Here is a 49,299-nt window from a genome sequence, read left to right as displayed (position 1 = left end):
TGCGCTCAAAGCTTGCTCTATTAGAGTAAAACAGGGCGTGTGGGGGAGGTACTTACTTAAGTTTGGTAAATAATATTACAAGTCTCTGATTATCAAAATAATCTTTAAGGAGAAAAATTTCTTCCCTTAAGGAAAAATATATTTTTCCTTAAGGATAATTTTATTTTTCCTTAAGGGAAAATTTTGAGTCTCTACTTTCCTTATTTTACGGGGCTTTAAGTGTAAAGATTAGAATATAGAATTATTCTTACATGGTATTGGGCTGTTGTATGTAGTTCCAATAAGGGGAAAAGCATACTCCTTTGCTGCGGATTGCAAATCCGCAGAGCATAAATAGGTTAGGACATTTTTTAACGCCGGATTTCAAATCCGGCGGGACGCCTAGCGGACTTGCGTTCTTGAAAAACTAAAAGAGGGTGTGTCATGAACTTATGACACACCCTCTCATTTATACTTATTGTTTTGTTATCTCAAAGAAATTACTTCTTGTTGATAGCGAGGTCGATAGCTACAGCGATAGCAACAGTAGCACCAACCATAGGGTTGTTACCCATACCGAGGAAGCCCATCATCTCTACGTGAGCAGGAACTGAAGAAGAACCTGCGAACTGAGCGTCTGAGTGCATACGACCCATAGTATCAGTCATACCGTAAGAAGCAGGACCAGCAGCCATGTTATCTGGGTGCAATGTACGACCTGTACCACCACCAGAAGCTACTGAGAAGTATGGCTTACCAGCAGCCACACGCTCCTTCTTGTATGTACCAGCTACTGGGTGCTGGAAACGTGTAGGGTTTGTAGAGTTACCAGTGATAGATACATCTACATCCTCGCTCCAGTTGATAGCAACACCCTCGCGAACGTCGTCTGCGCCGTAGCAGTTAACCTTAGCACGTGGACCGTCGCTGTAAGCGATGCGGTTAACAACCTTCAACTCACCAGTGTAGTAATCAAACTTTGTCTGAACGTATGTGAAACCGTTGATGCGGCTGATGATCTGAGCAGCATCCTTACCAAGACCGTTCAAGATAACGCGCAATGGGTTCTTGCGAACCTTGTTAGCCATCTCAGCAATCTTGATAGCACCCTCAGCAGCAGCGAAAGACTCGTGACCAGCCAAGAAAGCGAAGCACTGAGTCTCCTCACGGAGCAAACGAGCAGCCAAGTTACCGTGACCGAGACCAACCTTACGGTCGTCAGCTACAGAACCAGGGATGCAGAAAGCCTGCAAACCGATACCGATAGCCTCAGCTGCGTCAGCAGCAGTCTTAGCACCGTTCTTGATAGCGATAGCAGCACCAGCTACATACGCCCACTTAGCGTTCTCGAAGCAGATACGCTGAGTATCTTCACACATCTGATAAGGGTCAACACCTGCGTCCTCGCAGATTTGATTAGCCTCTTCCAAGCTCTGAATACCGTTAGCATTAAGAGCAGCAAGAACCTGCTTCTCGCGACGTTCCTGACTTTCGTAACTTACTTTTCTAATCATATCTGTATCTCCTTATTATTCTTTACGTGGATCAATTGCTTTAACAACACCCTGCTCAGCAGTTGTACGACCGTAGCTACCTGTGAACTTCTTGACAGCCTCGTTAGCGTCCATACCGTTCTTGATAGCCTCCATCATCTTGCCGAGGTGAACATACTCGTAACCACAAACCTGGCTGTCCTTATCCAAGAACTGCTTTGTGATGTAACCCTCTGTCAACTCGAGGTAACGTGTACCCTTAGCTACAGTACCGTAGAGAGTACCAGTCTGTGAACGAAGACCCTTACCCAAGTCCTCAAGACCTGCACCGATAACAAGACCGCCCTCAGAGAAAGCGCTCTGGCTACGACCGTAAACAATCTGGAGGAAGAGCTCGCGCATTGCAGTATTGATAGCATCGCAAACGAGGTCAGTGTTCAAAGCCTCAAGGATAGTCTTACCTGGAAGAATCTCAGAAGCCATAGCAGCTGAGTGAGTCATACCGGTACAACCGATAGTCTCAACGAGAGCCTCCTGAATAACGCCTTCCTTGATGTTCAAAGAGAGCTTGCAAGCACCCTGCTGAGGAGCACACCAACCCACACCGTGAGTATAACCAGAGATGTCCTTGATCTCTTTTGCCTGAATCCATTTTCCCTCTTCAGGAATTGGAGCTGGTCCGTGGTTAGGACCCTTAGCGACAACGCACATGTTGTCTACTTCTTTTGAATAGATCATATTCGCTAAATTTTATATTAATGAATATATAAAAGTATAAATTCTTCTTCTTAAATTCATATTGTTTTGCTGAAACATCGGCGTTAAACCTCAATTCCGACCACAAAAGTACAAAAAATATCTGTAAAATACCCAAAAAAGAGTATTCTTTTTAACTCTTTAACCTAATATTTAGATTTTTTCTTGGGTTTGTCCCTATTTTAATGTATCTTTGCAAACTGAAAATAGCAATTTTGAAGATTATGATTGAAGTTAAGATACAGGACGCCGTGCTTCAGCAGGCAGCGGAGGCAGGCATGGATGAATTTGTGAAGGCTTTCGTGGATGCAATCCGCGAGGCGATTGGTGGCGAACTCACTGCTGAGACCATGGCTGAGCTGAATAGCGACCAGATTACGCTCCTGGCGTGGGATACCCTGCATGAGGAGATGATGGATGGCGGTATGATTCAGCTCATCCATAACGGCTATGGTGCCTTCCTCTGGAAGAATCCTACCGACAAGGCGTTCCGTAACTGGGGGCTTGTGGAGCTTTCAAAGCTTATCAAGAAAAGTCATTTCCTCTATAAGAGTCATCATGAAGACATCGAGGGGGATATGAGCGACGAGGACTTCATGGCACTCTATGAGAAATACCCTGAGTTTGATGATTTCGATGATGAATTCGTGGAGAACGAGGAGGAATGGACCAGCAAGGTGGCTTTCTATATTGATGAGCATATCGAAAACTTCGTCACTATTATATAATATTAAGGTATTAGGATTATGAACAAGAAAGATCAGGAACTCCGCAAGAAGAGTCCGATACAGATACGCAACAAGAAGGCATCGTTCGAGTACTTCTTCGTTGATACTTACACCGCTGGTATCGTACTTACCGGTACCGAGATCAAGTCGATCCGTGGCGGTAAGGCATCCCTGGTAGATTGCTACTGCGATTTCTATCAGGGTGAACTTTGGGTAAAGGGTATGAATATCTCGCCTTATTTCTATGGCTCTTTTTCCAATCATGAGGCTCGCCGCGACCGCAAGCTCCTTCTCACCAAGCGCGAATTGCGCCGTTTGGAAGAGGATAGCAAGCAGCCGGGCTTTACCATCGTGCCTACACTTGTCTTCATTGACGACAATGGACGTGCCAAGGTGGATATCGCCCTCTGCAAGGGTAAGAAGGAGTATGACAAGCGTCAGACCCTGAAGGAGAAAGAGGATAGAAGAGAAATGGATAGAGCCATTAAGCACTTCTAATACTTTGAACGTTGAGATTTGAACTTTGAACTTTATGAAATGCATCTTTTTATGATGTTAGTCATTTCGGGTGGTTCTCTTCTCGATGTTTAAATACTCTTCATTATTTAAGTTTTTAGGATAATATGACAAATCATAAAGTTCAAAGTTCAGAGTTCAAAGTTCAATGTGACAGGAAGATTCTGATTCTGGATGGTGCCATGGGTACTGAGATTCAGAAGTATAATCTTACAGAAGAAGACTTCAGAGGCGATCGTTTCCGCGATGTGCCGGGAATGATGAAGGGCAACAACGATATGCTCAACATCACTCGCCCTGATGTTATCTCTGATATTTACCGACGTTACCTGGAGGCGGGCGCCGACATCATTACGGCGAACACCTTCTCGTGTCAGCGCATCTCGCAGGCTGATTATCACCTGGAAGACTGTGCTAGGGAGATGGCTTTCGAGGGCGCCCGCTTGGCGCGTATCGAATGTGATAAGTTTTCTACACCCGACAAACCACGTTTCGTAGCAGGAGATGTGGGACCTACCAATAAAACTTGTTCCATGAGTCCGGACGTCAGTAATCCTGCCGCCCGGGAGATTACGTACGATGAACTTTTCACCGATGTCTGCGAACAGGTGGATGGTCTCATCGAAGGTGGAGCGGATGTCATCCTTATCGAAACCATCTTCGATACGCTCAACTGTAAGGCGATGATCGACGCTGCCATTACCATGATGAAGAAGCACGGGGTAGAACTGCCTATTATGATCAGTCTTACGGTGAGCGATCTGGCTGGCAGAACTCTGAGCGGTCAGACCGTGGATGCTTTCCTGGCTTCGCTCTCTCCTTATCCTATTTTCTCGGTAGGTATGAACTGTGCCTTCGGTGCTCCCCAGATGAAACCGTTCATCGAGCATCTGGCAAAGGTTGCACCTTATTATATTAGTGCCCATCCTAATGCCGGATTGCCTAACGAGATGGGACAATATGACGAGACGGCAGAGTCGATGGCTCCGCAGATAGCCGAGTTTATCGATGAGGGCATCGTCAACATCATCGGCGGCTGCTGTGGAACCAGTCCTGAATTCATCGCCCATTATGCCCGCATTGCCGAGGGTAAGAAACCACATCAGGTAGTAGAGAAGCCTCAGTATATGTGGCTCTCGGGCTTGGACTTGCTGCAGGTAGATGACTCCGTTCATCTGCCAGTAGATGCCAGTCGCTTTGTGAATGTCGGCGAACGCTGTAACGTGGCTGGTAGTAGGAAGTTCCTGCGATTGATTAATGAGAAAGGTTATGAGGAAGCTATCGGTATTGCCCGCAAGCAGGTGGCAGATGGTGCAGCCGTGGTGGACGTGAATATGGACGACGGACTGCTGGATGCCAAGGCGGAAATGGTGAACTTCCTCAATATGATAGCGGCAGAACCTGAGATTGCCAAGGTGCCTGTGATGATAGACTCCTCGAAGTGGGATGTGATTCTTGCCGGACTGAAGTGCTGTCAGGGTAAGTGTATCGTGAATTCCATCTCCCTGAAGGAGGGTGAAGAGGTTTTCCTCTCTCATGCACGTGATGTCATGCGTTATGGCGCCGCCGTCGTGGTGATGTGCTTCGATGAAGTGGGACAGGCCACTACCTATGAGCGACGTATCGAGATAGCCGGGCGTGCCTATCACCTCCTGGTAGATAAACTGGGAATGAATCCGCTCGATATCATCTTCGATCCGAATGTGCTTGCCATCGCTACGGGTATGGAGGAGCATGATAATTATGCCGTGGAATTCATCCGTGCCACCGAGTGGATTCATCAGAATCTGCCTGGAGCACATGTCAGTGGTGGAGTCAGCAACCTCTCGTTCTCGTTCCGCGGTAATACGTATATCCGCGAGGCGATTCATTGTGTGTTCCTGCATCATGCCCAGAAGGTAGGTATGGACTTTGGTATCGTAAATGCCAAGGCAAGAATGGATTATGATAAAATACCTAATGAACAGCTCGAACTCATCGAGGATGTGGTATTGAACAGAAGAAAGGGTGCTGCCGATGATCTCATCGAACTGGCTGCCGAAATCAAGGCGAAGGCTGATGCGGCAAAGGCTGCAGCCAAGGCGGGCGGTGCGCCAGCTCCGAAGTCTGCTGCACCAGAGTGGCGTAAGCAGGCTGTGGAGGAAAGATTGAAGTATGCCCTGCAGAAGGGTATTACCGAGTTCCTGCAACCTGATATAGATGAGGCATTGCAGAAGTATCCGCATGCCGTGAACGTCATCGAGGGACCGCTGATGGATGGTATGAACCTGGTGGGTGAGCTCTTCGGTAAGGGCGAGATGTTTTTGCCGCAGGTGGTGAAGACGGCACGAACCATGAAAGCTGCCGTTTCCATCCTCCAGCCTCATATCGAAGCAGAAAAGCAGGGTGGAAGTACTTCTGCCGGAAAGATTCTGATGGCGACCGTAAAGGGAGATGTGCATGATATCGGTAAGAATATCGTGTGCGTGGTGATGTCGTGCAACAACTATGATATCATCGACCTGGGCGTGATGGTACCTGCCGAGCAGATTGTGAAGAAGGCGATAGAAGAGAAGGTAGATGCCATCGGCTTGAGTGGCTTGATTACTCCATCATTGGAAGAGATGGTTCACACTGCCCAGGAGATGCAGAAGGCAGGCTTGCGTATCCCGATCATGGTGGGAGGCGCTACCACGAGTGAACTGCATGTGGCTTTGAAAATCGCACCGGTGTATGATGGACCGGTTATCTGGGTGAAGGATGCTTCGTTGAATGCCGGTATCTGTGCCCGATTCCTCAATGAGACAGAATGCCCTAAGTTTATAGCTGAACTTGATGAGCGATACGAACGCTTGCGCAATGAGTATCATGAACAGCAGGCGAAGATTGCCTCGCTGGAAGAAGCACGAAAGAACAAGCTTGAGCTGTTTTAAACTAAGCGTTTATTGATAATGTGGCAAAAATGTTTTATAATAGAATATATAAGGTATTAGTAATAAGGATAATATGATCAAGACGGTTATTTTTGATATGGGTGGTGTCGTGATCACCCTCGACGAGAATGAGGCAGGCAAACGCTTTGTTGAGTTAGGTATGAAGGAGTTTGCCGAGAAAATGGATCCTTATAAGCAGTCGGGCTTGAATGGCGATCTGGAAGAAGGAAAGCTTTCCGAGGAGGAGTATCGCCGTCAGGTAAGCGAGAAGGTGGGTCGAGAGGTGAGCTTTGAGGAGCTGCAGCATTGCTGGCTGGGCTATATGAAGGAGGTGCCTGCCCGCAAGTTGATGACCATCAGAAATCTCAAGAAGCAGGGATATCGCGTGGTCTTGCTCAGCAATACCAATCCATACGTATCTGCTTGGACGGATAGTGAGGATTTCTCTGGCGACGGTCATCCTATCGGTGATTATTTCGATGCCATGTATCGCAGCTATGAGGTGAAATATATGAAGCCGGACGAGAATTTCTTCCGTTACGTGATGGCGCAGGAAAAGGCGTTGCCGGAGGAATGTCTCTTTATTGATGACGGTGCCCGTAACTGCTGTGCGGCTTCTGAGGTAGGACTCTTTACCTATTGTCCGCAGAACGGGGAAGACTGGTGTGATAAAATCTACGATTATTTGAAGTAATGATTTATGGTGATTATTTGCAGCCCAACTGCAAATAATTGCCATTTTATTTTGCATTCTGCAAGAAATAATGTACTTTTGCAGTCGCAAATATTAAATAATTAGACAATGGTTAAGAAGAAAAGATGGCATTGTCTGCCTGGTCAGCCTGTTACAGAGCTCGACAAGCAGGTGATGTTTTGGGAAAATAAGGGTAAGCTCGTACCTACCCGTGACTTGATTAAGACTCCAGAACAAATAGAAGGCATCCGCAAGAGTGGTGTCGTGAATACAGGTTGTCTCGATGCTGTTGCCGAGATGATCCGTCCGGGTATCAATACTCAGCAGATCGATGACCTCTGTATGCAGTATTGCAAGGATCATAATGCGATTCCTGCCTGCCTCAACTATGAGGGCTACCCTAAGAGTGTATGTACATCCATCAATGAAGTGGTATGTCATGGTATTCCTAAGGAAGAGGATGTCCTCGAAGAGGGTGACATCGTCAATGTGGATATGACTACCATCGTGGATGGTTACTATGCAGATGCCAGCCGTATGTTCATCGTTGGCGGCAAGACAACTCCGGAAAAGGAACAGTTGGTTCGTGTTGCCAAGGAGTGTCTTGAGATTGGTATGGAGGCGGCTAAGCCTTACTCTTTTGTGGGCGATATCGGTCATGCCATCGAAAAGCATTGCAAGAAGTATGGTTATGGTGTTGTCCGTGACCTTTGTGGTCATGGAGTAGGCTGTCAGTTCCATGAGGAGCCTGAGGTTCTTCATTATGGTCATAGAGGAACTGGTATGTTGCTCGTGCCTGGTATGGTGTTTACTATCGAGCCAATGATCAATATGGGAACCTGGCAGGTGTTCATCGATGCCGATGATCCATACGGATGGGAGGTAATTACCGGTGACGAAAAGCCATCTGCTCAGTGGGAGCATACACTCGTGATGACTGAGACGGGTGTGGAGATTCTTACACATTAATATATATGGGCTTAGCCCTTAGTAATTATGGAAGAAAAAAAGGATATATATATATTAGGTATAGAGAGCAGTTGCGACGATACCTCAGCCGCAGTGCTCAAGAATGGAGTACTGCTGAGTAACGTGACTGCTTCTCAGGAAGTGCACCGTGCTTATGGTGGCGTGGTGCCTGAGCTTGCTTCCCGTGCTCATCAGCAGAATGTGGTGCCTGTGGTAGATCAGGCTATCGCCCGTGCGGGCATCAGAAAGGAAGATCTGTCTGCCGTTGCCTTCACCCGTGGACCGGGCTTGATGGGCTCTCTGCTCGTGGGTGTGAGTTTTGCCAAGGGCTTTGCCCGTTCGCTCAACATCCCGATGATTGATGTCAATCACCTGCAGGGTCATGTGATGGCTCATTTCATCAAGGAAAGCGATGATGACCAGAGTGCACCTCCATTCCCATTTATCTGTCTTCTTGTGAGCGGTGGAAACTCGCAGATTGTGAAGGTGAATGCCTACAATGATATGGAGGTTCTCGGTCAGACTATCGATGATGCTGCCGGTGAGGCGATAGATAAGTGTGCCAAGGTGTTGGAGTGGGGCTACCCAGGTGGTCCTGTTGTGGATAAGTATGCCCGTCAGGGTAATCCGAAGGCTTTCAGCTTTGCTGAGCCACACATCCCAGGTCTAAATTATAGCTTCTCTGGCTTCAAGACCAGTTTCCTCTACAGTCTGCGCAAGTGGGTAGCTGCTGATCCTGACTTTGTGGAGAAGAACAAGTTTGACTTGGCTGCGAGCATCGAGTTCACCATTGTGGATATCCTGATGAAGAAATTGCGCATGGCAGTGAAGCAGACAGGAATCAAGCATGTGGCTGTGGCTGGTGGTGTGAGTGCCAACAATGGTCTCCGCAATGCTTTCCATGATCATGCCAAGCGTTTTGGCTGGACCATCTACATACCAAAGTTCAGCTATACCACAGACAATGCGGCTATGATTGGTTGTGTAGGTACATTCAAGTATCGTGATGGCGATTTTGCCACCATCGATCTGCCTGCATATAGTAAAGTAACATTTAAGTAAACAGGAATTCTTATGGAATTTGAAACAAAGATATTAAGCAAGGGCATCCAGGAGATGCTCTACAATAGTGACAAGACAGTGGGCACAGCCGAGAGCTGCACAGGCGGTCGTATCGCCGAAGCGCTTATCTCTGTGCCAGGTGCCAGCAATTACTTCAAGGGTGGTGTGGTAAGTTACACCAATGAGGTAAAAGAGAATCTTCTCGGAGTGAGCCATAAGCTTCTGGAGGAGAAGACAGCCTTCTGCGAGGAAGTAGCTAAGGAGATGGTACTTGGTGCCATCAAAGCCCTGAATGTAGATTTCGCCATTTCGGCCACAGGTGTATCGGGACCTACAGGTGGTACTCCATCTGCGCCAGTGGGTACAATCTTCGTAGGATTTGGTAGCAAGGATGATGTTCGTGTGGTGAAACTCACAGAGGATTTCGGTCGTGATATCAATCTTGCAATTGCCACAAATACAGCGCTTAAGGGTATGCTCGATTTCCTGAAAGAACATGCTGAAGATTTGAAAAAAGAGGCATAAAATGCTAATTTAGAGCTATAAAGTATTAATAATCCTTAAAAGACAGCGTTCTTTTAGGGATTATTTTGTTATTACCGAATTATTTTGTAATTTTGCACTCTGTTTGGAATAGGTATCAATTAACGAATTACAAAATTAAAGATAGAAATGTCTAAAATTTGTCAAATTACAGGTAAGAAGGCACAGTTAGGTTGCAATGTGTCTCACTCAAAGCACCGTACAAAGAGAAGCTTTGACGTTAACCTCTTCAGCAAGAAATTCTACTATGTAGAAGAGGGTTGCTGGATCAGCCTCAAGATCAGTGCTGCTGGTCTTCGTCTTATTAACAAGGTAGGTCTCGATGCTGCTTTGAATCAGGCAGTAAAGAAGGGCTACGTAGATTGGAAGGACATTAAAGTTATAGGAGAATAAATATCATGGCAAAGAAAGCAAAAGGTAATAGAGTACAAGTTATCCTCGAGTGCACTGAGCATAAGAACAGTGGTATGCCAGGTACAAGCCGTTACGTGACTACAAAGAATCGTAAGAACACTCCTGAGCGTCTTGAGTTGATGAAGTACAACCCAATCCTTAAGAAGATGACTCTTCACAAGGAGATTAAGTAAGCTCGCTTACAAGTTTATAAACAATTTTATCAATTTTAATAGACTATGGCAAAGAAAGCGGTCGCTACCCTCCACGAAGGTAACATGGATGGTCGCGCATACACAAAGGTTATCAAGATGGTTAAGAGCCCTAAGACTGGTGCTTACGTTTTCGATGAGAAGATGGTACCAAACGAGGCTGTTAAGGATTTCTTCAAGGACTAATCTGGTTGCATAGGCATTCAGGCTAGCGTTCTCTTGGAGACTCGCATAAATACAATAAGGTCGCAATACTCTTATCAAGGGGTATGCGGCCTTTTTTGTTTTTGTTACAGAAGCTGTTTTTTTCGTATGAATATATATTTCTTTCTTTTTTCTTTTGATATTTCAAAATAAAAACGTAACTTTGCACGGAATAAGTGAAATGTCCGCTTTTGCAGGAAAGAGGATATATTAATGTTTTTTTAAGAAGAAAGGAACAAGATAAGATGCCGTTAAGATTACCGGATAAACTTCCAGCTATTGAGCTGCTGAAGCATGAGAATATTTTCGTGATGGATGAGAGTCGTGCGCACAGTCAGGAAATCAGACCGCTGAAGATTTGTGTGCTCAACCTGATGCCGCTTAAGATCACGACAGAAACTGATTTGGTGAGACTGCTCTCCAATACGCCTCTGCAGTTGGAGGTTTACTTCATGAAGTTGAAGAGCCATACTCCAAAGAATACGCCGATAGAACACATGATGATGTTCTATAAGGACTTTGCGGAACTGTCAAAGCAGAAGTTTGACGGTATGATAGTGACGGGTGCTCCTATCGAGACGATGGAATATGAGGAGGTGGAGTATTGGCCGGAAATCCAGGAGATATTCAATTGGGCACGTACCCACGTTACCTCTACGCTGTATATCTGCTGGGGTGCGCAGGCTGGACTCTATCACTTTTATGGTGTTCCAAAATATCAGCTTGATAAAAAGAAGTTTGGTATCTTTCCTCAGAAACCGCTTGATCCCTCACTCCCTATCTTCCGTGGTTTTGATGACATCTTCAATATGCCACACAGCCGCCATACAGAGGTGCGCAGGGAAGACATCGAAAAAGTGCCGGGATTGGATATTATCGCAGAATCTGCAGAGAGTGGCGTGAGTATCGTAATGGCGAGGGGTGGACGCGAATTCTTCGTGACAGGTCATCTGGAATATGCGCCTAACACGCTCGATAAGGAGTATAAAAGAGACATGGGCAAGCGAGACGACGTAGAATTGCCTGAGAACTATTACTTCCATGACGATCCGAATGAGGCACCTTTGGTAACATGGCGTGCCCATGCCAACCTGTTCTACAGTAACTGGATCAACTATTACGTTTATCAGGAAACTCCTTATAATATTGAGGATATTCAATAAGGTTGGAGTCGTAAAAAGAACTAAGATAGGTTAGGAAATGAATGATATTGAAGCAAAGAAGAAAAAAGAAATACACTTGACGGAGCTAGAGCTTCTTGCCCCAGCCAAGAATCTGGAGTGTGGTATCGCTGCTATCGATCATGGTGCCGATGCGGTATATATAGGTGCACCACGTTTTGGAGCCCGCGCTGCTGCTGGCAACTCGCTGGAGGATATCAAGAAACTCTGTGATTATGCCCATCAGTTTCGTGCCAAGGTTCACGTAACGGTGAATACCATCATCTATGAAAATGAGATGGAGGATACGCTGAAGATGATTGGCGAGTTGGACCGTATTGGAGTGGATGCACTCCTGTTGCAGGATATGGGTGTTCTCTGGGATGTAAGAGCCAATCAACTATGGCACCGCGAATTGCATTCCAGCACGCAGTGTGATGCACGTTCTGCAGACAAGGTTGCCTGGCTGTCAACGCTTGGATTCGATAGAGTGGTCCTTGCCCGTGAACTTTCTCTTGATGAAATCAGGGAAATCCACAGGAAAAATCCTTCTACGCAGTTGGAGGTCTTTGTGCATGGTGCGCTTTGTGTTAGTTATTCGGGTGTATGCTATGCTTCGGAAAAATGTTTCGGCCGTTCTGCAAACCGTGGTGAGTGTGCTCAGTTCTGCAGAATGAAATTCAATCTCATAGATTCCAATGAAAATGAAATAGAGCATGAGCGTCATCTGCTGTCTTTGAAGGATCTCTGCCAGATAGATCATCTGCAGGAACTTGCTGATGCGGGTGCAACTTCTTTCAAGATAGAAGGACGCCTGAAGGATGTAAACTATGTGAAGAATGTTGTGGCTGCTTATAGTCGGAAACTCGATGAGGTTGTTGCTGCCAATCCGGATAAGTATTGTAGAGCATCATTTGGTCGTGCTATCCATACGTTCCAGCCTAACTTGAAAAAGACATTCAACAGAGGATTTACCAACTATTTCCTCAATGGGCGACAGCCGGACATCGCTTCTTTTGATACACCGAAGGCGATGGGCGAGTATGTTGGTAAGGTCAAGGAGATAAGAGGCAATGTTTCCTTCAACGTGGCGACAGTGGCAAGCTTTGCCAATGGTGATGGTCTCTGCTTTATCAACGACGAGAAAGAACTGGAGGGATTCCGCGTAAACCGTGTGGAAGGTAACCGACTCTATCCGCTTCGTATGCCGGAGCATCTGCGCCCAGGCATGGCTCTCTATCGTAATAATGACCAGGCTTTTGAGAATATTCTATCAAAGAAAACTGCGAGCCGCAAGATACCTCTCCACATCAAGATTGCACCATATTATCGGGGATCGATGCCTCTTCAGGATATTTCTGTTCAGGTAGGAGTTTCGGTGAATGTTCCTCAATTAGGCTCTATGACTACGGAAGGCTTCTTGGAGAAGCATAAAGCTTACAAGATTGACGAGTATGTTTTCGAGTTTGATGCTCCGCTGGAATTGGCGAAACGTCCTCAGGGTGATAATATCAGAAAGCAGCTGAGCAAGATGGGCAATACGGTATTTGAATGTGATGAAGTGGTTCTTGAAGGTGATATTGAGAATTATTTCATTCCTAATAGTTTCCTGTCTGATTTTCGTAGGGATTTGATCGCAGCCGTGACTGAAGGTATTCAGAATATTGTAGATAAATCGTTGGAGAAAGGCTTTATGGATGAATTATTCTCATCACCTTATCGCCTGGATCAGGTGGGTGAGCATGAATTGAGTCCGGAGGAGTTTGTCTGGCAGCCTGCCTATGGCAAATGGCCATATCTCTATAATATCGCTAACCGCAGTGCTGAGCATTTCTACAAGACGCATGGCATGAAGCATATTGAACCTGCATTTGAGGTTGAGCAACCTAAGGGGGAATCGCTCATCATGCAGTGCCGCCATTGCATCCGCTACTCTTTGGGCTATTGTGTAAAACGAGGAGGCAAGAAGCCGCAATGGAAGGAGCCTCTGTTCCTGGAGCTGGGCGATGGCAGAAGATTCCGATTGGAATTCAACTGTGCAGAGTGCCAGATGAATGTCTATAGCACAAAATAAAAACGTAACGGGTTTCGTAACCCAAAATAAAGAATGAGAATAAAACTGATGATAAAAATGATGGTATGTATGTTGGGCATCTGTTTGATGCTCAACAGCTGCTATCATCGTCATAACTCCCATCAGCAGCATGCAGCCATGCTGGAGTACAGTGACCGTCAGTTGGATTCTATCTCATTCTCTACCACCCACCATTACACCAACAAATATAACTTTATGGTGTTTAAGGATTCTATCCACTTGATGCGACAGCAACCAGAAGAATTGGTGAGTGGTCTTTCGGTAGATTCATTCTCTGTCAAAAAGAACCAGCTTCTGGTTGTGACAGATATCCGTATGGTGCCACAAGACAGCATCGACTCTGTATGGGTGCAGCTTGCCACTGAAGATAACAGGTTTGGATGGAGTAGGGAATCGAGATTGCTTCCTCAGGTAGTACCGGATGATCCTATCTCTGAATTCATCATGACTTTCAGTAATGTCCACCTGCTCATTTTCCTGGTGGTCATCGTAGTCATCACTTTGGCTTATCTGGTAAGAAAGGTATTTCATAGCAATGCCAAGATTGTGCATTTCAATGATATTGATTCGCCGTATCCTCTTGCTCTTGTGCTTCTGGTATCCATCTCGGCAGCCTTTTATGCCTGGATTCAGACGTTTGAACCAGAGATGTGGCGACAGTTCTATTTCCATCCGTCATTGAATCCTTTTGCGGTACCTAAGGTGTTGGGAGTATTCCTTGCCTTGGTATGGAGTATTCTCATTGTGGGACTGGCATGTGTCGATGAAGTTTATCATCGTCTTCCGTTTGGTGAAGCCCTGTTGTATCTGGGCGGTCTGGCAGGTGTATGTGCACTCGATTATATCATTTTCAGTGTTTCCACCTTATATTATATAGGCTACATCCTGCTGGTGGCATACATTTGGTTTGCCGTCAAGTCCTATCGCAGGGGGAATTCCTAATAAATAAGGATTTTGGGTGTCAGGAAAAAGCAGTACCTTTGCACCCGTTATGAAAAAGGATATAATAAATAAGAAAATGATTGCATTGGCGCTGGCTTCTTCTGTTGCGCCAATCTCCTTGTGGGCTGGTACAAGCAATGTCCTGTCCCTTGATAATAAAAGAGTAGATAACACTGATTTCAAAGTATTCACCGATAGCAGCAAGGTGTTTGATATCGACGAGGTGGTTGTGGTTTCACAACCGAAAGAGAACTATCGTCTTCGCCAGCAGTCACTCAGCAGTACTTCTGTTGGTGGATTTCAGATACAGAAACTAGGCACCCGCGATTTGCGCGAGCTTTCTAGTTATATCCCTAATTTTGTAATGCCTAACTATGGCAGCCGTCTTTCCAGTGCTATGTATGTGCGTGGCATTGGCAGTAGGGTAAACAGTCCTGCGGTAGGCATCTATCTGGATGGCATCCCGGTGATGAGCAAGTCTGCCTTCAATCTTCATCATTATCAGACTTCCCGTATTGATGTCTTGCGTGGTCCTCAGGCTACTCTCTATGGCCAGAACACAGAGGGCGGACTGGTGCGCATCTATTCCCGCAATCCGTTTGAATATGAGGGAACTGATTTGAAGTTGAGTTATGGTTCCCGATATTATCGTAATGTAGAGCTGGCTCATTATCACCGTATCAATGACCATCTGGCGTTTACGGTAGCTGCCTTCAATGATGCACAGAAGGGATTCTTCAGAAATACGAATACCGGCAACAGAGCCGACAAGTATGATGAGGCTGGAGGAAAGATTGTGCTGAAGGCAAAGCTCAACAGAGGCTGGAACGTAGATGTTCTTGCCAACTATCAGTATGTTGATCAGAATGGATTCCCTTATGGCAAGCTGGATTTGGAGACAGGTAAGGCTGCACTTCCTTCCACCACCTTTGACGGAACCTATTTGCGTCATTCCTTTATCTCGGGTGTTACCGTGAATCATACAGGAGCTGATTATAGCTTTGCTTCTACCACAAGCTATCAGTATCTGAAGGATAAGATGAATATGGATCAGGATTATCTTCCTGCCGATTATATGAGCATCCTGCAGGAGCAGCTTCAGAACTCGCTTACCCAGGAATTTACCTTGAAGAGTAATCGCGCTGTGGGCGGTTTCTGGAATTGGACTGCGGGTGGCTTCTTCTCTTATCAGTGGCTGAAGACCAATGGACCGGTCTTCTTCAATGAGGGTATGACTCAGCCTATCGGCAATGCTATTCAGAAGCAGATGTATAATGCGATGCTCAATGCCATGGCACAGAAGATGATGGCACAGGGTATGCCGGAAAAGGCTGCCAAGGCTGCAGCTGCCAAGGCTATACAGAAGGCTGGAGGCGTATCCATGAATGTGAATATGGGTGCACCGGGATTGTATCATACACCCCAGTGGAACCTGGGATTCTTTCATGAGAGCAACTTCAATATCACCGATCGCCTTACTGCCACCTTGGGCTTGCGCTATGACTTGATGCATACTGCCATCCATTATGATGCCAGTGCCTATATGCAGATGACTGCCAATGTAATGGGAATGTTGGCTACCAATGTTTTGGATTCTTCGCTGGATCACGAGGTGAGTGACGATTATGGCCAGCTTTTACCGAAATTCGGACTTAATCTGAAGATTGATGAGCTGGGCAGTAATGTGTATGCTACTGTAAGCAAGGGCTATCGTGCAGGTGGATATAATATCCAGATGTTCAGCGATGTGCTACAGACCGAACTGAATGCCAATCGTAATCAGGCAATGCGTGGGGATTATCATATTCCGCATACCGAGGAGGATTATCAGCGTATTGATAAGACCATCGCCTACAAGCCGGAGACTTCCTGGAATTATGAGGCTGGTGCTCATCTGAATCTCTTCGATCACATGCTGCACATCGACTTGAGTGCTTTCTATATGAAGGTGACCAACCAGCAGCTCTCTGTCATGGCGGGCAATTATGGCTTCGGACGTATGATGGTGAATGCCGGAAAGAGTCACAGCTGTGGTATTGAAGCAGCTTTGAGAGGACAGCTTTTCGATGGAAAATTTGATTGGGCAATGAGTTATGGTTATACTCGCAGCAAGTTTGATAAGTATGTGGATGGAGAAGGCGAGGATGCCGTGGACTATAAGGGCAAATACGTTCCTTACGTGCCACAGCATACAATGGCTGCGATGGCAGACTATCGTCTTACCGACTGGCTGACCTTCGGTGCAAACGTGAATGCACAAGGCAAGACCTATTGGGACAATGCAAATACTTATTCCCAGAAGTTATATGCAGTTTTGGGAGCACATGTTGATTTGAATTTCAAGGCTTTCAATGTAAGTTTCTGGGGTAGAAATCTCACAGACACCAATTATAATACCTTTGCGGTAGATAATTCAGCTACAGGCACGAAAGAATATTTTGCCCAGCGAGGCAATCCTTTCCAATGTGGTGTGGATGTGAGATTCCATTTCTAGTAATCGCTATTCGTTATTGTCGTATCCGTCTGGGATTTTCTTTCCCAGAGCGAGTGCGACAATGACTTTAGCCCCCGATTTTTCTAGTTTTTCAGCAAATCTAACAATTGATCCTCCAGATGCGATAATGTCATCGAAGAGGATCACTTGTTTTCCCTGGAAGAATGTTTCATCTATATGAAGTGTATCCACTTCATCTCCATCCTCATCCTTTGTAGTTGTGAAACTGAATGCGTTGTAGGCATTCTCCATACCTGTTGCCGCACATACCTGTTCGCTGAACTTGCGGAATCTTCGCTCTGTATGCTTTTGGGTTGAGGCTGGCAGGCAGACCAGAGTGAGTTGTGAAAGGGTAGGGAGTGAGTTAGTGGTTCCCTCTTTTCCGGAAAATACCGACTTTAGGAAAGAAGACACCGAGTCGATGGCCTTATCGACAGCTTGCTGATGGTCTATCTCGGTAGTGAGTTCCGAGTTACCCTTGAAGTTGACGATGAGGTCGCGCTTTTCCCATTCTTCTGCTGAAAGCTCGAAGGTGCCGAATGCGCTGAAAGCAGCGTAATCTACTAGCCAATTGTAGTGAAGGCCATTGCTGAGGCAAGGCCATGATGCGATGTTAATGCTTTTTTCTGCCATAGACAAGATGTTTATAATCGTTCTTCTTTATAGTTTTCTTGAATAGATATTGCTTCCGTTGTCTTTATAGATCAGTACAAAAGTATGAATATTTTTTGAAATGTCGGCATAAAATAGCTTTTTTTTTCATTTTAGACTATTTTTTAGCAGATTCTACTTTGATTTTAACAAGATTTCTAGTAACTTTGCACCCCGAAACCTGATAGGCTTCACGTTTATGGTATAAATAATCATGATTTTTTAAAAATACAACAAATGACGAGAAAAACAAAAATGCATGAGTTGCGCGACTACATCATTATCGGTCTGGCAATGATAGAAGGTAGTATCGGACTCAATTTATTCCTCCTCCCTAATCATATCACGATGGGTGGAGTAGGCGGTATCGCCTCTATCTTCTGTTGGGGATTTGGCATTCCTGCCTCGGTCACTTATCTGGCGCTCAACGTATTTTTGCTGTTGATTGCATTCCGTATCCTGGGTTGGAAATTCTGTGCCAAGACGATTTATGGTGTAGCAATCTTTGCTGCGGTGACTCGCTTCATAGAGATTCATACGGTAGGTATGACTCCTTTGCTTCACGATCAGCCTTTTATGGCGACAGTCATCGGTGCCTTCTTCATGGGAAGCAGTGCTGGATTGGGTCTGGGATGTAATGGTTCTACCGGAGGTAGTGATACGGTGGCTGCAATGATCAATAAGTACTATAACATTTCTCTGGGACATGCCATCATGGTTTGCGACTTGCTCATCATTACCAGTTCTTATTTTGTGCTTCGCTCCTGGGAAATGGTGATTTATGGCTATGTCTGCCTCTTCGTGATGTCTATCACAGTAGATCATGTGGTGAATGCCATGCGCCGTTCGGTACAGTTCTTTATCATTTCTGATAAATATCTGGAGTTGAGTGCAGCCATCAATACGGCTGCCGACCGTGGCTGTACGGTGATGGACGGTCATGGATGCTATAGCGGAAAGGATGTTCACATGCTCTTCGTGCTGGCAAGACAGCGTGAGTCGCAGAAGATATTCCGCCTGATAGATGAGATTGATCCTACTGCATTTGTGAGTCAGAGTTCTGTAATCGGTGTGTATGGTGAGGGCTTTGATAGATTTAAGGTGGGCAAGAAGATTTCCTTGTCTAAAAAATAAATTTTAAAGTATTCAGATGAAAGTTGAGGGTGTGCCATAAGTCATGACACACCCTCTTTTTTGGTAGGAACTTGCAGGTGCCGTTCTGTTTTTACTTCTTTCTTTCTGTTTCCTTGATGTAGCCGTGTCGGTAAGCATAGAGAAGTTCCTGGAGATCTTCTATCTGCTTGCGTAAATCCTGACCGATATCTGTATCTGCTACGAGCATTCTTCGATTGCTCATTTCTACAATCTGGGTGGTACTCTTGATGTCGGTACCGCGTGTGATGGCATCCTCGGCACTTGTGAAAGGTTCGTGCTGTACGAGCTGGAAACCGCGAGAGTGATAAACCAGGGTGTAACCTGCTATACCCGTCTCGTTATGGTAAGCTTTGGAGAAACCACCATCAATCACCATCAGCTTTCCGTTTGCCTTGATAGGATTCTCTCCCTTTAGGGTTCTTACCGGAACGTGACCGTTGATGATATGGCGATTCTCGCCCTTCAGTCCGAAGGCATCCATGATATGGTCTATCACCTTCTCGTCGTCACGCAGTTTGAAGTAGTAGCCCTTTTCCTCTTTGTGGGTCTCCTTGTCGGCGATAAAATATCGCTCGAAGGTTGCCATCTTGCTCTTATCGAAGAGTGGACTGTCTGGACCACACCAGAGATAGAGGAAGTAATCGATGGCATACTGTTTCTCGTCAGGGTTGGAATCCTGCTGGAATGCCGTGCGAATCTGCATTCCGGTATGATGCATCAGTTCCTTGCCGCTATACTTTTCTCCAGGACAAATCTCTACCTCTTTCAATGTTCCGTCTTCGTTGAGTGGACAGGAAGCATGGAAGAGCAGGTTGTTGTTGAAGATGGCATACATACAACCATGCTGCAGCATGGTTCTGATATGCTTGTGCAGTTTCTCGCATACCATAAATGAATGGTGCAGCTTCTGTATCAGGATTTCTTCTTCCTCGCTGAGCTTGTTCGGATTCTCCGGGTCGATGGTAGGGAAGTGGCATGTGGACATTTCGTATTCCTTGCCATCAATCTCTACGGTTCCCTTTTCGTAGTTTACGTACTCAAAGAGTCGTCTGCTGTCCATTTTCCATTCTGGATGCTTGGCGATGAGCTGACCTTCTATCTTGAATTGTATCACGGCAATAGCCTTGTGCATCAGAGATGTGAGTCGCTTGGTCTTGTCATCCATAGCGGCTGCACCACCTGTCATCTTTGGCAGGAATTCTTCGCAAGGATCATCGCCGTAGGTATCCATCGCAAAGGTTGCCAATGGAATGAGGTTGATGCCGTAACCCTCCTCCAGGGTGGCGAGGTTGGCATAGCGCAGCGACAGTCGGATGACATTGCAGATACAGGCATCATTGCCGGCAGCGGCTCCCATCCAGAGTACGTCGTGGTTGCCCCATTGAATATCCCAGCTATGATAGTGGCGCATCTTGTCGAGAATGATGTGTGCTCCTGGTCCGCGATCGTATATGTCGCCGAGTATATGAAGCTGGTCGATGGCGAGTCTTTGTATCACATTGGCAATGGCTACAATGAAATCGTCAGCACGGCCTGTAGAGATGATGGTATCTACGATGACATTCACGTATGCAGCCTTGTCGTGATCTTCCGTATGCTCGTGCAAAAGCTCCTGTATAATATAGGAGAAATCGCATGGCAGTGATTTGCGCACCTTGGAACGGGTGTACTTGCTTGACACATCACGGCAAACTGCCACCAGCTGGTGAAGGGTGATGTGATACCAGTCGTCTATATCTGATTCTCTTTGCTTTACCTGCTCCAGTTTCTGTTCCGGATAGTAGATCAGGGTGCAGAGTTCACGCTTGTCCTGTTCACGCAGGGTGTTGCCGAAGAGTTCGTTCACCTTACGCTTGATGTTGCCTGATGCATTTTTCAGTACGTGCAAAAAGGCCTCATACTCGCCGTGAATATCAGCGAGGAAATGCTCTGTGCCTTTCGGCAGATTGAGAATAGCTTGCAGATTGATAATCTCCGTGCTAGCCTCAGCTATGGATGGAAACGACTGTGCGAGTAATTGCAGGTACCGCATGTCGTGATTGATATCATACTGTTTCATATTCGTAATCCTTAATGTTTGCGTCATTGTTTGCGTCAATAATTGATAAACCTAATGTTAATTGCTGAAACAACATTTCTGTTGATAAGTTATATTTCTGATGCAAAGTTACAGCTTATTCTTGAAAATAAAAAATCTTTCGGCATATTTTTTCGGAAATATTTTGTAGTTTCACTTTTTTGCATTACTTTTGCAAACGTGTAGGATGATAAGTCCGGTATCGGAATCGATTTCTGCCGGGCATCAATCCTCACTTTCATATAAATAAAGATAATATCAATTATTCAATAGACTAGCAATATGAAACAAACAATTTTGGTAACTGGCGGTACTGGTTTTATCGGTAGCCACACCACAGTAGAGTTGCAGCAGGCAGGCTACAACGTAGTAATCGTTGATGACCTTTCAAACTCAAAGATTGAGGTTCTTGACGGTATCGAGAAGATTACAGGTATTCGTCCAGCTTTCGAGCAGGTTGATCTTCGTGACAAGGCAGCTACAGAGGCTGTGTTCCAGAAGTATCCTGCTATCGAGGGTATCATTCACTTTGCTGCCAGCAAGGCTGTAGGTGAGAGTGTACAGAAGCCTTTGTTGTACTACCGCAACAACCTGGTTTCGCTCATCAATCTGCTTGAGTTGATGCCAAAATATAATGTAAAGGGTATTATCTTCTCTTCTTCCTGCACCGTTTACGGTCAGCCTAAGCCAGAGAACTTGCCTGTAACTGAAGAGGCTCCTCATCAGAAGGCTACTTCTCCTTATGGCAATACCAAGGAGGTGAACGAGCAGATCATCGCAGACTATATCCATAGCGGTGCCAACATCAAGAGCATCGTCTTGAGATACTTCAACCCAATCGGTGCGCATCCATCTGCAGAGATTGGTGAGTTGCCAAACGGTGTGCCAAACAACCTGATTCCTTACGTAACTCAGACTGCTATGGGTATTCGCAAGGAGCTTACCATCTTCGGTAACGATTATGATACTCCTGATGGAACCTGCATCCGCGACTATATCTATGTAGTTGACCTCGCCAAGGCTCACGTTTGCGCTATGGCTCGTGTACTCGACAAGGAGACAGAACCAATTGAGTACTTCAATATCGGTACAGGTAACGGTAACTCTACTCTCGAAATCGTTGAGACATTCGAGAAGGCTACTGGCGTGAAGTTGAACTGGAAGTACGGTCCACGTCGTGAGGGCGATATCGAGAAGATCTGGGGCGATTGCACCAAGGCTAACGAAGTATTGGGCTGGAAGGCTGAGGCTAAGCTTGAAGATGTCTTGGCTTCTGCCTGGAAGTGGCAGCAGAAGCTCCGTGCCGACGGAATTATGTAATTACGGTTAAATATATATAAAAAGAAGGAACTTGGCATCTGGAATGATGGCAGGTTCCTTCTTTTTTTATATCTTTGCAGGAAAGTATTTTTTAACGTAAAAGAGCAGGAGAATGAAGAAAAATATACTTACCATATTGATGATGCTATGCATGATGTTTGCTGTGCCTATGGTTTCTTCGGCACGGACAGATGCTGAGGAAATGATAGACATGGAAGTGCAGAAGATTTCCTTGACTTATTCCGGAGGCGTTATGCATATCACCGGAGCCAACAACCAGATCGTTACCATCTACAATCTGGCTGGTGTCGCCGTGAAGTCTTTCAGGGTAGAGGGACAGGACAAGCGCTTTAACCTTTCGCTCTCTGACGGTGTCTATATCATCAAGGTAGGAACCTCCTTTACGAGAAAGATTCTGGTTAGACGTTAACTGTTGACTTCTTTTATCATTCATATACGTTTCGTGAAAATACTTAGAATTTTGCCATTCCTGCTCTGTTGGGTCATTCTGTCGTGTAAGCAGCATGAACCTAATGAAAATCAAAACTTGACGTTAGAATACTATCAGGAGATGGTGAACCCAAACTATGCAATCAATTCCAAAACGGTAAGGAGATTGATGGATAGCTTGATGAACAATGATTCGGGTTCTACTGTTGCCGACTTGCATACCAAGAGATATTATCGCAATCATGGAGGATTCCTTTGGGTTGACCGCCATGGAATAGATCATCGTGCAGATACGCTGCTGACCTATCTGCAGAAGGTGGATGAAATGGGATTCAAGACTAAGCATTTCTATGTGAATCAGATTACTCAAGATCTGGAAAGACTCCACAACTTGAATTTGGGGGAAGGCAACGAGGATATCAACCATGTAATGGCTCGTCTGGAATACAGGCTTACCAAGTCGTATTTGAGATATGTAGGCGGTCAGAGATTTGGATTCGTCAATCCGTCATTCGTCTTGAATCGTCTGGACAGCATCGATCCCAATCCATACGATTCCATCAAGCGACCAGTGAGATACCGTGGTCTTTTTGATGTGAAGATGCAGCATGCCAGTGATGCTTTTTTTCATCTTGCTCTTCAGCAGTTGAGAAGTAGGGTGGATGTTGATGGCGAAGAAACTGAGAAAAGCAGATTGGCGGCATTCTTGAAGGATGTTCAGCCAAAGTCTCCTTTCTATTATACGTTGCAGGAAAAATTGAAGTCGGAAGGTCTTGACAGAAATCAGAGAATGAAGATTCTTGTGAATATGGAGAGATGCCGGTGGAGGGAGGCTGACAGTCCTGCCAGACATAAGAAGTATGTGCTGGTTAATATACCATCTTTTCATCTTTATGCCATAGATGAGCAGGATACGCTTGCGATGAAGATTGGATGTGGCTCTACCAAGACCAAAACTCCGATACTGAACAGTTATATCAAGCGAATGGATCTGAATCCGAAGTGGTTTGTGCCTCGCAGCATCATGATCAAGGATATGGTGCATCATGCAGGGAATCCGGCTTACTTCAATGCGCGCAATTACTATATCTCTGATCGGTCAACGGGCAAGGAGGTAGATCCGGCTCAGGTTACAAGAGCCATGCTGCTTTCCGGCAAGTATGGTGTGGTTCAGCGTGGTGGAAAGGGAAATTCGTTGGGAAGAATCATTTTCCGTTTCGATAATAACTTCTCGGTCTATCTGCACGATACATCGAGCCAGGCTGTGTTCAGCCGGGAAGACAGAGGCGTTTCGCATGGATGCATAAGGGTAGAGAAGCCTTTCGAACTGGCTAAATTCCTGCTTCATGAGAAAAACGAAAAGCTTATCCAGCGAATCAACTATTCGATGACAGCCGATTCTCTAAAGATTAAGAAATTAGTGGTTGGATCGGTAAAGGTGGAACCGCAGATTCCGCTCTTCATCACGTATTACACGCTCTATCCATTTGCCAAGGGGGTGGTAAGCTATCCCGATGTCTATGGATATGATGGTGTGATATTTGAGCAATTAAAAAAATATCTATAGCCGGAAAGTAGGCAAGTAATAAGAATTAAAGAATTAGCTTTATAAAATTAGAAAACTTCATGATACTCAGTGATAGAGAACTGGTAGAGATGCTTCGGGAACCACGCACCCGGCGAGAAGGATTCGCAGTGCTGGTTAAGCAGTATAGTGAAAAGCTATACTGGAAGGTGCGTCGTATCGTGCTCAGTCATGAAGATGCTAATGATGTTCTTCAGAATGTATTCATCAAGGTATGGAGTAATCTGCAGAATTTTCAGGGAAAGTCTTCGCTCTCTACTTGGCTTTATCGTATTGCTATCAATGAATCACTGGATTTCCTGAGAAAACAAAAACTGGCAGATAAAGTAAGTGCTGATGAAGATGTTTCCGTGGCATCCAGGTTGATGAGCGACGAATATTTTGATGGTGATGAAGTGCAGACCAGGTTACAGGAAGCGGTGGCAAGATTGCCTGAAGTGCAGAGAACGGTTTTTAATCTTAAATATTTTGAGGAAATGAAGTATTCTGAGATGAGTCAGATTCTCAATACCAGTGAAGGTGCACTGAAAGCTTCTTATCATCTGGCAGTGAAAAAAATAACAGAATATTTGCATCTGTTTGATTAAACCTTATGAGATGTAAATCGTCTATTCAAATAAAAGAAGAAAGGATATTGCAATATGATGAACGAAGAGAAAAAAATAAATGATATTTTCGGCAAGGAAAACCATTTCAAGGTTCCTGAAGGTTATTTCGATAACTTTGCAGAACAGATGATGGCAAAGATTCCTATGCAGGAATTTGATTCTCCTGAAGAAACTGATAAGGATTGTCAGGAGAATAAGGCTAAGTTCGTGCATTTAAGCCTCTGGAGACGTTTGCCTCTCAGAAAGATTGCTGCCGTCTTAGCCGTGACTGTTATGTTGGGTGGCGGTGTGCTTTACCAGCTTCAACAGTCAGAGAAGAAGCATCATGCAATGGCGCATAACGAAGCTCCAGCCATTGAGAGTTCACACGTCACAGATGGGGATGATGCAGCCTTTGAGCAGATGGCTGATTATACGATGATGGATAGTCAGGATTTCTATGCTCAACTTGTTGCGGAGAATTGATGTAGAATAGATTAAAAAAGACTTATAGATGAAAGAAGATAATAACAGCATGCATAGAACAAGACATCTAATCCTGATTATTGTGTCAGTTCTTGTGATGACCATGATGGGGCTGACCTGTCATGCCGAGAATTCTCAAGGTCAGCGTCCGCCATTTGACCCGAAGCGTTTTGAGGCAGAATTGGAGCAGTATATCACAACCCATGCGAGCCTCACTCCGCAGGAAGCAAGTAAGTTCTTCCCGGTTTACCGCCAGATGATGAAGAAGATGCGTTCCTGTTTTGATGAGATGCGTAGGTATCATTTCGTTAATCCGGCAGACGAGAATGGTTGTGCTGAGGCTATCCGCCGCCAGGACGAGTTGGATATCGAGATGAAGCAGTTGCAGCAGGAATATCATAACAGGTTTATGTATATCCTGCCTGCCAGCAAGGTGCTTAAGATCATTAAGGCAGAAGAGAAGTTCCATCGTCAGGCGTTTAAGAGAGCCAGACAGTGGCACCAAAATCACCCTAAGCATGTGAAAAGATAATGTATAAAGTCGCAAAGGTGTTATTTATAGTAACATTTTTGCGATTTTATTTTGTTGTTTCCCCAAATTATAGTAACTTTGCACATCAGAAACAAAAATATATAATATAATAAGGTATGTACAGAACACAAACTTGTGGAGAGCTTCGTCTCTCTGATGCTGGCAAGGAAGTTACACTTGCCGGATGGGTACAGCGCTCAAGAAAGATGGGTGGTATGACATTCGTTGACTTGCGCGACCGTTATGGTATCACACAGTTGGTTTTCAACGAGGCAGATGATAAGGCCTTGTGTGATGCTGCCAATAAGCTGGGTCGTGAATATTGCATCCAGATCAAGGGTACAGTTAGTGAGCGACAGAGCAAGAATCCTAAAATGGATACTGGTGATATTGAAATCCTGGTAAAGGAGCTGAATGTGCTCTCTCAGAGTCAGACTCCTCCTTTCACTATCGAAGATAATACTGATGGCGGTGATGATATTCGCATGAAGTATCGCTATCTCGATTTGCGCCGTCCTGCGGTTCGCAAGAATTTGGAGTTGCGTCATCGTATGTGTATCTTGATTCGCAACTTCCTCGATTCACAGAACTTCATGGAGGTTGAAACTCCTATCCTCATCGGTAGTACACCAGAAGGTGCTCGCGACTTCGTTGTTCCTTCTCGTATGAATCCTGGTCAGTTCTATGCTCTTCCACAGAGCCCTCAGACACTGAAGCAGCTCCTGATGGTAGCAGGTTTCGACCGCTACTTCCAGATTGCCAAGTGCTTCCGTGATGAGGACCTCCGTGCAGACCGTCAGCCTGAGTTTACTCAGATCGACTGCGAGATGAGCTTCGTAGATCAGGACGATGTTATCGATCTTTTCGAGGAAATGGCTCGCCATCTCTTCAAGGAGATTCGTGGCGTAGAGCTTCCTAAGCTGGAGCAGATGACATGGCATGAGGCTATGCGCCGTTTCGGTAGCGATAAGCCAGACCTTCGCTTCGGTATGGAGTTTGTAGAGTTGAAGGATGCTTTCACAGGCAAGGGTAACTTCTCTGTATTCGATGAGGCTAAGTATATTGGTGGTATCTGTGTTCCTGGTTGTGCGGACTATAGCCGCAAGCAGTTGAACGAGTTGACCGACTTCGTAAAGCGTCCACAGGTAGGTGCCAAGGGTTTGGTATATATCAAGTATAATGCAGACGGCACTGTGAAGAGTAGCATCGATAAGTTCTATTCTCCAGAGGAGCTTGCAGAAATCAAGACTGTAATGGGTGCCAACGATGGCGACCTCGTATTGATTTTGAGTGGTGACAATGCCAATAAGACTCGTATCCAGCTTTGCTCACTCCGCCTTGAGATGGGTGATCGTCTGGGCTTGCGTGACAAGAATGTGTTCAAGTGTCTTTGGATTGTTGATTTCCCTCTCTTCGAGTGGAGTGATGAGGAGCAGCGCCTGATGGCAACACACCATCCATTCACCATGCCAAATCCTGATGATATCCCATTGCTCGATGAGCATCCAGAGCAGGTTCGTGCCAAGGCATACGACTTCGTCTGCAATGGTATCGAAGTGGGTGGAGGTTCTCTCCGTATCCACGATACTCAGTTGCAGGAGAAGATGTTCGAGGTTCTCGGTTTCACGCCAGAGCGTGCTGAGGCTCAGTTCGGCTTCCTGATGAACGCCTTCAAGTATGGAGCACCACCTCACGCAGGTCTTGCTTTCGGTCTTGACCGCTTCGTGAGCATTATGGCTGGTCTCGACAGTATCCGCGACTGCATCGCATTCCCAAAGAACAATTCAGGTCGCGACGTGATGCTTGATGCTCCTTCAGAGCTGGACCCAAAGCAGCTTGATGAGCTGGAGATTAAGCTTGATTTGAAGGATTAATTATCAATTGCACCGCATTTATCTTGATGTAAGTCAAAAAATGCGGTGCAACTTCTTGTGTACAAGCACTTTTCTGCTTTAAAATGCTAAAATTTAAATTATTTTTTTTAATTTTGCAACCAGAATAATTAAGGAAATGCTTACGAAACAAACATTTCTCAGAACAAATTATTACTAAAGACATGGTAGAAAAGAAAGCAACAACTAAGACAGCTGCCAAGAAGACAGCTACTAAGAAGGCTACAGCAGCAAAGACTGCTACAGCTACAAAGAAGACTTCTACAGCTAAGAAGGAAGTTATCTATTTGACTGCTGAGAACGCAGGTTTCCGTGCTGGTGATGTTTACCAGGCATTGGCAGCAGCAGAACAGTCTCTCTCTTTGGAGGAGATTGCTAAGCAGGCAAAGATTAGTGTTGAGGATGCTATCCTTGGTATCGGATGGCTCTTCAAAGAGGGTAAGATTAAGGAAGAGGACAACAAGGTAGCTCTCGCTTAAATAAGAACCTTAAGAGCCGCAGTTTCTTAACTTAGTGGAAGAAACTGCGGCTTTTCTGTTTTTTATTCAAAATTCTTTTCACCATAACCATCTAGCATAATTTATATGAAATTAGAACAAGAAATATTCAACGTTTTGGTACAAGCCGGCAGTCAAGGTCTCAAGTTGGAGAAGATTGTCCGTCATGTTTATAATTCTTGTAACTCGATTTTTACTCCTCTAGATTATAAATATGTGTATGGTTTTGTTTCTCAGTATCTCATCAAGAATTCCAAGAACCCAACTTCTATTATAGAGAAAGGCAAGGGATATGGAGTTTACCGTATCAACTATAAGAGTTCGGCTATGCAGCAGCTGATGCTTGATTTCTCTTCTGCCTCTATACAGAAAGAGGAGGATGACTGCGAGAACAGCAAGCAATCGCAGGAGCTTGATCTCTTTGGTAATTGATAGAAGTCTGGTAAGTTATCTAACTAAGTTACGTTATCTAACTAAGTTAGTTACGTTGTCTAACGAAGTTAGTTGCGTTGTCTAATGAAGTTAGTTGCGTTGTCTAACGAAGCTATGTAAGTTATCGAAAGGAGCAATAGAAGTTGTCTGAAGAAGCAATGGAAGTTGTCTGAAGAATTAATTCTTGTTTTCGGGTTCGTAGGCTTTTCCAACCGCACAACAGCTGTTGTGCGCTTGCATAACAGCTGATATGCGCTTGCACAACAGCTGATGTGCGAGTGAAATACACCTGTTGGGCACCAACTTATTTGATTGCTTTTTTATTGGGGGGAATCTATCAGTTTGTTCGTATTATATTTGTATGATGAGTAATGGAAAGAGCATTTCTATCAAATGCATTTCTATACTTTAGGTTTAGTAATAACAAACAATTTTAAATAACGGACAAATGGCTAGAAGATATTTATTAGGTTTTGACGTTGGTTCAAGTTCTGTAAAGGCATCTCTTACAGATGTAGATAGTGGTGAGATTGTTGCTTCTGCATTCTATCCTGATCATGAAGCACCTATCATGGCAGTAAAGGCAGGATGGGCAGAGCAGGATCCGCAAATGTGGTGGGACAATGCCAAGTTGGCTCTCAAGAAGATTATGGCGGAGTGTGGAGCCAAGGGTGAGGATATTCTTGCTATTGGTATTTCCTATCAGATGCATGGTCTGGTTTGTGTGGATAAGAACCAGCAGGTTTTGCGTCCATCCATCATCTGGTGCGATTCCCGTGCAGTTCCCTATGGCGAGAAAGCATTCCATGATTTAGGCGAGGAACTCTGCTTGCGTAATCTGCTCAATTCTCCAGGTAACTTTACCGCTTCCAAACTGGCGTGGGTTAAGGAGAATGAACCTGAGCTCTTCGATAAGATAGATAAGATTATGCTCCCTGGTGATTATCTGGCGATGAAACTATCCGGTGAGGCACAGACTACTATCAGCGGACTTTCTGAAGGTATGATGTGGGACTTCAAGGCAAAGAAACCAGCCAAGTTCCTGCTTGATTATTTCGGATTCGATGAGAGTATGCTCGCAAATATTGTTCCTACCTTCTCTGTTCAGAGCGTAGTCTGCAAGGCTGCCGCTGAGGAACTTGGTCTGAAGGAGGGAACTCCTATCTCTTACCGTGCAGGTGACCAGCCTAATAATGCTGTCAGCCTGAATGTGTTCAATCCTGGTGAGATTGCCAGCACCGCAGGTACTTCCGGAGTTGTCTATGGTGTGCTCGGTGAAGTCAATTACGATCCAAAGAGTCGTGTCAATACCTTCGCACATGTTAACTATACAACGGAACTCGACCGCTTGGGAGTGTTGCTCTGTATAAATGGTACTGGTATCCTGAATGCTTGGGTACATCGTAACATCACGCCTGATGTAAGCTATGCAGATATGAACGATATGGCAGCCGGTGTGCCTATTGGCAGCGATGGTGTGAAGATTATTCCTTTTGGAAATGGAGCAGAGCGCGTATTGGAAAATCGTGAAGTGGGCTGTTCTATCCGTGGCTTGAGCTTTACCAAGCATAATCGTGCCCATATCGTAAGAGCTGCACAGGAAGGTATCGTATTCAGTTTCTGCTATGGTATGGAGATTATGCAGCAGATGGGTATGGATATCAAGAAGGTTCATGCAGGAAAGGCAAACATGTTCCTCAGTCCTCTGTTCCGTGATACCCTGGCAGGTGTGAGTGGTGCAACCATCGAACTTTACGAGACCGATGGTAGTGCTGGTGCTGCCAAGGGAGCTGGTATCGGTGCGGGTATCTATAAGGATCACGATGAGGCGTTTGCATCTCTTAAGAAATTGGCGGTAATTGAGCCTGATGAGGCAAATCGCAGTGCTTATCTTGAGGCTTATGCTGACTGGAAGGCTGAACTTGGAAAGCTCTAAGCTTTGCATTGATACTGGAAGTGTTCGAAAAACCGAGTTTTTTCAAAATATGGTAAAGGATGGAATAATTTTCCATCCTTTATTTGTTTAAACCAATTATTTTTATTACTTTTGCGGAATATTATATAAAAAGGTATAAATATGGCTCATAAAAATAATCATTTGGTAATTATGGCAGGTGGAGTAGGCAGTAGATTCTGGCCTATGAGTACCGTGGACAAGCCTAAGCAGTTTATTGATGTCTTAGGAACAGGTCGTACACTTTTACAGCTTACATTCGATCGTTTTGAGGGTGTCTGTGACCCGGAGAATGTTTGGGTAGTAACCAATAAAAAGTATGCAGCCCTGGTTCACGAGCAGTTGCCTGAGATTCCTGAGGGTAATATTCTGCAGGAACCATGCAGAAGAAACACAGCTCCTTGCATCGCCTATATCAGCTGGCGAATCAAGGAAAAGGATCCTCATGCAAATATCGTTGTATCTCCTTCCGATCATATCGTTACCAATGCCAACGAATTCAGAAGGGTGATAACATCTGCCTTGAAGTTTACTGGTGAGACTGACAGCATCGTTACTTTGGGAATGAAGCCTACCCGCCCAGAGACAGGTTATGGCTATATTCAGGCAGATCTCCGTACCCCTTCAGCCCGTAACAAGGAAATCTTCCGTGTTGATCAGTTCAGGGAAAAACCAAATTTGGAGACAGCTACTCAATATGTTCAAGATAAGAGTTTCTTCTGGAATGCCGGTATCTTCGTGATGAGTGCCGCAACCATCGTCAATGCCTTCCGTGTTTACCAGCCAAGCATTGCCAAGATTTTCGAGAGCATGCGCAGTATTTATGGTACAGACAAGGAGCAGGCTGAAATTGATCTGCGTTATCCTGAGTGCGAGAATATCTCTGTTGACTATGCTATCATGGAGAAAGCGGAGGAAATCTTCGTGATGCCTGCCGACTTTGGATGGAGTGACCTCGGTACTTGGGGAAGCCTCCTGGCACAGAGCCATAAGGATATGTATGGCAATGCACTGATTGGAGATAATATCCAGATGGTGGAATCCAAGAACAATATCGTTCATACCATGAATGAGAAGAAGGTTGTTATCCAGGGCCTGGATGGCTATATTGTAGCAGAGGAAGACGGAACGTTGCTTATCTGCAAATTGTCTGAGGAACAGCGAATCAAGATTTTCTCAGGTAGTGAGAAGTAATGATTGATATCTATATATACAAAAAAACTCTCCATTGAAGTTTGAACCTCAATGGAGAGTTTTTTTTGTATATATGTGCTTCTGAAAGAAGTTTATTTCTTCTTGATACCCTTATAGGCAATAAAGGCTACGACGACTACAGCCAATGCTAAGATGACATAACCAATCTCGTGGCTATACTGTACAGCCTGCTGATAAACGTCATGGGTTGTCTTATAGTCGGTGTATTCGTAGATACCCCAACCGATGGCTGCCAATACGGTGTTCCATACACCTGCACCGATAGTGGTGTAGAGCAGGAACTTGCCCACGTGCATTCCGGCAAGTCCTGCAGGAATACTGATGAGCTGGCGAACGGCTGGCACCAATCTTCCAAAAATGGTAGAGGCTGCACCATGCTTGCGGAAATACTCCTCAGCTACTTCCACCTTTTGGCGGTCGATCAGGCACATGTGACCGATTCGGCTATCAGCAAAGCGATAGATGATAGGGCGACCTACCCATTTAGCCAAATAGTAGTTGATGAGGGCACCCAGGTCTGCACCGATGGTAGCAAACACGATGACCAGAATAAACGACATTCCGCTGTTTGGATCCATAGCTTTCCAGGCTGCAGGTGGAACAACCACCTCGGATGGGAAAGGAATGAAAGAGCTTTCAATTGCCATAAACAGTGCAACCACCCAATAATTCAAGTTATCCAGAATCCAAAGAAAAAGATCTGCTGTATTCATAATTATTAATTATATTACTTATTCTGCTTAGCCCAAGTATCCTTCAAGCCAACAGTCTTGTTGAATACAGGCATCTCATCAGTAGTGTCAAGGTCAGCCATGAAGTAACCGATGCGCTGGAACTGGAGATACTCTCCCGGCTTCTTAGTTGCAGCATATTCCTCTACATAGCACTCCTTGAAATCGTGGTAGCTCTCTGGGTTGAGCAATTCACGGAAGTCGCGCTCGTCAGCAGATGGGTTTTCGATGGCGAAGAGACGGTCGTACTCGCGTACTTCTGCCTTTACGCAGTGGTCGGCAGATACCCAGTGAAGAGTACCTTTCACCTTGCGGTTGGCACCTTCCATTCCGCTCTTGCTGATAGGGTCGTATTCTGCCTGAATCTCTGTGATGACACCGTTCTCGTCCTTGGTACAGCCTGTACACTTCACGATATAGGCATTCTTCAAGCGAACTTCCTTTCCAGGAGTCATACGGAAGAACTTCTTTGGAGCATCCTCCATAAAGTCGGCACGCTCAATCCAGAGGTTCTTTGAGAAGGTAATGGTATGTGTGCCATCTGCCTCGTTCTCTGGGTTATTGATTGCCTCCATCTCCTCGCTCTCACCCTCTGGATAATTGGTGATGACGAGTTTCACTGGGTCGAGTACGGCACTTACACGGCAAGCCTTCTTGTTCAAGTCCTCACGAACTGAAGCCTCCAGAAGAGCCATATCATTGAGGGCATCGAACTTGGTATAACCGATGCTGTCGATGAACATGCGGATACTTTCAGGTGAATAACCGCGGCGACGCATACCGCAAAGTGTTGGCATACGAGGATCATCCCATCCATTTACCAGGTGCTCATCTACCAGAGTATGGAGCTTACGCTTGCTCATTACTGTATAAGTGAGGTTCAAGCGGTTGAACTCAATCTGGCGAGGACGGTTATCGTTCAATACGTCATCGCTGCCATCCATCTCCTTCAGGAAGTCGACGAACTTGTCGTAGAGTGGACGGTGAGGAACAAACTCCAAGGTACAGATAGAGTGGGTAACACCCTCGAAATAGTCGCTCTGTCCGTGTGCGAAGTCGTACATTGGATAAGCGTGCCACTTGGTACCTGTACGGTGGTGAGGAGTCTGGATGATGCGGTACATGATTGGGTCGCGGAAGTGCATGTTTGGATTAGCCATGTCAAGCTTCGCACGAAGTACCATACTTCCTTCTACAGCCTCAGGAGTGTTCATTTTCTCAAAGAGAGCAAGGCTTTCCTCAATAGGACGGTCGCGATATGGGCTGGCAGTACCAGGGGTTGTAGGAGTACCCTTCTGGGCTGCAATTTCCTCTGCAGTCTGCTCGTCGACATAAGCATGTCCCTTCTTGATCATCCATACAGCAAACTCCCACAACTTCTCAAAGTAGTCTGAAGCATAATAGATGTTGCCCCACTTAAAGCCGAGCCACTGGATGTCTTGGAGGATATTTTCTACGTATTCGTTGTTTTCCTTACTTGGGTTGGTGTCATCAAATCTGAGGTTGCAGACACCCTTGTATTTTTCGGCTACACCGAAGTCCATGCAGATGGCCTTGGCATGACCGATGTGAAGGTAGCCGTTAGGCTCTGGTGGAAAACGGGTCTGGATTCGACCAGCGTTCTTACCTTCCTTGAGGTCTTCCTCAACCAACTGTTCTACGAAAGAGATGCTCTTTGTTTTCTCCTCGATTTTGTTTTCTTCATTAATTGCCATATTCTATAGAATTACTTTATTATTTTCTAAAACCAGTATTTTTCTCGTTTGATGGTGCAAAGATACAAATTTTATTATAAGTACGGAAATTCTTTGGCTCGAAATTTAAGAAGAAATGTAGGAAAGTAAGAAAAAATGTTTCCTGAGGGGAAAAATATAGTGAATAACAGTTAAAGAAAGCGCCCCAAAATGCAAAGAAAGCGCCTCCACAATGGTGTGGAGGCGCTCAGCTTATGATGAATATGTTTCAGATGGAAGAATTACTTCTTCTCTTCTACTGCCTTTCTGTAAGTCTCGTTCTTAACGATGAGAGTTCCTTCTTCTGTATCAACAGATACCATATCCTTTACTTCTGCATCGAGACCCTTGCGAATGAGGTTGATGCTGGCAGATGGACCCTGTGGCTTGACATCCATATCCCACTTGAAGTAGTCCTTGTCAAGACCAGTGGTCTTTACTGTAAAGTCTGCGTTGACAGTAATGATGCGCTTTCCGTCAGCACTCTTGTATTCACCAGCAACAGCCTGCTGGAATGCTGAGTCTGTAACCACCTCTTCTACCTGAGCTGCAGGGGCAGCAGCTGGTTTCTTTTCTGTGCATGCTGTGAAGGCAAGCATACCCATGGCAATAGCCATCAATGTAAGTTTCTTCATAATCTTGATCTTTTAATTATTGATGTTTTGAAAATATTACTTTCTTTAGGATGTGAAAAGCATAATCAGACTTGTAGCAAACATTGCTGCTATGCTGATCAGTCCTACTGATATGGGGAGATAATCATACTGGATGTTTTTCTTGCCGTTCTGAAACTCCTGGGTGTATGATCTTGCCCAACGGTTATAGGCATAGAATACAATCGATGCCATAACGAAGCCAATAAAAACTCCTACCAGCAAATCGCCAGGATAATGTACTCCCAGATAGGCACGAGAATATGTTACCAGTGCAGCCCAGAATGTCAGGAATATACTTAGCTTCCTGTTTCTTACCAGATACATGGCGAATATGGCTACGCCCCACGAGTTGGCGGAGTGGGAGGAAGGAAATCCGTATCTGCCGCCCCGGTATCCATCAACCACGTGTACCATATAGGATATGGAGTTGTCCAGGTTGCTTGGGCGGAGACGTCTTACCAATGGCTTGAGTAAGCCTGATGCTGTCTGGTCACAGAGCAATACGAGGAGCGCTACTGCTAGAATAGTGACTATCGTTACCTTCCAGTGGAAATTCTTAATCATCACGAAGATGAACGCAGCATAAAATGGAACCCATGTGAATCGGTTGCTCACCAAAACCATGAAGTAATCGAATAGTTCACAGTGCATGCCATTGAGAAATAGCAATATCGCTGTGTCTATCTGTTCCAGATAATGAATGAGTTCTAGCATTGTTGCCTTTACTATTTTTGTTGATATTTATATTCTCTTTTTTACTGTCATTCAATATGTTGCCTATTTCTTGGCTAAGTCATCGTATAGCTTCTGGAGATAGGCTTGACCTCGTTTCAGATTAAAGCCTTTTTCGCCTTTGTCATATACGATTCGCTTGGCTCTGTTGTCGTAGATGAGCGAGTTCTCTTCTGAAACAATACCAAATGCATCGTTCACCGCAAAGAATGCGAATTTAGGTGTGGCATCACTCATCATGTTCTTACTGAAAGTGAATTCCCTGTGCTCTACTCCCAGCTGACCGAGCAGGGTGGCTGCAATGTCATGCTGTGAACCGATGATGCCTACTTTCATAGGGCGCGAGATAGCTCCACCTGCCAGGATGAGTGGAATCTGGTAACGGCTACGGTCGTGATCGTTCAGATTTTCCTTGTAACCTCCCACATGGTCTGGTACGAACACGATAAGCGTATTCTTCCATCTTGGCAGTTTGCGGTATTCCCTGACGATAGCACCCATTACGCTGTCGGTGTAGGCGAAAGCATTCAGACGCTTGTCTTTCAATCTGTGATAAGGCACCTCGAAAGGCTCGTGGCTGCTGGAAGTCTGCAATATTCTCAGCATAGGACGCTTCTCATTCTGCTGTGCCTTGATGTCTTCCATCATTCTGGCTGCTACGATATGGTCTGGCACACCCCATTTGCTCAGCTTGTCTTCTATCGGGAAGTTGGCATCAGAAATGATATGCTGATAACCCTGAGAAACAAGATAGGAGCGCATGTTGCAAAAATCTGCATCTCCACCATAATAATAGGTGGTTTTGTAATTCTTGTATTTCGCCAGGTTGCGGGCTATGGATGGCAACTGGCTAGTCTTGCGTGGATAGCGCATGATGCTGGTTGTGGGCTGTGCAGGATAGCCGCTCAATATGGAAACCATACCTCTGTCTGTGCGGAAACTGTTGGCATAGAATCTTGTGAAGAGGATACTCTGCTGGGCGATGGAATCCAGGCATACTGCAACATCCTTGTATGAGCCCATGGATGGCATGATGTCGCTGGCAAAACTTTCCATGATGACAATGAGAATATCAGGAGTTCCCTTCTTGAAGGTTGCCTCATTGAGTAAAGGGTAGGTGTTCTCATCGCTTGTACTTGTCATCGTAGCGAATATCTTGTCAGCCTCTTTATCTTTCATGAAGCGATACTGTGAGGCGAAGTCTTCCTGGTGAGTAATCGATTCCAGGAGGCTGAACAGCGGATTCACGGCTGAGTGGTTCAGATAGGCGTTCTGACTGTAGTATGCCTGTCCTGTGTTCATCGTAGAAACGGTGATACCACCTCTGATAGGCAGGAAGAGTAAGCCTGTGAGCAGGAGGAGTATGATGGATGTACGGCCACGATGGCGGTCGAAGTCATCGAATCGATTTCTTTTACCACTTCCGAGTCCTCCATATCCGTAGGCATAGCGACTGTATTGCTGGCGTTTCTCGCCTCGCATTCGCAATGTGAACCAAACTCCAATGGTCAGAACTATCAATATGACAATTGAAAGAATCACTTGCCAGATGCTTACACTGGCGATGGCGTCAGCCGGTGAAGTGAAGAAGTAGAAGAGTGGAGTACTGTCCAATGGATACTTCCAGTATGGATAAAGACTTGCGTTAAGCAGGAAACTGCAAGTGATGAAAAGTGAGGCAATTATGAAGTAGATGTTCATAATTGGTTTAACCAGCTCTCTTTTCAGCCATACCACGGCAATGGAAAGAAAACCAGGAATCACAGATAAGTAACCAGCCATCGATAAATCGAGTGGAAGTCCATGCCAGATAACGGCAGGCAACTCCGTGAAGATATTGTCGACAGGTTGTGTGGCAGAACCCTTTTCCAAAAAGAGGAACAGCGGCTTCTGCAAAACAAACAATACTACAAACGTAGCATAAGTCTTAACAAACCATATAATTTGCTTCATACGAACGTTGAACTTTTCTATATTTAATGTTTAAAATTTCTATATTAATAATGTATCTGTATGCAAAATTAGGAATAATTTTCGAGATAGACAATTATTTTTATAGTTTTTTTCAAAAAAGTGCCAAAAAATTTGGTAGTTTAATAATTTTGCCGTATCTTTGTTGTATTAATTTATTACGCATTATGGCTAAGTATAACATTCAACCCAAAAAAGAGAAGTCAGCAAGATATCAAACCTTGCTGAGTGAGGAGACTAAAGACCGCCTCCGTGATGAGATTATCCGTCTGATTGTAACGGAGAGAAAATACAAGGATCCTGAGTACAACTCTAAGAAGTTGGCTGAGGACCTGAGCACGAACTCTCGTTATATTTCAGCAGTGTGTGCAACTCGATTCCACAAGAATTATTCAGAGTTGGTTAATGATTATCGTGTGAACGATGCAATGTCGCTGCTCACAGATAAGCGCTACGCAAAGATGAGCGTGGAAGATATCAGTGAGATGGCTGGATTCAGCACTCGTCAAAGTTTCTATGCAAACTTTTACAAGCGTCTGGGCATAACCCCACGTCAGTATCGCCTCGAACATTCACAGCATAAGTAACTGCGTCTTATAGAAGCAATGCCGCTCATATAAAAATGGCTGTACAGGACAGTTTCTTGTACAGCCATTTTTATTTTGTATTACAATCTATATTCGCTGGCATTTAAGAGAGATCATCATCAGACTTTATTTTCTTAAAAAATGCTTGAGCACCTTACTGGTTGTATTCTTTGATATCTGGCGTATCGCCTTGTCTCTGATCTGGCGTACACGCTCTCGTTTCAGCTGCAGGTCTTCTGCAATTTCTGCCAGTGTTTCATGTGCCATTCCTATACCATAGAACTTAGAGATGACTATGCGGTCGCGTTCTTCCAGTTCTCTAACGCAACGTTCCAAGTCGTTGAGCATCTGGGAGAAAGCCGTATTGTCGTCTGCCGGCTGGGCATCCTTGTTGATCAGGATGTCGAGTAGGGTGTACTTGTTTCCCTCACTGATAGGGGCATCGATGGAGACAGCTTTTGCAGCATTGCGTGGAGCATGCTTTTTCTGATCCTTTGGTACACGATAGAGTGCTGCCTGCTTGTCGATTGTCTGCTGCATCGCCTTGCGAATGAAAGGGGATGCATAAGCCACAAACTGCGAACCGCGTTCGGCATCGTATTTTTGAGCTGCCGTGAGCATCGCCAAAGTTCCTTCGCTAACCAAGTCATCGAAGTCAACACCATTACCACGATAGTGGTTGGCTACCGATTTTACGTAGTTGATGTTATCGCTTACCAACTTATTGATTTCTTTCTCTGTCATATCTCCTTTGGGTCTTTTAATTCATGAATGATGTTTATGATGCAATTTTCTGCCGAGAGAAACTCTTGCGTGATTGCGTAGTGTGCTCTCTCTACTGCAAAAATACAGAGAAATATTTGAAGAAACAAATTTTGCTCCCAAATATTTCTCATTTTAACATTCTGCAATACCTATTTGCATAGTCCGGCGTACGGACAATACTCGCAGCGTTTCTTGTCGCTGGTAGGGCGCAGTGGCAATGCGGGATTGTAGATGTCGGCAATCAGACTGCGGAGATGCTCCATAAAGTCTTCTTCATACGGTGTGATATCTTCTATCTTTTCCCTGCCTAGTTTTAGGGTTGGGTCGTAGTCTTCTGCACCTGCATTCTGTATGAACAGCAAGCCTGGTGATACGGGATCCTGTGCTGAATTGTATCTTTTGCTGTTCTTGATGATCATCGAGTAGAGGAAAGCCTGCAGATAATAATCCGTATGCTTGCTCAGTGCCTGGGGAGTTGCCGAGAACATCTCATCTATATCCTTAGGATGGGTTGTCTGTGCTCTTCCCGTCTTGTAATCGATGACTCTGATGCGTTCAGAGATGTTCGATATAGGAGAAATGGCATCCAGACGGTCAATGAAACCACCGATCCTGAACTGCTTTTCGCCCCTGCTTGTGTTGACTTTCAGTGTATCTGAAACTACCAATTCCATACCGATGATGGTAAATGGTGTCTGGCGCCGGTCTATGGAGATGAGCTGTCGCAAATAGCTGGCTATTACCTCCTTGTTGATGAGTTGCAGACCGTTGTATTTCGGATGATAGTCGTTGTTGCCTACCTTGAAGAGCTCTTCTCTGAAGGCCTGATCTACCAGTCTATCTACCAGCATCTTATCCTTCATTGCCTGGTCCAGGATGTCTGCAGTGATGACGATTGGGCGGATGAGCTGCTGCTTTCCTTTCTCATCTGTCTGGATATCGCTCTTGCTGGCAAAGCCATAGTAGAAAAGTTCGGCTGCCCGATGGAAAATATTTCCGAAGATGCGGTTATCTACTTCGTCTTCATCAATTTCATCCGGCTCCAGCAATCCCTTTACATATTTATAATAGAACTGCTTCTGACATCTCTGGTATGTATTGAGAAAAGTAGGTGTGAGCATTCTTACGTCGTCAAGTACCTTCATCACTTCTTCGGTCTTTGGCTCTTCGTCGTATGCCGGGCGAAGGGGTTTCTGACCAGCGATGAGGGTCTTGCGAACAATAGGATGCTGACTTTCTACCATCAGCTGGAGCATGAATCTGCTCATCTCGCCCGATTGACCATCTTCCGTAGCATTGTTGTAGGTAAGCGTGATGTCGTGGGCACGCTGCAACATACTGTGAAAGTAGTAGGCAAAGATGGCTACCTTGTTTTCTACGGTGGTGAGACCGTAAGCTTTGCGCAGGGAGTAAGGGATGAATGAAGAATCGTTCACGCCCTTTGGAATTTTGCCTTCGTTGCAGGATAGAACCAGAATATGATCGAAATCGAGGTTTCTGGTTTCGAGTACACCCATTACCTGTATTCCTTCTGCCGGCTCGCCATGAAATGGTATGCTTGTGGTCTGGATGAGCTGCTGTATCAGTCGTTCCAGAGTGATGGTATCTACCTCTAGGTCGCCGGATGTGATGAGTTCCTGCAGGCGGTTGAGTAGGGTGTAGGTGCGATAGAGTGATTCGTGGAATAACGGATCATTCAAATCCTTTGCCTGGGTTCCTATCATGCGCAGAATATCAAGCAAGTAGCTGATGAGCTGCTTGTTGTAGCTGTTTTGCGTGGCTTCTGCCGTCTGCTCTTCCAGGTTTCTGAAAAGCAGGGATAGTCCTTCGTCTCCATCCATGCTGAGGAAATCGCGCGAAGGGTAGAAGCGTTTCTGCTCTTCCAGCTTTTCAAGCAGGTCGGTATATCGAGAGCTGATGAATCTCGTATAGGGATGGCGCAATGCTGTGAGCACATAATGAAGACGGTAGGTCTCGCTATGCTGTGGATGACCTATTCCCTGCAACTGGATGAGCTGCTGGATGAGACTGTAGAAAGGTGTTTGCTGCAAAGGATAGCCTATCGTGATATTGACGCTTTTCACCTCTTCCGGAAGTGAATGTATCACACTCTGCAAGAGGTTTTCGTCGCTCAGTACGATGGCTACATTGCGCCCCATCTTGTAGCGGTTGTGCTCCTTGAGCCAGGCGTTTACGTATCTGGCCTGGATGTTCTCTGTTGGTGCGGATATGTAGGTGATATCCTTGTTCTTCGACATGTTGTCGTAGATGTCTTTCTGCGGATAGCTGGCAAGTTCGTTGGGATAGTGCTTCAGATACTGACGGATGTAGTGGCCGGCTTCATTTTGTCCCTCCATATAGTACTTGTCGTAATCCCAGTAGAAAAGGGCTTTGCCCTGTTTCATCAGTCGGTCGCATAGTGTCTGTTCTACGATCTGCATCATATTGAAACCGATGAAGAGATACTTCTTGTAATGGAAGTCTATATTTTCATCGTTTACTACCTTGCGATAGAGTGCTCCTTCATAAGCCAGTTGCTGTTCGGCCAGTTTCTGGTTGAATCCTACGTAGATATCGTAGAAATGTGACCATAACTGCAGGAATCGCTTCTTCAGTTCTGTATTGTGATCATCAGAGAAATTGCTGAAGAATTTCTTGATCATTGCTTTCTGATAGTCTGTGAGATAAGAAACATCGTCGAGTTCATGGATGTCACTCAGATTGGCAAAGAGCAGTTTGGCATCTACCATGTTCTTATCTACATCGTCAAAATCGGCAAGGAGGAGCTGCCCCCAACCGTAAAAGTGATCGAGGGTCTCATCAATGCCTGTGCATGCTACGAATACCTTGTGCAGGTCGCAGATAGACTTGATTGGGTCAGCAACCTTCAGGTCGGAGTGCCGGCGGAAGAGGTCGCTGATGGTGATGTATGTGGGAGTCCAGATCGGCTTGCCGGCCAATTGCGCCAGATAGGTATTGAGGAAGAGCGCTGCACGTTTGTTTGGAAAAACCACTGCGATGTCGCTCATGTTGGTGCCGTATTTTGCCAGCATATCCTGGGCTACTGTTTTCAAGAATGCTTTCATTGTATATTGTTTTTTATTATCTTTGCATTTCTTTTATTCATCTATAATACTTCTTCTATTTTGTTCGGATAAACATACCAGAGGTATCCCTTGACATGAGCATGTCCCATACTTTCGAGCAGCTTCATATAGCCTTTTATCTGGTCGTGGTATTCCGGCTTCGGTTTACCGAATTTGAAATCTACCACCACGGTTTCGTGCTCATCTTTCATCACTCGGTCTGGGCGATGCTCTACCATGTTTCCGTCCTTGTCTGTGCTGATGATGGAACACTCATTGAAAACATTCCATCGGTCAGAGAACCAGTCGCTTACCTTGTCTGATTCCAGACGTTTGCGAATCATCTTCTCCACTCTGTCTCGCGAGATGTTTTCATCGTAGAGAACTCCATCAAGTTCCAGCTGTTTCAGTGCTCCTTCAATATCATCTCTTGTGCGGATGGTAGAGAAGAGACTGTGCAGTACTGTACCCATCTTGATATAGAATTTCTGCTGTTCTTCCTGTTCATCTCCTTTGATGAGATCGCGGCTCTTGTTACTCTGTCTGAATTCTGGAAGCTTAGGTGATACATTGATATCTATCTGCATCATTTCTGCAGGCATGGTAAAGACATTTCTGTTGATTTTCATCTCCATCTTTACTTTTTGCTTGGGTACCACCGGTTCGCCATATTTAAAGATGATGTCGTTGGTCTTACTGTCTGTACCGATGCCTTCCAACTCTACATTTACCGCGTCGGTAAGCATTTCGTATGCTTCTTTCTCTGCATTTTGCTTCAGCTTCTCAGCAACTTTTTCCAGTGATTTTTCGATGATTCCCGAACGGTAGGCTGTAGATGCGCGTTTGCCGAAGACATAGAGATTATGACTGGCTCTGGTGAATGCCACATAGAGCAGGTTCAGATTATCTACGATGTTCTGCAGATGTTCGTGATGGTAGTCATCTTCATAGATGCTTCCCTTCATCTGCTTGGCACTGAAATCTACAGGTACCAGAGGGAGTTCGTTGTAAGGAGCTTCCTGAGGAGTACACCAGATGGTATTGGCTTTCTCCAGCTGCCAGTCGCAGTATGGCATGATGACATGGTCGAATTCCAGTCCCTTACTCTTGTGGATGGTGATGAGTCGGATGCCCTCGATGCCGTCACTATGGATGCTTTTTTCGTGGAGATTGTTTTCCCATTCCTGGAGAAACGCCTCGATGTCGCTGCTGTTGTCTGTCAGGAAGGAATTCAACTTGTCGTAGAAGGCACATACGTAGGCACTTTGCACTTTCATATCTTCTATCTCGCCAAGGTGAAGTTCCGTAAACAGTCTTTCGGTCAGGTCGAGTAGAGGCATCTCCAGCAATTCCTGACGATTCTCTGTAATCAGCTCAACCACCTTTTCATCATCGAGATAAGTATGGGCAAACTTCAAGAGTGTGGCGCGGGCAATATCGTCGGCAGGGTGCATCAGCAGCTTCAGGGCTGTGATGAGTATCTGTACTGCCTGCGAAGCGTCGAGGCGGAATGCTTCGTCTGAAACCATCTCATAGTCTGAATGCTCCATAAAGTAGGCTGCGATATCCTGGATGGTGCGGTTGTTGCGCACGAGGATAGCGATACGGTGGGTGGGAACACCACGCGCTGTCAACTCATCTACTGTCTGCAGACAGAGTTGCATCATGCGGTCTTCTTTATTTTCTGCATCATTTTCTTCATCGTCCTCCTGTGTCTTGAGAAGTCTCACTTCAACATATCCCTGCACCTTTTTCTTCTCCGGAACTTTCTGTTCTACATCGGCATAGGCTGTAAGCAGTTGTTGGGCAGTTTCCGGTATCGTTTCTGCCAGTTCGTTATATTCTTGCTGGGCGGCTTCTACGAAGAAGGCATTGTTGAAGTTGATGACATTGCGGTCTGAGCGATAGTTGGTGGCAAGGGTCTCTACATCCAGTTGTTTCTTCGGATTCTCAAACTGATCTTCTATGTTGTTGAGAAGTCGCCAGTCGCCTGAGCGCCAGCGGTAGATACTCTGTTTTACATCTCCTACAATCAGGTTGCCTGCATCTTCGCGGCTCATCGTTTCTTCCAGCAGCACCTTGAAGTTCTTCCACTGTATGGTGCTGGTATCCTGAAACTCGTCTATCATCACGTGGTTCAGCTGGGTACCGATTTTCTCGAAGATGAAAGGAGAGTCGCTGCCTTGGATGAGTGAGTGAAGCAATGTCTGTGTGTCGCTGAGCAGGAAGCGGTTAGCCTCCTGGTTCATTTCTCTCACCTTCTTGTCTATGCTGCCCAAGAGGCGCAGCTGGTTGAGGTGCTTGATGGTGAGGTTGGCGCTCTTGTACATTCTTTCGAGCATATGGCGGTGCTTTTCCGAGACCTGGAGGATAGGATGTAGAACATTCACCACATGCTGATAGAGTGGAAAATTGTTCTTGACTTCCGACTTCTTGACCCAGTTTTCCGGATTATCCAAGCATTTTGCTAAAGTCATGTTTTTGACGTCATCGTCTCCGTATTTTCCATTTCTCAATTTATTGAAGTAGCTCCAGATACCCCTTGTCTTGTTGTTGAGGTCATCGGCCGAATATCCTTCCTCTTCCAGCGCATCGAAAAAGGAAGCTGCGATTTCTTCGAATTTTTCTTTAGCCTGGTTTCGGGTATCCTTCATCTTGTCTTTGAATGCTTCGAAGAAGCCTTCTTCTTCCATTCGTTTTGACAGCTCGTCGGCGTGCTCCTTGTAGTAATCACGGAAGATGTGTTCACCGAACGACTTGATCTGACCAATCACATTCCAACTCTTGTCGTCTGCGATGTTTTCCTTGATGTAATCCATGATCCAGAAAAGCAGTTTGTCGGTGCTTTCCAGACTTTCTATCAGTTCATCCACAGCTTGCTGTTCCACCTGATAATCGTTCAGCCCGATACGCAGGTTGGCTGTGAGGTCGAGTTCTCGTGCCAGATTTCGCAAGACACTCTGAAAGAAGGTGTCGATGGTTTCTACTCTGAAATAGTTGTAGTTGTGGATGAGCAGGCGCAAAGCCTCTTCCGCATTCTTTCTAATCTGTTTTTCCGAAAGATGGGGGAGTGCGGCATGTATCTGTACCAGATACTGATCTGATTCGGGCAGCTCGTGGGCAATGCCATAGAGCTGTCCGAGAATACGCAGTTTCATCTCTTCTGTAGCCTTGTTGGTAAAGGTTACAGCCAGGATGGTGCGATAGGCGTGAGGATTGTCTATCACCAGGGTCATGTATTCGCGGGCAAGGGTAAAGGTCTTACCCGAGCCCGCACTTGCCTTGTAAACGGTGAGTTGTGAATTCATATATTGTTCTTTTTATTTCTTGATTGATAGGGGAATATCCCGTAGCGGATTCTACCAGTTTCTGAAAAGTTCGAAGCCGAAGCGGCAGCCTACGCCATCAAACTTTCCCTGTCTGAATGCTGCGAAGAAGCCGAGCGATATCAGACGCGTGCTTACACCATAGCCCCATTCTGTATAAGGGTAGAGGTGTTTTACCACCAGACCGCTGGTATAGAGTCTTTCTGATTCTACATATCTGCCTATCAGCGGAAGCCAGGCGGCAAGAATCATCGGAGATTCATAGGTGAAGTTGGCACGCAGGTAATAGTTGCTGGCATTATACCAGTAAGACGACAGCAGTTCGAAATCGCCCGACCATTCATCGTTCCAGCCTCCCGGAATGTTATTGTCGTGGAAGTTGGTGTAATCTACGAAGTCCCAGTGTGCTCCTCTTCGGGTATAGAAACCTGTTCCGAAACGCATCGAGTACGATCGTCTGCGGGAAGAATAGAGAATCGTCTGGGCATCAAACTCGGCTCTTCCGTAGTCGATGTTGCTGCCCAGCAGTTTTTTGAAACCTTGCTCATAGTCGAGTTTCAGCACGATGCCTTTCTCTGCTTTAGGTCTCCATTCTATTCCGATGGCTGGAGCCACAGACTTGTATTTATCCGGATAGCCTATGGATTGATAGAAATCCGGACGGATGGCAATGCGGTTGTGCGCTACCATTCCCAGTTCCATCGCCCAATGTGGGGAGAGGCGCCAGTGGTTGGTGAGTCGCATGTAATTATCCTTGAATTCCGTAAAGGTGGATTTTCCCATCAGAAGAGAAGGTATCTCCGATGGAGAGAACCCTCCGATGCTGTCTTTCGGATCCATGTATCCCAACGCCTGGCGAGCCAGCTTGTTGGTATTGATGCGGTTGCCGTTACCGATTTCCAGCTGCAGATAACCCTCGTGACGGGTATTGTAGTTGAGTCTGACAGGAATACTGTAGTAGAAACGATGCTGGCGGAAACTGTAACCGCCTTTTATTCCGGCTGAAAGCTGGATGTTGTCATTGAAGGCATACTGTCCGTTGATCTTGAACTTATACACCACACCCTTGGATTCCGAATATCCCATATATAATGGATTGAACAATGGGTCGATGCGGAAATAGCCCTGCTGCTTTTTGCCGAAGTCGCTGGAAATTCTGTTCAGCAGGTTATCGCCCACGATATCCCAGAGCACATCTTTTGCGAAATCTTTCTTCTTTTCTCCCTGTGCTGCAGCTTTCCTTTTTCGCTCTTCCTGTCTGTCGTAATAGATGCGATAGATCATTTCCTCATCGGTGTTCAGCTTGATGGGGCGTACTTTTGACATCATGGCGGTATCTGCGCTATTCTTGATGGTATCTTCCAGAACTTTTGGCAGATCGTATATGGTGGTGTATTTGCCGGTAATCTTATTGCCCATGAAACTGAAGTTGGCGCGCATGTCACACTTGACTGGTCCCAGCGACTTGTAGCCTTTCTTGCCCATCGTCACGGAGATGTAGAAACGGGTCATATCGTATTCTCCCTCGAAGTCGCACATCTGAATCTGTCCGTTTTGGATGCGGACGATCGCCCTGGTTTCTACCAGCTGGGTGTTTTTGATGCGTGGGTAGGCGTAAACCTGAGCCATACCATAGAGCAGTGGCGTGACGGAGTACTTGTAGTATCGTCTGTTGGAACGATGGAAAGGGGAGAGGATGTTCTCCTGAAAAAGGTTTTCTCCATACACATTCGGCGTCATGTAGTTGAGCGCAGCGCTCATCGTGCTTTTGCGGTGTGGAATGGTACTGAGATTGAGCAGTCGGTGGATGACAGGTGCTCCCTTCTCATTCACTTCGATGCGGTTGTAGAATTCGCTGATGAACTTTCTACCTGCACCGTAGGAGATGGCGTACATGGTAGGAACGAGAGCCAGGGTGGCGTTTCGCTTGTTGGTACGCATCTGGAATTTGGTGTAGGCATAGCTCGTATTGCTTCCTCTTCCCGTGGTATCTATCTTTTGGGCATAACAGAAGATACGCTGCATCACGGAGTCTGTGATGGCGTCCTTAGCCTTCACTCTTCTGGCTTCTGTTGTCAGAGGAAAGCTGATAGTCAAAAGGATGACAGCCGCTATGATGCGAATCAGTTGTATCTTCATATTTATCTATAAAAAAATCGGGTGAGGCTGAGTTGCCACACCCGATTGCAAAGTTAATGTAAATATCTTGAAAGTCCAAACTTTTAGCTTGATATTATACTTTTTTATCCTATAAAAATGATCTTGTAACTACTCTGCACCCATAGAAGTACCCCTATGGGCATGAGTATTCGTCTTACGGTTGTTATATTATCTTTACAAGATAAATGCTTCGTAAAAATCCCTTAAGGAGATATTTTCAAACCCTTAAGGAAAAATCTTTTTTTCCTTAAGGGAAAATATAAAAACCCTTAAGGGAAAAAATAGAATCTCTTCTTCCCCCATTTTACGGGTGTTTGAGAAGTTTTTTATTCGTTTAGAATAATATTTACATAGCTTTTTAGCAGGCTACGGCAGCCGTAAGGTCATGGCTCAGCAGATGAGTGGCGCTGGCTAGTCTTTTCTCTGAGATATGCGCATAGCGCTGCGTGGTACTGATGTTTCTATGACCCAGCAGTGTGGAGATAGTATATAGGTCGGTGCCCTGCGCCAGCAATAGCGAGGCGCAGGTATGGCGTAGGCAATGGAAGGTGAAGTGCTTGCAGGTGATATGGCAGTCCTCCAGCCATACTTTCAGATGCTCGCTCAGATGGTGGGATGAGAGCTGGGAGAAGAAGTAGCCTCCCGGCTCTTTGATGTCTTTCTCCAGCTGCTGCACTATCTGGTAGGCGAGGTCGGAGAGCGGAACCTTGTGCCAGCGCTGCGTCTTTCTGATCTTCTTATATATATAAGGTGTACCTTCTATCTCTATGATGTCGTCATGGTTCAGACTCAGGATATCGCTTTTCCTGAGTCCTGTAAGACTGCTCAGCAATACTGCCTCCTTTAATTGTGGAGTCTTGCAGGGTGTCTGTTTCAGCGTGATGAGATCTTCCATGGTCAGTGTTTCCTTTTCCTTATAGTGTGGATGGATTCTGTAGCTGCTTGGCAGCAGGTCGAACGGGTTCTGATCCAGCAATCCCTGTCTCACGGCTTCTCTCAATACCGATTTCAGGATATTCACCTTCAGATGGATGGTGCTGTCGGATAGTTTTCTGGGTGTCTTCATGTTTTTATGCAGGTCGTGGGCAGAGCGTAGGTAGTCGATAAACTGCTTGACGGTTTCCACATCCACCTTTTTCAGCGGAATGTTGCTTATGCCGGATTCTTCCAGGTGCTTCAGCATGCTCAGAATGCTGCCGCATCTTCCTTCATACATTTTCTCTCCTTCCCTGTGTCTGGCTTCCGCATAGTTTCTTGTGAATGCCCCTAATGTAATACCTTTTGATTTCTTACGTGCGTTTACTGCGAATTTTATGATTCGGCTAAAGAATGAAATCTTCATCATATCGTTTGTTGTTTAAAAAATGCTTTTTTAGTTGAATGCTGCCGCATCTTCCTTCATACATTTTCTCTCCTTCCTTGCGTCTTTCATCCGCATAGCTTCGGGTAAACTCTCCTAATGTAATACCTTTTGATTTTTTGCGTGCGTTTACTGCGAATTTCTTGATTCGGCTAAAGAATGAAAACTTCATCATATCGTTTGTTGTTTAAAAAATGCTTTTTTAGT

At 45.4% G+C, this 49,299-nt stretch carries 42 protein-coding genes; 27 read left to right on the top strand and 15 right to left on the bottom strand.

Annotation, left to right across the window (positions count from 1 at the left end; translation table 11 throughout):
* Positions 1–479 precede the first annotated feature (479 nt).
* On the bottom strand, positions 480–1,493 hold the full coding sequence (locus DXD25_RS11175) for a GGGtGRT protein (protein WP_117663570.1): 1,014 nt from the start codon (positions 1,491–1,493) through the stop codon (positions 480–482).
* A gap of 15 nt (positions 1,494–1,508) precedes the next feature.
* Positions 1,509–2,210, bottom strand: a complete 702-nt coding sequence (locus DXD25_RS11170) for an iron-sulfur cluster assembly scaffold protein (protein ID WP_006849036.1) — start codon at positions 2,208–2,210, stop codon at positions 1,509–1,511.
* Between the two features lie 242 nt (positions 2,211–2,452).
* On the opposite strand from DXD25_RS11170, the gene DXD25_RS11165 reads away from it, so the two are divergent.
* From DXD25_RS11165 to DXD25_RS11100, 14 genes are all read left to right on the top strand, one after another.
* Complete coding sequence (locus DXD25_RS11165; protein ID WP_117663569.1) at positions 2,453–2,956, top strand: DMP19 family protein; 504 nt, start codon at positions 2,453–2,455, stop codon at positions 2,954–2,956.
* A gap of 18 nt (positions 2,957–2,974) precedes the next feature.
* Positions 2,975–3,454 (top strand): SsrA-binding protein SmpB, encoded by a 480-nt coding sequence (smpB, locus tag DXD25_RS11160; protein ID WP_089543360.1) that lies wholly within the window; start codon positions 2,975–2,977, stop codon positions 3,452–3,454.
* 125 nt (positions 3,455–3,579) lie between these two features.
* Positions 3,580–6,384 carry a methionine synthase gene (gene metH, locus DXD25_RS11155; protein ID WP_117663568.1) on the top strand — a complete coding sequence of 935 codons (2,805 nt, stop codon included), beginning with the start codon at positions 3,580–3,582 and terminating at the stop codon, positions 6,382–6,384.
* A 73-nt stretch (positions 6,385–6,457) separates the two neighbouring features.
* Positions 6,458–7,078, top strand: coding sequence for an HAD family phosphatase (locus DXD25_RS11150; protein WP_117663567.1), 621 nt, complete (start codon positions 6,458–6,460; stop codon positions 7,076–7,078).
* Between the two features lie 108 nt (positions 7,079–7,186).
* Positions 7,187–8,047 (top strand): type I methionyl aminopeptidase, encoded by an 861-nt coding sequence (gene map / locus DXD25_RS11145; RefSeq protein ID WP_089543357.1) that lies wholly within the window; start codon positions 7,187–7,189, stop codon positions 8,045–8,047.
* 27 nt (positions 8,048–8,074) lie between these two features.
* Entirely contained in the window at positions 8,075–9,109 is a 1,035-nt protein-coding gene (tsaD, locus tag DXD25_RS11140; RefSeq protein ID WP_117663566.1) for a tRNA (adenosine(37)-N6)-threonylcarbamoyltransferase complex transferase subunit TsaD, read from the top strand.
* 12 nt (positions 9,110–9,121) lie between these two features.
* Entirely contained in the window at positions 9,122–9,634 is a 513-nt protein-coding gene (locus DXD25_RS11135) for a CinA family protein (protein WP_117663565.1), read from the top strand.
* Positions 9,635–9,781: 147 nt separating this feature from the next.
* Entirely contained in the window at positions 9,782–10,045 is a 264-nt protein-coding gene (gene rpmB, locus DXD25_RS11130) for a 50S ribosomal protein L28 (RefSeq protein WP_006849044.1), read from the top strand.
* A gap of 5 nt (positions 10,046–10,050) precedes the next feature.
* Positions 10,051–10,239 (top strand): 50S ribosomal protein L33, encoded by a 189-nt coding sequence (gene rpmG, locus DXD25_RS11125; RefSeq protein WP_006849045.1) that lies wholly within the window; start codon positions 10,051–10,053, stop codon positions 10,237–10,239.
* Between the two features lie 45 nt (positions 10,240–10,284).
* Entirely contained in the window at positions 10,285–10,443 is a 159-nt protein-coding gene (locus DXD25_RS11120; protein ID WP_006849046.1) for a DUF4295 domain-containing protein, read from the top strand.
* Between the two features lie 263 nt (positions 10,444–10,706).
* The gene (gene metA / locus DXD25_RS11115) at positions 10,707–11,624 is read left to right on the top strand and encodes a homoserine O-succinyltransferase (protein WP_117663564.1); all 918 of its coding nucleotides are present in this window, start codon (positions 10,707–10,709) and stop codon (positions 11,622–11,624) included.
* 76 nt (positions 11,625–11,700) lie between these two features.
* Positions 11,701–13,695 carry a U32 family peptidase gene (locus DXD25_RS11110; protein ID WP_187360475.1) on the top strand — a complete coding sequence of 665 codons (1,995 nt, stop codon included), beginning with the start codon at positions 11,701–11,703 and terminating at the stop codon, positions 13,693–13,695.
* A gap of 33 nt (positions 13,696–13,728) precedes the next feature.
* Positions 13,729–14,658, top strand: coding sequence for a zinc ribbon domain-containing protein (locus tag DXD25_RS11105; protein WP_117663562.1), 930 nt, complete (start codon positions 13,729–13,731; stop codon positions 14,656–14,658).
* A gap of 76 nt (positions 14,659–14,734) precedes the next feature.
* A complete protein-coding gene (locus DXD25_RS11100; protein ID WP_187360474.1) occupies positions 14,735–17,152 on the top strand; it encodes a TonB-dependent receptor in 2,418 nt (805 codons plus the stop codon).
* Positions 17,153–17,158: 6 nt separating this feature from the next.
* On the opposite strand, the gene DXD25_RS11095 is transcribed toward DXD25_RS11100, so the two are convergent.
* A complete protein-coding gene (locus DXD25_RS11095; RefSeq protein ID WP_117663560.1) occupies positions 17,159–17,785 on the bottom strand; it encodes a phosphoribosyltransferase in 627 nt (208 codons plus the stop codon).
* Between the two features lie 255 nt (positions 17,786–18,040).
* On the opposite strand from DXD25_RS11095, the gene DXD25_RS11090 reads away from it, so the two are divergent.
* Positions 18,041–18,937: a YitT family protein gene (locus DXD25_RS11090; RefSeq protein WP_117663559.1), complete on the top strand. Its 897-nt coding sequence runs from the start codon at positions 18,041–18,043 to the stop codon at positions 18,935–18,937.
* Between the two features lie 91 nt (positions 18,938–19,028).
* Here the strand turns inward: DXD25_RS11090 and DXD25_RS11085 are convergent, their stop codons facing one another.
* The gene (locus DXD25_RS11085) at positions 19,029–21,017 is read right to left on the bottom strand and encodes a fructose-1,6-bisphosphatase (RefSeq protein ID WP_117663558.1); all 1,989 of its coding nucleotides are present in this window, start codon (positions 21,015–21,017) and stop codon (positions 19,029–19,031) included.
* Positions 21,018–21,317: 300 nt separating this feature from the next.
* Between DXD25_RS11085 and galE the strand changes: the two genes are divergently transcribed.
* The 11 genes from galE to DXD25_RS11030 all read left to right on the top strand — a co-directional run bounded on the left by galE (position 21,318) and on the right by DXD25_RS11030 (position 31,964).
* Positions 21,318–22,355: a UDP-glucose 4-epimerase GalE gene (gene galE / locus DXD25_RS11080; protein WP_117663557.1), complete on the top strand. Its 1,038-nt coding sequence runs from the start codon at positions 21,318–21,320 to the stop codon at positions 22,353–22,355.
* A gap of 112 nt (positions 22,356–22,467) precedes the next feature.
* Positions 22,468–22,785 (top strand): T9SS type A sorting domain-containing protein, encoded by a 318-nt coding sequence (locus DXD25_RS11075; protein WP_117663556.1) that lies wholly within the window; start codon positions 22,468–22,470, stop codon positions 22,783–22,785.
* 117 nt (positions 22,786–22,902) lie between these two features.
* Entirely contained in the window at positions 22,903–24,372 is a 1,470-nt protein-coding gene (locus DXD25_RS11070; protein ID WP_367379917.1) for a L,D-transpeptidase family protein, read from the top strand.
* Positions 24,373–24,431: 59 nt separating this feature from the next.
* The gene (locus DXD25_RS11065; protein ID WP_117663555.1) at positions 24,432–24,977 is read left to right on the top strand and encodes an RNA polymerase sigma factor; all 546 of its coding nucleotides are present in this window, start codon (positions 24,432–24,434) and stop codon (positions 24,975–24,977) included.
* Positions 24,978–25,031: 54 nt separating this feature from the next.
* Positions 25,032–25,463 carry a hypothetical protein gene (locus tag DXD25_RS11060; protein ID WP_117663554.1) on the top strand — a complete coding sequence of 144 codons (432 nt, stop codon included), beginning with the start codon at positions 25,032–25,034 and terminating at the stop codon, positions 25,461–25,463.
* Between the two features lie 49 nt (positions 25,464–25,512).
* The gene (locus DXD25_RS11055) at positions 25,513–25,995 is read left to right on the top strand and encodes a hypothetical protein (RefSeq protein ID WP_117663571.1); all 483 of its coding nucleotides are present in this window, start codon (positions 25,513–25,515) and stop codon (positions 25,993–25,995) included.
* Positions 25,996–26,111: 116 nt separating this feature from the next.
* Positions 26,112–27,869: an aspartate--tRNA ligase gene (aspS, locus tag DXD25_RS11050; RefSeq protein WP_117663553.1), complete on the top strand. Its 1,758-nt coding sequence runs from the start codon at positions 26,112–26,114 to the stop codon at positions 27,867–27,869.
* 182 nt (positions 27,870–28,051) lie between these two features.
* The gene (locus DXD25_RS11045) at positions 28,052–28,366 is read left to right on the top strand and encodes a winged helix-turn-helix domain-containing protein (protein ID WP_117663552.1); all 315 of its coding nucleotides are present in this window, start codon (positions 28,052–28,054) and stop codon (positions 28,364–28,366) included.
* Positions 28,367–28,471: 105 nt separating this feature from the next.
* A complete protein-coding gene (locus tag DXD25_RS11040) occupies positions 28,472–28,816 on the top strand; it encodes a hypothetical protein (protein ID WP_117663551.1) in 345 nt (114 codons plus the stop codon).
* A 448-nt stretch (positions 28,817–29,264) separates the two neighbouring features.
* A complete protein-coding gene (locus tag DXD25_RS11035; RefSeq protein ID WP_117663550.1) occupies positions 29,265–30,752 on the top strand; it encodes a xylulokinase in 1,488 nt (495 codons plus the stop codon).
* Between the two features lie 141 nt (positions 30,753–30,893).
* Complete coding sequence (locus tag DXD25_RS11030; protein WP_117663549.1) at positions 30,894–31,964, top strand: mannose-1-phosphate guanylyltransferase; 1,071 nt, start codon at positions 30,894–30,896, stop codon at positions 31,962–31,964.
* A gap of 92 nt (positions 31,965–32,056) precedes the next feature.
* Here DXD25_RS11030 and DXD25_RS11025 read toward each other — a convergent pair whose 3' ends face one another.
* The 5 genes from DXD25_RS11025 to DXD25_RS11005 form a co-directional block, all read right to left on the bottom strand.
* Positions 32,057–32,698 (bottom strand): DedA family protein, encoded by a 642-nt coding sequence (locus DXD25_RS11025; protein WP_256625989.1) that lies wholly within the window; start codon positions 32,696–32,698, stop codon positions 32,057–32,059.
* 14 nt (positions 32,699–32,712) lie between these two features.
* Complete coding sequence (locus DXD25_RS11020; RefSeq protein WP_117663547.1) at positions 32,713–34,431, bottom strand: glutamine--tRNA ligase/YqeY domain fusion protein; 1,719 nt, start codon at positions 34,429–34,431, stop codon at positions 32,713–32,715.
* Between the two features lie 260 nt (positions 34,432–34,691).
* Positions 34,692–35,084 (bottom strand): hypothetical protein, encoded by a 393-nt coding sequence (locus DXD25_RS11015; protein WP_117663546.1) that lies wholly within the window; start codon positions 35,082–35,084, stop codon positions 34,692–34,694.
* 45 nt (positions 35,085–35,129) lie between these two features.
* Positions 35,130–35,819, bottom strand: a complete 690-nt coding sequence (locus DXD25_RS11010; protein ID WP_117663545.1) for a phosphatase PAP2 family protein — start codon at positions 35,817–35,819, stop codon at positions 35,130–35,132.
* Positions 35,820–35,882: 63 nt separating this feature from the next.
* A complete protein-coding gene (locus DXD25_RS11005) occupies positions 35,883–37,790 on the bottom strand; it encodes an LTA synthase family protein (RefSeq protein WP_117663544.1) in 1,908 nt (635 codons plus the stop codon).
* Positions 37,791–37,975: 185 nt separating this feature from the next.
* On the opposite strand from DXD25_RS11005, the gene DXD25_RS11000 reads away from it, so the two are divergent.
* Positions 37,976–38,395, top strand: coding sequence for a helix-turn-helix domain-containing protein (locus tag DXD25_RS11000; RefSeq protein WP_089542465.1), 420 nt, complete (start codon positions 37,976–37,978; stop codon positions 38,393–38,395).
* Positions 38,396–38,521: 126 nt separating this feature from the next.
* On the opposite strand, the gene DXD25_RS10995 is transcribed toward DXD25_RS11000, so the two are convergent.
* The 6 genes from DXD25_RS10995 to DXD25_RS10970 all read right to left on the bottom strand — a co-directional run bounded on the left by DXD25_RS10995 (position 38,522) and on the right by DXD25_RS10970 (position 49,267).
* Positions 38,522–39,139, bottom strand: a complete 618-nt coding sequence (locus tag DXD25_RS10995; RefSeq protein WP_117663543.1) for a sigma-70 family RNA polymerase sigma factor — start codon at positions 39,137–39,139, stop codon at positions 38,522–38,524.
* A gap of 170 nt (positions 39,140–39,309) precedes the next feature.
* Positions 39,310–42,246 (bottom strand): PD-(D/E)XK nuclease family protein, encoded by a 2,937-nt coding sequence (locus tag DXD25_RS10990; protein WP_117663542.1) that lies wholly within the window; start codon positions 42,244–42,246, stop codon positions 39,310–39,312.
* A gap of 41 nt (positions 42,247–42,287) precedes the next feature.
* Entirely contained in the window at positions 42,288–45,554 is a 3,267-nt protein-coding gene (locus DXD25_RS10985; RefSeq protein ID WP_117663541.1) for an exodeoxyribonuclease V subunit beta, read from the bottom strand.
* 51 nt (positions 45,555–45,605) lie between these two features.
* The gene (locus DXD25_RS10980; RefSeq protein ID WP_117663540.1) at positions 45,606–47,711 is read right to left on the bottom strand and encodes a DUF5686 family protein; all 2,106 of its coding nucleotides are present in this window, start codon (positions 47,709–47,711) and stop codon (positions 45,606–45,608) included.
* A gap of 379 nt (positions 47,712–48,090) precedes the next feature.
* Positions 48,091–49,077, bottom strand: a complete 987-nt coding sequence (locus DXD25_RS10975; protein WP_117663539.1) for a site-specific integrase — start codon at positions 49,075–49,077, stop codon at positions 48,091–48,093.
* The gene (locus tag DXD25_RS10970) at positions 49,055–49,267 is read right to left on the bottom strand and encodes a hypothetical protein (RefSeq protein WP_117663538.1); all 213 of its coding nucleotides are present in this window, start codon (positions 49,265–49,267) and stop codon (positions 49,055–49,057) included. Before DXD25_RS10970 ends, DXD25_RS10975 begins: the two co-directional genes overlap by 23 nt.
* Positions 49,268–49,299: the final 32 nt, after the last annotated feature.

This window comes from Prevotella sp. TF12-30, assembly GCF_003436715.1.
GTDB classification, from domain to species: Bacteria; Bacteroidota; Bacteroidia; order Bacteroidales; family Bacteroidaceae; genus Prevotella; species Prevotella copri_A.
This window is presented reverse-complemented; position numbering and strand designations above follow the sequence as displayed.

Bases quoted from the DNA above. Each gene is read 5' to 3' on its own strand.
- rpmG (WP_006849045.1), top strand. From the start codon at position 10,051: ATGGCAAAGAAAGCAAAAGGTAATAGAGTACAAGTTATCCTCGAGTGC.
- aspS (WP_117663553.1), top strand. From the start codon at position 26,112: ATGTACAGAACACAAACTTGTGGAGAGCTTCGTCTCTCTGATGCTGGC.
- DXD25_RS11150 (WP_117663567.1), top strand. From the start codon at position 6,458: ATGATCAAGACGGTTATTTTTGATATGGGTGGTGTCGTGATCACCCTC.
- DXD25_RS11120 (WP_006849046.1), top strand. From the start codon at position 10,285: ATGGCAAAGAAAGCGGTCGCTACCCTCCACGAAGGTAACATGGATGGT.
- DXD25_RS11170 (WP_006849036.1), bottom strand. From the start codon at position 2,210: ATGATCTATTCAAAAGAAGTAGACAACATGTGCGTTGTCGCTAAGGGT.
- DXD25_RS11135 (WP_117663565.1), top strand. From the start codon at position 9,122: ATGGAATTTGAAACAAAGATATTAAGCAAGGGCATCCAGGAGATGCTC.
- DXD25_RS10990 (WP_117663542.1), bottom strand. From the start codon at position 42,246: ATGAAAGCATTCTTGAAAACAGTAGCCCAGGATATGCTGGCAAAATAC.
- DXD25_RS11075 (WP_117663556.1), top strand. From the start codon at position 22,468: ATGAAGAAAAATATACTTACCATATTGATGATGCTATGCATGATGTTT.
- DXD25_RS10970 (WP_117663538.1), bottom strand. From the start codon at position 49,267: ATGATGAAGTTTTCATTCTTTAGCCGAATCAAGAAATTCGCAGTAAAC.
- DXD25_RS11090 (WP_117663559.1), top strand. From the start codon at position 18,041: ATGACGAGAAAAACAAAAATGCATGAGTTGCGCGACTACATCATTATC.
- DXD25_RS11040 (WP_117663551.1), top strand. From the start codon at position 28,472: ATGAAATTAGAACAAGAAATATTCAACGTTTTGGTACAAGCCGGCAGT.
- DXD25_RS10995 (WP_117663543.1), bottom strand. From the start codon at position 39,139: ATGACAGAGAAAGAAATCAATAAGTTGGTAAGCGATAACATCAACTAC.
- galE (WP_117663557.1), top strand. From the start codon at position 21,318: ATGAAACAAACAATTTTGGTAACTGGCGGTACTGGTTTTATCGGTAGC.
- metA (WP_117663564.1), top strand. From the start codon at position 10,707: ATGCCGTTAAGATTACCGGATAAACTTCCAGCTATTGAGCTGCTGAAG.
- DXD25_RS11010 (WP_117663545.1), bottom strand. From the start codon at position 35,819: ATGCTAGAACTCATTCATTATCTGGAACAGATAGACACAGCGATATTG.
- smpB (WP_089543360.1), top strand. From the start codon at position 2,975: ATGAACAAGAAAGATCAGGAACTCCGCAAGAAGAGTCCGATACAGATA.
- rpmB (WP_006849044.1), top strand. From the start codon at position 9,782: ATGTCTAAAATTTGTCAAATTACAGGTAAGAAGGCACAGTTAGGTTGC.
- DXD25_RS11060 (WP_117663554.1), top strand. From the start codon at position 25,032: ATGATGAACGAAGAGAAAAAAATAAATGATATTTTCGGCAAGGAAAAC.
- DXD25_RS11085 (WP_117663558.1), bottom strand. From the start codon at position 21,017: ATGAAACAGTATGATATCAATCACGACATGCGGTACCTGCAATTACTC.
- DXD25_RS11045 (WP_117663552.1), top strand. From the start codon at position 28,052: ATGGTAGAAAAGAAAGCAACAACTAAGACAGCTGCCAAGAAGACAGCT.
- DXD25_RS10980 (WP_117663540.1), bottom strand. From the start codon at position 47,711: ATGAAGATACAACTGATTCGCATCATAGCGGCTGTCATCCTTTTGACT.
- DXD25_RS11165 (WP_117663569.1), top strand. From the start codon at position 2,453: ATGATTGAAGTTAAGATACAGGACGCCGTGCTTCAGCAGGCAGCGGAG.
- DXD25_RS11020 (WP_117663547.1), bottom strand. From the start codon at position 34,431: ATGGCAATTAATGAAGAAAACAAAATCGAGGAGAAAACAAAGAGCATC.
- DXD25_RS11100 (WP_187360474.1), top strand. From the start codon at position 14,735: ATGATTGCATTGGCGCTGGCTTCTTCTGTTGCGCCAATCTCCTTGTGG.
- DXD25_RS11105 (WP_117663562.1), top strand. From the start codon at position 13,729: ATGAGAATAAAACTGATGATAAAAATGATGGTATGTATGTTGGGCATC.
- metH (WP_117663568.1), top strand. From the start codon at position 3,580: ATGACAAATCATAAAGTTCAAAGTTCAGAGTTCAAAGTTCAATGTGAC.
- DXD25_RS11175 (WP_117663570.1), bottom strand. From the start codon at position 1,493: ATGATTAGAAAAGTAAGTTACGAAAGTCAGGAACGTCGCGAGAAGCAG.
- DXD25_RS11065 (WP_117663555.1), top strand. From the start codon at position 24,432: ATGATACTCAGTGATAGAGAACTGGTAGAGATGCTTCGGGAACCACGC.
- DXD25_RS11035 (WP_117663550.1), top strand. From the start codon at position 29,265: ATGGCTAGAAGATATTTATTAGGTTTTGACGTTGGTTCAAGTTCTGTA.
- tsaD (WP_117663566.1), top strand. From the start codon at position 8,075: ATGGAAGAAAAAAAGGATATATATATATTAGGTATAGAGAGCAGTTGC.
- DXD25_RS11015 (WP_117663546.1), bottom strand. From the start codon at position 35,084: ATGAAGAAACTTACATTGATGGCTATTGCCATGGGTATGCTTGCCTTC.
- DXD25_RS11005 (WP_117663544.1), bottom strand. From the start codon at position 37,790: ATGAAGCAAATTATATGGTTTGTTAAGACTTATGCTACGTTTGTAGTA.
- map (WP_089543357.1), top strand. From the start codon at position 7,187: ATGGTTAAGAAGAAAAGATGGCATTGTCTGCCTGGTCAGCCTGTTACA.
- DXD25_RS11030 (WP_117663549.1), top strand. From the start codon at position 30,894: ATGGCTCATAAAAATAATCATTTGGTAATTATGGCAGGTGGAGTAGGC.
- DXD25_RS11000 (WP_089542465.1), top strand. From the start codon at position 37,976: ATGGCTAAGTATAACATTCAACCCAAAAAAGAGAAGTCAGCAAGATAT.
- DXD25_RS11055 (WP_117663571.1), top strand. From the start codon at position 25,513: ATGCATAGAACAAGACATCTAATCCTGATTATTGTGTCAGTTCTTGTG.
- DXD25_RS11095 (WP_117663560.1), bottom strand. From the start codon at position 17,785: ATGGCAGAAAAAAGCATTAACATCGCATCATGGCCTTGCCTCAGCAAT.
- DXD25_RS10985 (WP_117663541.1), bottom strand. From the start codon at position 45,554: ATGAATTCACAACTCACCGTTTACAAGGCAAGTGCGGGCTCGGGTAAG.
- DXD25_RS10975 (WP_117663539.1), bottom strand. From the start codon at position 49,077: ATGATGAAGATTTCATTCTTTAGCCGAATCATAAAATTCGCAGTAAAC.
- DXD25_RS11025 (WP_256625989.1), bottom strand. From the start codon at position 32,698: ATGAATACAGCAGATCTTTTTCTTTGGATTCTGGATAACTTGAATTAT.